The sequence below is a fragment of the Flagellimonas halotolerans genome (genome assembly GCF_035818535.1).
In the GTDB taxonomy this organism is placed as follows: domain Bacteria; phylum Bacteroidota; class Bacteroidia; order Flavobacteriales; family Flavobacteriaceae; genus Flagellimonas; species Flagellimonas halotolerans.
The window spans coordinates 57,672-104,937 of sequence record NZ_JAYKYV010000012.1 but is presented as its reverse complement, the minus strand read 5'-3'; the positions used below and the strand labels follow the sequence as shown (position 1 = coordinate 104,937).

The 47,266-nt window shown below is 42.4% G+C and carries 41 protein-coding genes and 1 tRNA gene (1 of these 42 running past the window's edge); 8 read left to right on the top strand and 34 right to left on the bottom strand.

Features of this window, described 5'->3' with window-relative positions:
- On the top strand, positions 1 to 603 hold a 603-nt coding region (locus VM932_RS13305), incomplete at its 5' end, for a PorP/SprF family type IX secretion system membrane protein (RefSeq protein ID WP_326279246.1).
- Between the two features lie 490 nt (positions 604 to 1,093).
- Here the strand turns inward: VM932_RS13305 and VM932_RS13300 are convergent.
- The 5 genes from VM932_RS13300 to VM932_RS13280 all read right to left on the bottom strand — a co-directional run bounded on the left by VM932_RS13300 (position 1,094) and on the right by VM932_RS13280 (position 4,861).
- Positions 1,094 to 1,170: transfer RNA gene (locus VM932_RS13300), tRNA-Arg, on the bottom strand.
- A 104-nt stretch (positions 1,171 to 1,274) separates the two neighbouring features.
- Positions 1,275 to 2,141: a sugar phosphate isomerase/epimerase family protein gene (locus tag VM932_RS13295; protein WP_326279245.1), complete on the bottom strand. Its 867-nt coding sequence runs from the start codon at positions 2,139 to 2,141 to the stop codon at positions 1,275 to 1,277.
- Positions 2,142 to 2,282: 141 nt separating this feature from the next.
- Positions 2,283 to 2,837, bottom strand: a complete 555-nt coding sequence (locus tag VM932_RS13290; protein WP_326279243.1) for a YceI family protein — start codon at positions 2,835 to 2,837, stop codon at positions 2,283 to 2,285.
- 123 nt (positions 2,838 to 2,960) lie between these two features.
- Entirely contained in the window at positions 2,961 to 4,223 is a 1,263-nt protein-coding gene (locus VM932_RS13285; RefSeq protein WP_326279242.1) for a hypothetical protein, read from the bottom strand.
- Between the two features lie 35 nt (positions 4,224 to 4,258).
- Positions 4,259 to 4,861 (bottom strand): YceI family protein, encoded by a 603-nt coding sequence (locus VM932_RS13280; protein ID WP_326279241.1) that lies wholly within the window; start codon positions 4,859 to 4,861, stop codon positions 4,259 to 4,261.
- Positions 4,862 to 5,202: 341 nt separating this feature from the next.
- On the opposite strand from VM932_RS13280, the gene ppdK reads away from it, so the two are divergent.
- Together ppdK and VM932_RS13270 are read left to right on the top strand one after the other, a co-directional pair.
- On the top strand, positions 5,203 to 7,923 hold the full coding sequence (gene ppdK / locus VM932_RS13275) for a pyruvate, phosphate dikinase (RefSeq protein WP_326279240.1): 2,721 nt from the start codon (positions 5,203 to 5,205) through the stop codon (positions 7,921 to 7,923).
- Between the two features lie 132 nt (positions 7,924 to 8,055).
- A complete protein-coding gene (locus tag VM932_RS13270; protein ID WP_326279239.1) occupies positions 8,056 to 8,937 on the top strand; it encodes a cation diffusion facilitator family transporter in 882 nt (293 codons plus the stop codon).
- Between the two features lie 58 nt (positions 8,938 to 8,995).
- Here the strand turns inward: VM932_RS13270 and VM932_RS13265 are convergent, their stop codons facing one another.
- From VM932_RS13265 to VM932_RS13230, 8 genes are all read right to left on the bottom strand, one after another.
- Positions 8,996 to 10,747, bottom strand: a complete 1,752-nt coding sequence (locus VM932_RS13265) for a hypothetical protein (RefSeq protein ID WP_326279237.1) — start codon at positions 10,745 to 10,747, stop codon at positions 8,996 to 8,998.
- On the bottom strand, positions 10,740 to 12,968 hold the full coding sequence (locus tag VM932_RS13260) for a tryptophan-rich sensory protein (protein ID WP_326279236.1): 2,229 nt from the start codon (positions 12,966 to 12,968) through the stop codon (positions 10,740 to 10,742). Before VM932_RS13260 ends, VM932_RS13265 begins: the two co-directional genes overlap by 8 nt.
- Positions 12,965 to 14,236 carry a BatA domain-containing protein gene (locus VM932_RS13255; protein ID WP_326279234.1) on the bottom strand — a complete coding sequence of 424 codons (1,272 nt, stop codon included), beginning with the start codon at positions 14,234 to 14,236 and terminating at the stop codon, positions 12,965 to 12,967. Before VM932_RS13255 ends, VM932_RS13260 begins: the two co-directional genes overlap by 4 nt.
- Positions 14,237 to 15,136 (bottom strand): DUF58 domain-containing protein, encoded by a 900-nt coding sequence (locus VM932_RS13250; protein ID WP_326279233.1) that lies wholly within the window; start codon positions 15,134 to 15,136, stop codon positions 14,237 to 14,239.
- On the bottom strand, positions 15,136 to 16,140 hold the full coding sequence (locus VM932_RS13245; protein ID WP_326279232.1) for an AAA family ATPase: 1,005 nt from the start codon (positions 16,138 to 16,140) through the stop codon (positions 15,136 to 15,138). The genes VM932_RS13250 and VM932_RS13245 overlap by 1 nt, the downstream gene beginning before the upstream one ends.
- 10 nt (positions 16,141 to 16,150) lie before the next feature.
- On the bottom strand, positions 16,151 to 16,771 hold the full coding sequence (locus VM932_RS13240) for a DUF4159 domain-containing protein (protein WP_326279250.1): 621 nt from the start codon (positions 16,769 to 16,771) through the stop codon (positions 16,151 to 16,153).
- Positions 16,772 to 16,863: 92 nt separating this feature from the next.
- Positions 16,864 to 18,180: a TldD/PmbA family protein gene (locus tag VM932_RS13235; RefSeq protein WP_326279231.1), complete on the bottom strand. Its 1,317-nt coding sequence runs from the start codon at positions 18,178 to 18,180 to the stop codon at positions 16,864 to 16,866.
- A gap of 27 nt (positions 18,181 to 18,207) precedes the next feature.
- The gene (locus VM932_RS13230; protein WP_293162457.1) at positions 18,208 to 19,848 is read right to left on the bottom strand and encodes a TldD/PmbA family protein; all 1,641 of its coding nucleotides are present in this window, start codon (positions 19,846 to 19,848) and stop codon (positions 18,208 to 18,210) included.
- A 397-nt stretch (positions 19,849 to 20,245) separates the two neighbouring features.
- Here VM932_RS13230 and cls point away from each other — a divergent pair, with 397 nt between their 5' ends.
- Positions 20,246 to 21,652 (top strand): cardiolipin synthase, encoded by a 1,407-nt coding sequence (gene cls, locus VM932_RS13225; protein ID WP_326279229.1) that lies wholly within the window; start codon positions 20,246 to 20,248, stop codon positions 21,650 to 21,652.
- On the opposite strand, the gene VM932_RS13220 is transcribed toward cls, so the two are convergent.
- The 11 genes from VM932_RS13220 to VM932_RS13170 all read right to left on the bottom strand — a co-directional run bounded on the left by VM932_RS13220 (position 21,647) and on the right by VM932_RS13170 (position 30,795).
- A complete protein-coding gene (locus VM932_RS13220; protein ID WP_326279228.1) occupies positions 21,647 to 22,654 on the bottom strand; it encodes a 2-hydroxyacid dehydrogenase in 1,008 nt (335 codons plus the stop codon). The genes cls and VM932_RS13220 overlap by 6 nt on opposite strands.
- Before the next feature lie 21 nt (positions 22,655 to 22,675).
- Entirely contained in the window at positions 22,676 to 23,122 is a 447-nt protein-coding gene (locus VM932_RS13215; RefSeq protein ID WP_326279226.1) for a hypothetical protein, read from the bottom strand.
- Positions 23,123 to 23,171: 49 nt separating this feature from the next.
- Positions 23,172 to 23,612, bottom strand: coding sequence for an Hsp20/alpha crystallin family protein (locus tag VM932_RS13210; protein ID WP_326279225.1), 441 nt, complete (start codon positions 23,610 to 23,612; stop codon positions 23,172 to 23,174).
- Positions 23,613 to 23,690: 78 nt separating this feature from the next.
- Entirely contained in the window at positions 23,691 to 24,095 is a 405-nt protein-coding gene (locus tag VM932_RS13205; protein WP_326279224.1) for a hypothetical protein, read from the bottom strand.
- Between the two features lie 84 nt (positions 24,096 to 24,179).
- Positions 24,180 to 24,608, bottom strand: coding sequence for a hypothetical protein (locus tag VM932_RS13200; protein WP_326279223.1), 429 nt, complete (start codon positions 24,606 to 24,608; stop codon positions 24,180 to 24,182).
- 13 nt (positions 24,609 to 24,621) lie between these two features.
- Positions 24,622 to 25,473 (bottom strand): universal stress protein, encoded by an 852-nt coding sequence (locus VM932_RS13195; RefSeq protein WP_326279222.1) that lies wholly within the window; start codon positions 25,471 to 25,473, stop codon positions 24,622 to 24,624.
- 58 nt (positions 25,474 to 25,531) lie between these two features.
- Positions 25,532 to 26,341 carry a universal stress protein gene (locus VM932_RS13190; protein WP_326279221.1) on the bottom strand — a complete coding sequence of 270 codons (810 nt, stop codon included), beginning with the start codon at positions 26,339 to 26,341 and terminating at the stop codon, positions 25,532 to 25,534.
- A 10-nt stretch (positions 26,342 to 26,351) separates the two neighbouring features.
- Complete coding sequence (locus tag VM932_RS13185) at positions 26,352 to 27,194, bottom strand: universal stress protein (protein ID WP_326279220.1); 843 nt, start codon at positions 27,192 to 27,194, stop codon at positions 26,352 to 26,354.
- Between the two features lie 153 nt (positions 27,195 to 27,347).
- Positions 27,348 to 28,184 (bottom strand): universal stress protein, encoded by an 837-nt coding sequence (locus VM932_RS13180; RefSeq protein WP_326279219.1) that lies wholly within the window; start codon positions 28,182 to 28,184, stop codon positions 27,348 to 27,350.
- Positions 28,185 to 28,271: 87 nt separating this feature from the next.
- Complete coding sequence (locus tag VM932_RS13175) at positions 28,272 to 29,321, bottom strand: response regulator (RefSeq protein ID WP_326279218.1); 1,050 nt, start codon at positions 29,319 to 29,321, stop codon at positions 28,272 to 28,274.
- Entirely contained in the window at positions 29,299 to 30,795 is a 1,497-nt protein-coding gene (locus VM932_RS13170; RefSeq protein ID WP_326279249.1) for a sensor histidine kinase, read from the bottom strand. Before VM932_RS13170 ends, VM932_RS13175 begins: the two co-directional genes overlap by 23 nt.
- Before the next feature lie 119 nt (positions 30,796 to 30,914).
- Between VM932_RS13170 and VM932_RS13165 the strand changes: the two genes are divergently transcribed.
- Positions 30,915 to 31,322, top strand: coding sequence for a hypothetical protein (locus VM932_RS13165; protein ID WP_326279217.1), 408 nt, complete (start codon positions 30,915 to 30,917; stop codon positions 31,320 to 31,322).
- Here the strand turns inward: VM932_RS13165 and VM932_RS13160 are convergent, their stop codons facing one another.
- From VM932_RS13160 to VM932_RS13150, 3 genes are all read right to left on the bottom strand, one after another.
- Positions 31,323 to 32,144 carry a universal stress protein gene (locus VM932_RS13160; RefSeq protein WP_326279216.1) on the bottom strand — a complete coding sequence of 274 codons (822 nt, stop codon included), beginning with the start codon at positions 32,142 to 32,144 and terminating at the stop codon, positions 31,323 to 31,325. It abuts the gene before it with no gap.
- Positions 32,145 to 32,285: 141 nt separating this feature from the next.
- Positions 32,286 to 32,576 (bottom strand): chaperone modulator CbpM, encoded by a 291-nt coding sequence (locus VM932_RS13155; protein ID WP_326279215.1) that lies wholly within the window; start codon positions 32,574 to 32,576, stop codon positions 32,286 to 32,288.
- Positions 32,577 to 32,582: 6 nt separating this feature from the next.
- Positions 32,583 to 33,497, bottom strand: coding sequence for a J domain-containing protein (locus tag VM932_RS13150; RefSeq protein WP_326279214.1), 915 nt, complete (start codon positions 33,495 to 33,497; stop codon positions 32,583 to 32,585).
- Positions 33,498 to 33,674: 177 nt separating this feature from the next.
- On the opposite strand from VM932_RS13150, the gene upp reads away from it, so the two are divergent.
- Positions 33,675 to 34,328 carry a uracil phosphoribosyltransferase gene (gene upp, locus VM932_RS13145; RefSeq protein WP_326279213.1) on the top strand — a complete coding sequence of 218 codons (654 nt, stop codon included), beginning with the start codon at positions 33,675 to 33,677 and terminating at the stop codon, positions 34,326 to 34,328.
- A 4-nt stretch (positions 34,329 to 34,332) separates the two neighbouring features.
- Here the strand turns inward: upp and VM932_RS13140 are convergent, their stop codons facing one another.
- From VM932_RS13140 to VM932_RS13110, 7 genes are all read right to left on the bottom strand, one after another.
- Positions 34,333 to 35,703 (bottom strand): MBL fold metallo-hydrolase, encoded by a 1,371-nt coding sequence (locus VM932_RS13140; RefSeq protein ID WP_326279212.1) that lies wholly within the window; start codon positions 35,701 to 35,703, stop codon positions 34,333 to 34,335.
- 4 nt (positions 35,704 to 35,707) lie between these two features.
- Positions 35,708 to 36,550 carry an ATP cone domain-containing protein gene (locus VM932_RS13135; RefSeq protein ID WP_326279211.1) on the bottom strand — a complete coding sequence of 281 codons (843 nt, stop codon included), beginning with the start codon at positions 36,548 to 36,550 and terminating at the stop codon, positions 35,708 to 35,710.
- Between the two features lie 84 nt (positions 36,551 to 36,634).
- Entirely contained in the window at positions 36,635 to 39,781 is a 3,147-nt protein-coding gene (locus VM932_RS13130) for an efflux RND transporter permease subunit (protein ID WP_326279210.1), read from the bottom strand.
- A gap of 8 nt (positions 39,782 to 39,789) precedes the next feature.
- Positions 39,790 to 40,998 (bottom strand): efflux RND transporter periplasmic adaptor subunit, encoded by a 1,209-nt coding sequence (locus VM932_RS13125; RefSeq protein WP_326279209.1) that lies wholly within the window; start codon positions 40,996 to 40,998, stop codon positions 39,790 to 39,792.
- Entirely contained in the window at positions 40,988 to 42,442 is a 1,455-nt protein-coding gene (locus tag VM932_RS13120) for an efflux transporter outer membrane subunit (RefSeq protein ID WP_326279208.1), read from the bottom strand. Before VM932_RS13120 ends, VM932_RS13125 begins: the two co-directional genes overlap by 11 nt.
- A 307-nt stretch (positions 42,443 to 42,749) precedes the next feature.
- Positions 42,750 to 45,287, bottom strand: coding sequence for an ABC transporter permease (locus tag VM932_RS13115; protein ID WP_326279207.1), 2,538 nt, complete (start codon positions 45,285 to 45,287; stop codon positions 42,750 to 42,752).
- Position 45,288: 1 nt separating this feature from the next.
- A complete protein-coding gene (locus VM932_RS13110) occupies positions 45,289 to 45,966 on the bottom strand; it encodes an ABC transporter ATP-binding protein (RefSeq protein ID WP_293162391.1) in 678 nt (225 codons plus the stop codon).
- A gap of 43 nt (positions 45,967 to 46,009) precedes the next feature.
- Here VM932_RS13110 and VM932_RS13105 point away from each other — a divergent pair, with 43 nt between their 5' ends.
- The gene (locus tag VM932_RS13105; protein WP_326279206.1) at positions 46,010 to 46,711 is read left to right on the top strand and encodes an arylesterase; all 702 of its coding nucleotides are present in this window, start codon (positions 46,010 to 46,012) and stop codon (positions 46,709 to 46,711) included.
- Positions 46,712 to 46,766: 55 nt separating this feature from the next.
- Positions 46,767 to 47,266, top strand: the beginning of a protein-coding gene (locus VM932_RS13100) for a TolB family protein (protein ID WP_326279205.1). Its footprint extends 859 nt past the window's final position; 500 of the gene's 1,359 nt are visible here — the first part of the coding sequence; its start codon is at positions 46,767 to 46,769; its stop codon lies off the right edge, out of view.

Below are 47,266 nucleotides of genomic sequence, written 5' to 3'. Positions count from 1 at the left end.
CAGACATGGATGGCCATCGATGTGTCGTACAACATCCAACTGGACGCGGACCATTTGCTCTACTTCGGGATCAAGGGAAGTGCCAACTCCTATGATGCCAACACCAATGGCCTTGTCACCTATGGGGTTGGCCAGGATGGCACCCTGATGGACTACGATAGCCGTTTCAACCCCAATGTCGGGGCCGGGGTCTATTTGAAGCACGATAGGTATTTTGCATCCCTGTCCGCTCCCAAGCTGCTGACCCCGGATCGCTTGCAGGAACGCGATGGAAATGCCTATTTGGGGACCGACCGCATGCACGCCTACCTCAGCGGGGGGTATACCTTTCTCTTGGGCAAAACCTTGGACCTGAAGACCATGGGGATGTTGCGCTACGTGGATGCCTCCCCCATTTCGGTGGAACTGACCGGCATCCTGGACTTAGGGGAACGCTTTGAGTTCGGGGCCAGCTACAGGTACGATGAAAGCGTCAGCGGGCTGTTCCTCTTCAACATCAGCAACGGCTTCAATCTGGGCTATGCCTATGAGACCTCCATCCAAAACCCCATTGACGGGTTGGACAACAATACCCATGAATTGTTTATGAGATTGAGGATGTAACTGGCTTGGACGGATAACAGAAACCACCGAAAACGGCAAATGTGAACCATCCAATATTTTGTCACAGAGATTTGTACGCTAGGGCTTACCGTTGTTGTGCGGTGCCCATTTTTTCCAACGAGAGTGGTACAACATGCCCGTTTTTACAGATTGAGATAAGGCAGTTTTCATTCCCATCCCCGAATAAAACATCTCTCCATAATTTAAAAAAGAAAATCCAGAGCTAGCAAGCAGCTATTTGTAATATTCTCCTAATGATTTTAGTTTCCTTATACAGAATGTGCTATATCTAATTAAAATGTCTCAAAAAGAAGTCTGATCGTTTCTATGATAGAAGAATGGAACTAATGAATAAAACAATATAAATGGATTCAATATTTAACAAATAGATTGATATTGAGTTAAATTTTCTTAAAAAACGACGTGTTTGCAAATTGTTTGCAAAAAAATAGGCCTTGGAAAGTAAAACTTTCCAAGGCCCTTTATTTACTGGTGATCGCGGAAGGATTCGAACCTTCGACCGTCTGCTTAGAAGGCAGATGCTCTATCCAGCTGAGCTACGCGACCAAACTTTGCGGGTGCAAAGATACTAATGTAACCGATTGTAAAAAATATTTTTTTAATTTCTTATCACTTTTATGAAAAGACATTCAAAACGGTTACATTAATTTTTACTTAAAACCTATCTCTTTCAAGCCTTTATGGCTAATCTTAATGACTTCCAAAGGTTTCTTGTCCCAGGTCATATCCTGTTCAACAAAGTATTTTATCATTCCAGAAGTTCCTTTTTCTCCCAAAATTCTTTTAAAGTCAATGGTGCCCTCTCCTACGGGTGCAAATTTTCCTTCCTCGTCCATGTCCTTCACGTGCCATAACTTAAATCTTCCTGGATATTCCTCAAAGTAATCGACCGGGTCTGCTCCAGCTCTAGTAACCCAGTATAAGTCCATTTGGAAATTTACATATTTTGGATTGGTATTTTCCAGCAAATAAACTATTGGTTTTACTCCTTCTTCATTGTCCTTGAATTCAAAATCGTGATTGTGGTACAATAGTTTCAATCCAGCTGCTTCACATTTTTCTCCCAATGTTGTGAGAATATCAGCAAACTCTTTCATAGTGCCTTTCATGCCCATGGTTCTGTTCTTTGGATCAAAAGTGAACATGCCCATCGGAGGCACTGGAATCGTGAAATATTCAAATCCCGCGGCCTTGGTGTCAGCAATTTGCTGATCTGCATTATCCAAAGTTACACTACCCATGTGTGCACTTACCGGGTCCAGCCCCAAACTCTCCGCGTAGGCTTTAAATGCTTGTGGCTCCATACCATAAAATTTTCCGTCTTTGTAATCAGCCGCTTCAATATAGGCATAACCTGCATCCGCCACCTTTTGTAAAGTAGCCTTTGCATCTTCTCCCATGTTTTCACGCACGGTATATAATGCGAGTCCGCCAAAACTGTCTTGAGCATAAAATGTAATTGAAAATAGTGTAAAGGCGAGGGTAAAAATCCCTTTTAATGATAAAATTCTGTCCATTGGTATTGTTTGTAGTTAATTTCAGTTTCAAATGTGGTACACAAGATACTGATTAAAGGTTTTATGAAATGTGTCAAAAAACAAAAAATCCGTTAGATATATACATTCCAACGGATTTTTTATGCAACAAGTGATCAATAATCAAATCTCACTCAACTGCAATGTTAAATGGACTTTTATTTCATCATCAACCTTAATCATGCCAAGCATTTTCTTTGGGGGTTCCAAGTCAAAATCGCTGAGCTTGAGTTCCAACGTTCCGTTGACACATATATCCTTTGCCTGTTCACAATTAAGTAGTGTCTGGTACTTTCGGGAAACACCGGCAATCTTAATTTCGACACCAACATCCACCATACTTTGATTTGGTGATGGGGGTTCCACATAGAGAAGTTTTAGTCCCACTTGTGGGTGCCGTTCTGTTTTGAGCAATTCCTGAAAGTCTCTATTAATGGCCTTGCCCCCACAATCAAAACAATCGTTGATCAATGTAAGTTCTGCGTTTTTAAAAAGAATTTGCTCGGACTTTTCATCATAGATCAAACGAATGGGCATCTCCAACTCCTGTAAATTATACTTGCAGGTAAAATTATTAACGTTGGTGGTACCGGCAATCACAACCTCACTCTCTGGCTCTACCCTTACTTTGGTTTCCCGTTCCGGGTCGTTAAAGTTGAACCAGGATATAAAAAACAATCCTAACAACAGGGTTTTTGTGATATGTGGGATTGAGGTCAACATGAAACCTAAATATAATGATTTTAAGATGTAAGACCTAGGGCATTGCTGTCCTAGGCCTTGTTAAAGATCAATGATGGTCTAGAAACTGATTACAGCTTCCAATAAAACCCCTTTAAACTCACCATCGTGGAAGATACTTGTGGTATCGTATCCATCATATTGTTGGTTTACATACTCTATTTTGGCCAAAATGTTCTTGGTCAAGAATATACCACCTCCAAGTTGGAATCTATCTATCGTTACTTCCGATCCTGATGGGTCGTCTGAATTTACAGTATTGTATCGAGTTCCCAAGTAGAAATTTTCATTGTTGCCGAATCGGTAGATCAACTCACCTGCCAATTGCGTAGCATTTCTATCATCGGTTTCAGCATCAGTTTTTCCAGAAGCACTTTCAAAGGTTCCAAAAAACTCCAATCCTTTATATTTTACAAACGGGTTGATCATAAAGGCAGTGATTTCGTTGTTGAAACCTGGATTGTATCTGCCCGATCTAAAATTGCCCGATGTAGAAGCGTCAACATCCTCCATCACCAAATAGTATCTAGACCCTGCCCTATCGGCACTATAAAGATATGTTCTGGCGGATTTGTTTGTGCTGTACATGGAACCGGTAAACCTAAGTCTCAAATCCTCGGTCACTTGACTATCGTATCCCAATTTGGCCAATATTGAGGCTCCTGTGGTTTCTGGATTGTTCACTGCTTGGTTCAATTTACCGTTGGAAAGCCCGAACATACCTATGAATCCATTTTTTTGGAAGTAAACTTCTCCACCAACCTCTGTGGTAAACGCATCCATGATCAAGTTACCAACAAATGGGTTGTGCATGGCTTGCGAGTTGTCGGTTCTCCTAAAATGGGCATCACCATAGTTGTTTTCCATGTGTCCCACTTTTATGGTCAGGTACTTCATGGCTTCTTCCAAAAGTCCAGGGCTAATGAAATCCAAGTTGTCCACTTGGAAATACCCTCCCTTTACATAAGGTTCTGGGTGGTGACGGGATGACAAGTAAGTTCTCAAGTGCATTCTCACACCTTTGGCCAAGGCCACATCCAAATCCAAGTTTGCGGTTGCCAGGTTAAAGTTGTCCCCTATCGGGATAAGCTCTACGGCCCCCGAGTTTTCATGATCTACTGCTTGGAACTGTAAAGTAGATGATCCACCCACTCTTACTTTTACCCCATCAAAGGTACTTACAGTATCTTTTGGAGCTTCAAAAACATTTACTCCATTTTTGTCCGGCGAGCGGAAATTGTCCAGTTGACGATTTTGGGAATATCCCATAAGCCCTACAAGAAATGCAGCGCCCAATAATCCGAATTTTGTGTATTTTTTCATTACGTTAAATTTATTAGTTGAGTATTACGATTTAATTATTTCCAAACGGTGTTAAAGAGAACCTCGATCTCATCACCTGTGGTAATGGTACCCAAAAGTGCCTTGGGGGGTTCTATGTTGTAATCTGTCATTTTTAAAGGTTTCTTGCCTTCGAGCAGCACCCTATCATCCTTAATCGTTAGATTAAAGGGCAAATCAATGGTATTGGTGCTTCCCGCAATGGTAAGGTTGCCCGTGGCGACCACCTTGTATCTATCAGAGGTAGCGGTGATCGGCGAAACACTTTTCACACTTTTCAACTCAAATACAATTTGTTTGTATTTTTTGGTTTCGAGTGCTTTGTAAGTATTCTTGTCCATGGCTCCCTTTCCACTCTTTAGGCTCTCGGCTTCAACCGTAAACTTTAAAGCGTTGATTTTTGGAAGCTCTCCTGTATTGTCCAATGTAATTGAACCTGATTTTTGTTCTGCCACCTCTTCCCAATCATGAAGGGTCGAAGTTCCTGTTACCATAACTTCCCCTTCAGCATTGTTGAGCTTAAAGTTTTGTGCGGAAAGTGCAAGTGGTACAAGGGCAAATGTTATCCAAAGGATTGCTGCTTTTAAAAGCGACTGTCGGTGTGTTGTATGGTATTGCATAGTTCTTGTTTTTTGTTGGGTCAAAGATCCTTTACGGAAAATTCTTAAAAGATGATATTTGTCAGTTTTTTCCTAAACACCTGATTTTTAACATTTAACCATCAAATATTTTTTTCATACGTTGGCTTTTTCTCATGTACCAATATCATTTGTTCCAAGTTTTTTTAAAAAATCTACTTGCTATCCATCGTACTTAATCAATCACTTTTTAAAAAGACAAAATCAAGGTTTAAACAACTGTAAGGGGTAAAACCCTGATTTTTATCATGTTCTGAAGATCAAGAAGCAGCTAATTTTACATATGGATTTTAGCATTTATCAATCTCTTAATAGATAAAAAGATGGAAACACTCACAGCAAACCAACTCAGCGTATATTCCTTCGGTAACAAAAAGGCTGATGGCGGTCGCGATATGAAGGAACTGCTCGGTGGCAAAGGGGCCAACTTGGCCGAAATGAGCCGTATCGGTATTCCTGTACCTCCCGGTTTTACTATAACAACAGAAGTTTGTACGCAATACAACGAAGAGGGCAAAGACGCCGTAATAAATCGTATTGAACCCGAGGTTCGGGCTGCCATAACCCGTATTGAGGAAACCATGGGAACCATTTTTGGCGATGATGAAAACCCACTATTGATTTCAGTACGTTCCGGGGCAAGGGTCTCCATGCCCGGCATGATGGATACCGTCCTCAACCTGGGTCTGAATGATGAATCCATTAAAGGTGTCATTAAAATGACGGGCAACGAGCGATTTGCCTGGGATTCCTACCGTCGTTTCATTCAAATGTACAGTAGCGTGGTAATGGGTCTCAAACCAGAATCCAAGGACGACCTTGACCCCTTTGAAGAAATCATAGATCATTTAAAGGACAAGCGAAGAATTGAGCAGGACACCCAGTTTACCGTTCAAGACCTTCAGGATTTAGTGTATGACTTTAAGGAAATCGTAAAAAAAAGAACGGGGAAACCCTTCCCGACCAATCCATGGGACCAGCTTTGGGGTGCCATTACCGCGGTATTCGATAGCTGGAACGGCGACCGCGCCCTCTATTATCGAAAAATGCACGGTTATCCCGAAGATTGGGGCACCGCTGTAAATGTGCAGGCCATGGTCTTCGGTAACATGGGGGAGGATTCCGGAACCGGGGTTTGCTTTACCAGGGATGCCGGAACCGGTGAAAATGTGTTCAATGGGGAATACCTTATTAACGCACAAGGGGAAGATGTGGTTGCCGGAGTTCGTACCCCTCAGCAAATTACATTGTTGGGATCACAACGTTGGGCCAAACTGGCTCAAATAGATGAGGAAGAACGCAAGGAAAGCTATCCATCTTTGGAAGAGTTGATGCCCAACATTTATAAGGAACTGTTCGAATACCAGAACAAACTGGAAACGCATTACCAAGACATGCAGGACATGGAATTTACCATTCAACAGGGTAAACTCTGGATTTTGCAGACCCGTAATGGTAAGCGTACCGGTGCCGCCATGGTAAAAATCGCCATGGACTTGCTCAAAGAAGGGCTGATCGATGAAAAAAAAGCCCTATTGCGCATAGAGCCCAACAAACTAAACGAACTTTTACATCCTGTCTTTGATCCCAAAGCCTTGGAAGAAGCCGAAGTAATTGCACAAGGTTTGCCGGCATCACCGGGTGCGGCTACCGGTCAGATCGTTTTCTTTGCCGATGAGGCCGATAAGTTTAAAAACAGTATTCTAGTGCGAGTGGAAACCTCTCCAGAAGATGTAGAGGGAATGAACATTGCCAAGGCGATTGTTACTGCCCGCGGAGGAATGACATCGCATGCCGCGGTTGTGGCCAGAGGTATAGGTAAATGCTGTGTTTCCGGGGCCGGCGCTTTAAAGATCAACTACAAAACCCGAACCCTTAAAGTTAATGGCCATGAGTACCATGAAGGGGATTGGATTTCCATCAATGGCTCAACAGGTAACATTTTGGAAGGTAAGGTTGGCACCAAGGAACCGGAATTGAGTGGCGAATTTGCAGAGTTGATGGAACTATCCGATAACTACGCCACCATGGAGGTAAGAACAAATGCCGATACTCCAAAGGATGCTCTGATAGCACGTAATTTTGGGGCAAAAGGCATTGGTTTGACCCGTACCGAGCACATGTTCTTTGAGGTGGACCGCATCAAAGCTATGCGGGAAATGATTTTGGCCGATACCGTAAAAGGCCGTAAACAGGCATTAAAGGAGCTTCTTCCCATGCAGCGAAACGACTTTGAAGGAATTTTTAGGGCCATGGAAGGACTCCCTGTAACAATTAGGCTACTGGACCCACCTTTGCATGAATTCGTACCCCACCAATTGGCCACCCAAAAAGAGTTGGCCGAAGAGCTGCATATTTCTTTGGCCGCCGTAAAAAGTAAAGTGGCCGAACTGGAAGAGTTCAACCCGATGATGGGACACCGTGGATGCAGATTGGGGAACACCTATCCCGAAATCACCGAAATGCAGACACAGGCCATTTTGGAAGCTGTGCTCAGTGTAAAAAAAGATGGTATCCATGTAAAACCTGAAATAATGGTTCCATTGGTAGGAACCGTTGAAGAGTTTGTGCAACAAAAAGCAATTATTGATGCGACTGCCCAAGAGGTCTTTAAAAAACGCAAGGACACCGTGGAGTATTCCGTAGGTACCATGATGGAAATCCCAAGGGCCATATTGATAGCCGATAAAATTGCAGAAAATGCGGATTTCTTCTCTTTCGGAACCAACGACCTTACCCAAATGACCTTTGGATATTCCCGGGACGATTCAGGGAAATTCTTACCTACCTACCTTGAAAAAGGCATCTTGAAAGCGGACCCTTTTGAGGTATTGGACCAAGAAGGTGTGGGTAGATTAGTGGAATTGGGCACCAAACGAGGTCGTGAAACACAATCCAACCTTAAAGTTGGCATCTGTGGGGAACATGGAGGGGAACCAAGTTCCATAGCCTTCTTCCAAAAAGTAGGGATGAACTATGTAAGCTGTTCTCCATTTAGAGTTCCTATTGCTAGGGTGGCAGCTGCACAAGCTGCAATATCATAATTGTTAAGTACACCTGATCATTCTGTTTTATTTAGAATCCCCGACCTTAAAACTTATCAAGTGTCGGGGATTTTTTTGACCACAGCTTTAATCTGTATTCACGATCTTAGCAGCATCTGACCGAAAAATGATATGAGCAACGAAAAAACCGCCATACGAACTACTTATTTTAGTATTTTTGGTAATATAGGGTTGGCCTTGATAAAAGGTTTGGCCGGATATTTTGGGAATTCCTATGCGCTAATTGCTGACGCCATAGAATCCACCACCGATATTTTTTCGTCCTTTTTGGTTTTGCTCGGCTTCAAATATGCCGAAAAACCACCAGATGAGAACCATCCTTACGGGCATGGAAAAATAGAACCCCTGGTCACATTTATTGTTGTTGCTTTTTTGGTAACATCCGCAACAATCATTGCATACGAAAGTATCCAGCATATTCAAACCCCGCACAAAGTTCCAGAACCTTGGACGTTGATTGTTTTGGGCGGTATTATTCTTTGGAAGGAAATTTCATTTCAAGTAGTCATCAGAAAAAGTAAACAAACCCAAAGTTCCTCGTTGCGGGCAGATGCCTGGCACCATAGGAGCGATGCGATAACCTCCGTAATGGCATTTTTGGGGATTTCCATTGCGCTTCTATTTGGCGAGGGCTATGAAACAGCAGATGATTGGGCCGCCCTTCTGGCATCAGTCTTTATCCTTTACAATAGTTATTTGATATTTCGTCCCGCACTCGGTGAGATCATGGACGAGCACCAATATGATGAACTAATTTTAGAGATCCGGAAAAAATCTTCGCAAGTAGATGGAGTTTTAGGAACCGAAAAATGTTTTATCCGCAAGTCCGGGATGAGATACCATGTAGATCTTCATGCTATTGTAGATGGGAGAATTTCTGTGGAAAAAGGCCATTGGATCGCTCATAATCTAAAAGATTATTTACGAAAAGAAATTCCCAATCTAGGACATGTACTCATCCATATTGAGCCAAATGAATATACTTATAAATAGAAATTATACTAAGTACAACCTTGTTCTTGCAACCACCTTGAATGTAGCTTTAAAAACCCTAGTTAAACAGCTTAGGCTCCAACCATAACCAACCCAAACACAAAAGAAGCACACCATAAAACCATACTGATGAAATTGGTCTCAAGGCTTTTTTTGATGTTGAAACAGAAGTGCTAAAATTGTTTTGAGTGCCAAATTCGCGAAGGTTGGCTTCCAAGGTTTCTGACCTTGTAACATATCCACGTTGGTCTTCATCAAAAACGTAGTATGAATAATGAGCTATGGTATCTTTGGAAACCTCAAGTTGGTTCCATCCCCTTTTTCGCGGATATGCAATTCCGGTCCATTTATTGGACACCAAACCATCTTGAAGCAAGGGAATATATGCCCCTTCATCGGTTTTGACCTCAAAACTGTTTAACGAGGTTCGCAATTCAAACTCGAAAGGTTCGTCTAGTCTTGGGGTTTGGGTTACAGCTTTCCATTCCACTACCGTATGCTGTTCCCTTACTATTTCATCAAGAATTTGAGTCCAGATACGGGCATAAAGCTCCTCCTTTCCATCCAAAACCAACTGATAGGTGTTTTGAAGCACCGTAGTGCCCATTTTACCTTTTTCCACGGGAACAGAGGTCGCTACCGCCAAAGAGTCCACCAAAATTTCTTGTGCCGGAACATCCTGTTGAAAATTATACGGATATTTTTGAAGGGTTTGCGCTGGTTCACCCAAAGAAATCTCAGTAATAAAATCACGATTGAACCGCAATGGCAAGTGATTTACGGAAAGCCGGAACAAACTTTCACTGGGTTGGACAAAAATACCAAGTCCATTACTTTTGGCAACCTTCTCCATTGCCGCTTTTGAGGCACTTCCAAGCCCCGTGTAGGAGTCTGTATCAATGATCAAAAGGTCAAAATCTTTCAAATGCTCCTCGGTAAAACCATAAATGGGATTCGATGCCCCATTAAAATATTCAAACTTGTATTTACCTTTGGTAAGCTGTGTCCGAGCCAGCACCTCATGTCCATTCTCTGTCAAGAAATTTTTAAGGTATTTCGTCTCAAAAGTGGGAAACGTATTGACCATCAAAATCTTTAAGGGCTTCCTCTCCACTATTTGAACGGGCAGTGGCTCATCGGATAATATGCCTTTGTCATTTTTCTCCAAAAGATGGTAAACAAACTGTCCGCTTGCTTTAGGATTGGCCTTAAGTGTTACTCGCTGCCCCTTCGCTTCTCTTAAAAGCACTGAATCCAAGGGATTGCCCCCATTATCGGTCAAAATGGCCCAATGCCCCTCTTTTGGTTGGGAATATTTGGCATTAACGGATAAAACTTCGCCCAGTGGAATTTCGGTTTTATACGAAATATCCGTCCATCCTGCCACCGCTTCACCGCCCAAAAAGGCAACGTATTCATCCTTCACCTGCCAAAAATCAAAAGGTGCCAAACCATGACCAAGAACAAACAAAGAGTCCACATCTTCCACAATGGACAATGTTCTTCCTTTGGAATACGCTTCGGTTTGTATGCGTTTGTAAATTGATTTTAAACTATCCAACTGAGTAGGTCGATATCCTTCGGTCAAAACAACGCCTTTTCCGTTGGTTGATTTTTGCCAAGTACTCGGCTTCAGTACGATTATCGCCAATGAGGCAATCGCCAAAAACGCTGTAATCAATTTTACCCAAAACCTTTGCTCTTTTCGTTGCGACCATTCTTTCAAGATAAAAACCGCCCATAGTACCAGACCGATCAAAATCACGGGCCACAAAAGATTTTGGTTCATAAACATCGCCCCATCACTCATAAACTCCCAATTCCTTTAGATACAATAGATTGATTTCGTCTTGGTATTCGGCCCTTTTCATCGGATTGTCCGCTACCTCGGGAAGTACTTCCAATAGGTTTTTTTGAACCGCTTTAAAGTTTTCTTTGTTTCTATTTGCAACTTTTTCAAGATCTCGTAAACCCTGAAGTACTTTTAAATATTTGAGCGGTTCGGAAATTGCTTTTGGCGCCAGTTCATTTCCTGCGTCAATAAAAAGGGCACTATCGCGGTCATCAAACTGCTTTTCACCTAAAATCAAACGTTCCAAACGAGCAATGGTTTCCCTCGTTGAAGTAAAGGGCATTTGATATTCAAACGCTTCCTTTTTATCAAAATTGGTAATATCCCCAATATCCCCGCTCAACCTACTTTCCTCTTTAATGGGCGGTGGGTCAAAACCGATGCGATGCACATAAATTCGCACACTGTTTTTTATGTCTTGAATTATTTTAAGGGCGTCATATTGGTACGGCAATGATTTTTCAGGTTCGTAAAGTCGTAAATGGAGTTCAGCATCCCACATAATGTTCAACGCATCCCGAAGCTTTGCCTTCAATGATTTTTCGAACAGGGTCGACGCTTCCGGGTCCGAATGGTTGTGCAAATAATCGTGCAGGGGGTCTTCCTCTTCTTCCCCATTCTCGTGACCGTGTTCTTGCTCCTGGACCAAATTGTGTTCGTTATCGCTATCGTGCCTGTGACTGTATTCATCCAAAAGGTCTTCGCCTTCCTCACCCGCATGGCCATCTCCTTCTGCTTCAGTTGAAGAAACTTGCCCTGGTGCTGCTTGCATTTCGGTCTCATCTCCCATAAACTGTCCATACTTTAAACGCAATTGTTTTTGATCAAAACCTAATTCGTTGCTCCTAGACTTGAAATCTTTTTCAGAAGTATTTGGTTTGTCCGCAATGAGTTTTTCTGTATCGATGATCAATTGGCGTTGGCTCCTAAAATAGTCGGGCATTAAATCCACGCCCAAGTTCCCCTCTACCACAAAAGCATCGGATACCGTATCTCGGATTACAGCGAAATAGGTCTCGCTACGTCCAATGTTCTGTGTTGGTGTTTTTTGATCCAGCGCCTCCACATAAAAATAGAGTTCATCCCCCGGGTCCATTTTAAGGGCATCCAAATCCAAAGCTTGCTGTAATTGGGTTCGTTTATTCCCTTTGGGAATAGCCGCATCAAAACGGACGGTTTCCTCTCGAAATTTAACCGATTCACCAGAGCCTTTGCTCACTGTTGCAATAATGTAGGTATCATCAATTCCAAAATCATCAGAAATGTTGGTGTTGAGCATCAAACGTTTATCATCATCAAACTCAAAATAGGTATAGTTGTCCAAGCCTTCAATTTGAACCATTGGTGGTTCATCGGTCACCATTTCCATGGAATACAAATCGCTTACGTAGTCATTCCCACTATCATCTTTAAAAGTGAAACTGTAAAAGCCTGAAGCCTCTAGTTTTTTGGTCAATCGATATGATTCTTGTGTTTTTGTAAAACCGATGCGCTCGCCCATCAAATCCATCTCCACCTCTTGCACATCACCATCGAATTCAAGATTCCAGGTGACTCTTGAACCTTCCACAGCTTTAATGTTGGGAGCCGAAGTGTTCAACGTCCTTTTTCTTGTATATGCTGGATATGCAATCGTGATATTGGTCGCTATCAATTCTGGGATTTCAGCAGTAGTGGACAAAGTATCTTTCGGAGCAAAAGTGATTTGTTCGGTATTTGATGAATCTCCTCCCGATGGATTTCCAAACTTGGTCAGTACAAATCTGCCGGCAAGTCCCAACAGTATCAATCCAAACATCACAAGAGCCGCCTTTAATAGGTTGTGGGGCGGTCTCAATTTGGACAAAACAGGTTCCAATTGCGTGGCCACCCGATATTGCTGCAATTTGGACAGATCGGAAAGTTCATGGGTTGGTGACAATAATAGTCCACTACTAAATCCCGCTTCGGGTAAGTGCGCATCAATATAGCCTACGGCATTTTCCGAACTTATTTTCCAAGGTTTTAAAATCCAAAAGGTAATTCCCGATGCCATTAGCAAACCAAGAATTCCATAGAAAATATTATGGGTCAACAGGTACACAAAACCACCAAATCCAACAGCATAGAGCAATCCTTCCACATATTTGAATTGCTGCCATCGTTTCTGAAATTGTTCTATCGCCCCTGCTCCCATCATTGTTTTTTATAGTTTGATAGCAAACGTTCAACGATCATTAGCATAGCCAGAAAGCAGAATACCCAGAGGGAAATATCAAGTAAAGTTGCCCGTTCCCTTTTTCGTTTTGGTTCCACATAATTGGGTTTAAGTTCAGCTTCGTCCAATTGTCTTGCATCCACATTGGTTACCACAGCTTTTAAATCATTGTCCAGCCCTAAAATGGTGAGTAACTGTTCGGGCAAGTGTTGGTCGACCGTGTTTTTGGGGTTCAATCTTGATGTTAGATAAAATAAGTTTTCCAGAGGGGATAATTCAATCAATTGTTTTGCCAAAGGATTTTCTTGATACACCAACCATTTACCCTCTAAATTATACTTAGGTTCATTGCTCAACCAAATGTTCAAATTAGCTTGATCACTCGTCGGTTCATCTTCTTTGTGAACAACAATTTCACGCTTCAAAAATGCCGATAATGCCCTAAAAGACGCCTCCATATATTTTCCTTCGCGTTCAAAATCGTCCGCCACATACAAATTGATTTGAATTGTATCCAATGTATTTAAGGGAACGGTGATAGGTTCATCGGAAAGTAAACGGAGGCTATCGTTGGTGATTTCAAAGCCCTCCTCCAATGCTTCTTTATTGAATTTGGTCGCTCTACCACTGCTTGAAACGGTTATCAATTCAACTCCTGATTCACGATTAAAAGCCAATAAGGGTCTATCTTTAGCTTCTTCTGATTCCATAACCACCCAATGGATTTTCTTTTGGGTATTGGGCCGCATCGATTTGATTCCTTTGACCAGTGCTTTTGTGAAAACCACAATACTATCCGAACGCAACGAATCCATTTTTTGAACCAATTGCCAATAGTTGGGCTGTTCCTTGTCCGATTGATAATCGGCATCAACTTCCCATTCAGGAAATCCATTTTTCAAAAGAAAAACAGGGGAATCCTCTTGTAAGCTATCCAAAACAGAGCTGATGGATGCTTCATTGGCAATAGACGATTCCACCAGATAGGTTATTTGTTTTTGATTGCCTTTGGTGCGCCATTGTGGGCCTGCCATCAATAAAACAATCAAAGCAATAATCAACATTCGTAACAATAGCAACAACCATTCGTTCAATTGAATACTACTGGATTGCCGCGAATTGGATTCGTCCAACAACTGGATACTTCCAATTTTTATGGTCTTCGCCTCCTTTTTACTCCACAAATGGATAGCCAAGGGAACCAAAAGTCCCAAAAGTGCCCAGAGATATGACGGATTCGCAAAAACCATTTACACTAATCGTATTCGTTCTTTTAAAAATAATTGTAAAGCATCTCCCAAGTCATTGTCCATTCTAAACAGATGATAATATACTCCTTGGGATAGCAATTGCTCTTTGGTTTGATTTACTTTTTCGTCCAAAGCTTTTAAATAGGCTGTTTTGGCCTTGTTTACATCCACTTTGACCTTGGCTCCAGTTTCCAAATCTTCAAAAGTGACGGACTTTTTATAATCAAAATCCATTTCTTTTCCAGACATAATTTGAAGAACAACGACCTCATTTTTGGCAGTCTTCAGGCTTTTTACAAAATCGGACAGTTCGGAAACATCTTCGTACATATCCGTCAGGAAAAATACCAGCTCCTTTTCTCCCCTATTGTGGATTCTTCTCGATGCAATGGAGAGTTCGGGCCATTTCCCCTTGGTGGAAATCCTCAACAACTCCAACAGCAAACGGTTGAAATGTTTCTTATCCGCTTTGGGGTAGATACTCACAAAATCATCTTCATTGAGTGCAAAAAGCCCTACGGAATCGCCTTGTTTTTGAGCCATATGTGACAAACAAGCCACCATTATCCGAGCAAATTCCAATTTGGAAATGCCATCTTCTTTGTGATCCATGGAAGCACTTGCATCCACGATAAATTTCACGGTAACGTGACTTTCCACTTCGGATTGTTTGATGTAATAGCGACCTGAACGGGCCAACATCTTCCAATCTAGCAATCGTAGGTCGTCCCCAGGTTCATAACCACGGTATTGACTGAATTCCATTCCGGGCCCCACACTTTTGCTCCGGTTCAGACCGGAAGTGTATCCTTCCACCACAATACGCGAGATCAGGCTAAGGCCCGATACGGTATTGATGACTTCAGGTTTTAAAAGGTCGTGGTAGTCCCTTGATGCCATTATTTATCCCTTAATTGAACTGCTTTCAGTATTTCTTTTGTGACCGTATCCGAGGTGATTCCTTCGGCATCGGCCCTAAAGTTTACGAGTACCCTGTGCCGCAATACAGGTAAGACTACTTTTTGTAAATCTTCCAGCGTAACGGCCAATCTACCTTCCAAAAGTGCATTCGCCTTCGCGGTCAAAATCATTGCCTGACCTGCACGTGGGCCTGCGCCCCAATCCACCCACTGTTTCACGTAGTCCACGGAAGTCGTATCGGGTCGTGTGGCACGGATTACATCACTTACATATTGAATCAACCCATCGCTGATAGAAACTTCTCGAACCAGTTGTTGCAATCTCACGATATCGTCTCCTGACAATACCTTATTCAATTGGGCTTTTTTGGTTCCCGTAGTGGCCTTTAAAATTTGTGTTTCTTCTTCGTCCGTTGGATATCCTATTTTGATGTACAACAAGAATCTATCCTGCTGTGCTTCCGGCAACACAAAAGTTCCCGATTGTTCAATGGGGTTTTGCGTAGCCAAAATGAAAAATGGCTTGTCCAAGGAATACGTTTTGTCCCCATAAGTCACCTCGAACTCCTGCATGGCCTCCAAAAGTGCCGCCTGCGTTTTTGGTGGTGTTCGGTTGATCTCATCCGCCAAAATGATGTTAGAGAAGATAGGCCCTTTGTTAAATTTGAAGAACTTTTTGCCCGTGCTATGGTCCTCTTCCAAAATTTCTGTTCCGATAATATCCGATGGCATTAAATCGGGGGTAAACTGTATCCGTTTAAACTTTAAGTCGATGGCGTTGGAGAGCGTTCGGATCATCAATGTTTTAGCAAGTCCTGGCACACCTTCGAGCAAGGCGTGGCCGCCTGCAAGAAATGTGATGAGCAATTGGGAAACGGTCTCTTCTTGACCAATAATTACTTTGCCGATTTCTTTTTTAAGGGCGGTCAGCTTTTCCGAAAGCCCTTCTACTTCACTTGCAATCTGTTGTAGTTCTTTATCCAAATTAGTATCGTTAAGAGGTTAAAGCATATAGTACAATATTCACCCCAAATCGGGTATTGTCTATTTTGTACCAGCGTTTGTTTCTAAAATCGTAATCCCATTCGCAGCCATAGTCCTTGTTGCTGTATAGCACACCGATCCTTCCATTTATTATGATGGCCTTAAGGTAATCGTGCACTAGGTCATCTCCCCAACCATTAAGTTCTTGGGATGTGGTGGGAGGGCCATCATCAAACTCAAAGAAAATGGTATAGATTTCGTGGTCATTGGGAATTTTTCGAAGTTCACCCGGACCGAATATTTCTTCCATTTGGAGTTCGAACGATTTGGCAAAAAGACCATCAATATCGTGGTTACAGTCATCAGCAAAAACAAAACCACCGTTGCGCACGTATTTTTCAAAATTTTCGCGTTCCTTTTTGGTAAACTGGACCAATTTATGGCCCGAGATATAACAGAATGGGCTTTTAAAAATATCGTCGCTGGCAAGGGTGATAATCTTCTCCTGAGTATCCACCTTTAAGGTGGTGTACTCGACCAGGGAATTCAGTAAATTGGAGGGCATACGCTGATCCACATCCCAATCCCCTGACTCATACTGCAATCGTGTAAAAAAGAATTCGTTGTCCAATGCCATTTAGGTGGTAGGCTAAAATCGTTGCCAAAATAAAAAACTGGCGGTCAAGGATAACCTGACCACCAGTTTGTTTTAATTCTTAGTAATTATACCGCATCCGAAAGACTGGTGAACGTAAAGTCACGAATCTTCATATAAGGTATTAAGTTTCCATCGACACGTACTTGTTGTCCAAGGGATTCCAAATTATTCAACATAATAATCGGGCTCTCGTTGAACCTAAAATTTTTGACAGGAAACTTGATTTCCCCGTTTTCAATATAAAAAGTACCGTCCCTGGTCAAACCAGTGTACAATAAGGTCTGTGGGTCCACACTTCTAATGTACCAAAAACGAGTCACCAAAATACCCTTTTTGGTGCCCTTGATCATATCCTCAAGGCTTTCGTCCCCACCTTCCATTATTCCATTACTTGGGAATGGCACGGGGTCTACGCCTTGCTTTTCTGCCCAGTAACGGCTGTAGGCCAGGTTCTTCACCACACCATTTTCTATCCAACTGGTTTTCTTTAAAGGTTGCCCTGCTCCGTTCCAAGTGGAGGTCGGTACATCGGGATGTAAGGGATCTGACCAAATATTAACACGTTCGTCCACTATTTTTTGCCCAATTTTATTACCCCCTTCTTTTGCGGACATAAAACTTCTACCCTCATCGGCAGATCGTGCATCAAAAGATCGGAACATATTTTCCAATAGGCCAATCGATGCTGCCGGTTCCAAAATTACCGTGTACTTTCCAGGTTCTATGGCTTGGGCTTCTCTGGACATTACTGCTTTGTCTATCGCCGTTTTTGATGCTTCGTCCGCATCAAACTTGGAGATGTCGTTGTAATCCCTGGTCACCCAGCCTGATCCTGTACCGTCGTTGGTACGCATGGTTACTGTAAAGTCCACATCGGTAGATTGATTGTAAGCAAACAGTCCGTTGGAATTGATCATGGCCGAAAACTGGGCAGAATCGTCCAAGAAACCTGCTGCGGTCACATCTTTGGCCGCTGCGGGAACAATGCTTTTATTGGCGACCTCTGCCCTGTACTCTGGTGTTACATTGGCGGTAGCTTCCTTATATGTAATCGCTTCATCATATTCCTGTGGTCCCAAAGGAGACATAAACTCAGGGTTTTCCGGTGACAATCGGGCCAATTCTTCAGCCCTTCTCACCACTTTTTCCAACGATGCATCATCAAACTCATCGATGGTGGCTGTACCTACTTTTTTACCAAAACTTGATTGTACCGCCAAACTTTGTGTTGATCTATATCCGGCAGTGGATACGGTATTTCTTGCATATCGGATATTACCGCTGTTACTTCCACTTAGGTTTATTTCGCAGGCATCGGCCTTGGAAAAACTCAACGCCTTTTCCAAAATCTTTTTTGCTTCTTCTTTTGTATATATAGCCATTGTCTTATTATTTAATTTGAATAAACCTTAAATGGTCCTACCTGTGTTAATTACATTGACTCCGTTGAATCTTGACGTGGAGCTACCGTGTGAAACGGCACTTACCTGTGAAGGCTGCCCTTTTCCATCGAAGAAGGAACCAAACAATCTGTAATCGTCCTTATCACAAATTTTGACGCAAGAATTCCAGAATTCCTGGGTATTGGATTGATAAGCTACATCATCGAGCATACCTACAATCTCACCGTCCTTGATTTCGTAGAACAAGGTTCCTCCAAACTGGAAGTTGTAACGTTGTTGGTCGATGGAGTACGAACCACGGCCCAAAATGTAGATGCCTTTGTCCACATCCTTAATCATATCCTGCAAGGAATATTTTTCGGTACCCGGTTCCAAGGAAACATTGGGCATACGTTGGAACTGCACATCTTCCCAACTTTGGGCGTAGCAGCATCCGTGCGATTCGTTTTGATCGATCATATGCACCTGGTCGCGAATGGCCTGATAGTTCACCAAGGTTCCGTTTCTGACCAAATCCCATTTTTTGGTTTTTACGCCCTCATCATCATAACCTACGGCGCCTAAAGATCCTACTTGGGTCTTGTCCGCAACCAAGTTTACGATGTTGCTTCCGTAATTAAAGTCTTTTGATTTCCATTTGTCCAATGTAGCAAAACTGGTACCTGCGTAGTTGGCCTCGTAACCCAGTACACGATCCAATTCCAACGGGTGGCCTACAGATTCGTGAATGGTCAATCCAAGGTGGTTTGGTTCCAAAACCAAATCGTACTTACCGGCTTCAACCGATTTTGCCGTTAATTTTTGTTTGGCCTGCTTGGCCGCCATAGTGGCGTCCTCTATAATATCGTAGCTTCTGTTGTATAAGGTGATGCCTTCTGGTCCGGAGAGTTTTTCCGATTCCAGGCCGTCCATGTACTCGTAGCCCATACCCATTGGTGCGCTCAATGCCTGACGGCTCTTGAATTTACCTGCTGCACGGTCAATGGCCGTAACATTAAAGGTTGGCCAAATACGATGTACGTCTTGATCAATGTATGATCCATCGGTAGAGGCAAAATACTTTTGCTCGTTCACCATAAAAAGGGCGGAATTTACAAAGTTGGCGCCATTTTCCATGGCAGCCGCATTTGCATTCAAAAGCAAATCAACTTTTTCGGAGATGGGTACTTCTTTAAAGTCCTTTTTTATGGGAGTTTTCCAAGAAACTTCGCCATGCGACTCAACTGGAGCCAATACTACGGGTTCCTTTTGAATCTTGGAATTGGCCTTGGCAATGGAAACAGCATGTTGGGTAGCCTTTTTTATACCGTCCTCGGTTACATCATTGGTCGAGGAAAAGCCCCAAGTTCCGTTGGCTATAACCCTAATCCCAATTCCGAACGATTCTGTATTCACCACGTTCTGAACTTTATCTTCCCTAGTAAAAACATATTGGTTCAAATATCTCCCTATTCTGGCATCTGCATAGGTGGCCCCCATGGACTTTGCCGTATTTAGGGCAACATCTGCCATTTTCTTTTTAAGTACGGTATCCATACCTGGTTCGAGTAGCGCTTCTGCAGGAATATCGTTCCCCAAAAGAAGCGAGGGCATCATCATTGCTCCTGCACCCATACCAGCGTACTGTACAAAATCTCTTCTTTTCATAAGTTAGTTGTTTGATTTACTTTTAATTAAAATAGGTGGGTATATGTTAAAATTGGTCTGTACGAACCCATAGGTTTTAAAATTAAGTAGTGTTCCTCTAGTTTTATGTTAATTTTAACCTAAAATACAAGAGGTGAAACCTTAATTTTCCAATACTTATCTAAGCACTGTCATTTTTTATTTATATCACAGTTGACCATTATTCTTTAATAAAATGCAACCTTCACCCCTTTTTGGTATCCTTTTCCTCTTATTTGTTACAGTTTTATTGATTTTTATTTAACAGTCAATCCTTCAAACGTTTCAAAATATTGAAACCATTAGTTAAAAAGAAGCGTTCAATCGCCCAAATAGTTTGATTAACTTGTCAATGAATTTTAATGAATCAATACAATTAATGCTCATACCCATTCTCATAGGACTTTATATTATAATTGCCCTTTTGATGGTTGTTAGCCTGCTTTTGAACGGGGTTAGGCCCAGCAAGACCTTGGCCTGGTTGTTGGCCATTTTTACCATTCCCGTGGCCGGCGCTCTCCTCTATATTTTGTTCGGCAGAAACAGAAGGAAAATTAAAATGTTTTCTTTAAAAAATCAGTTTAATCCTTTGGATGAATTGGAAAATGCCCAATGCCATTCAGAATTATCCGCCAACAAACAAAAAATAACCTCCTTGATCAACAATACTTCAAAATGCCCGGTTACGTGCCTTAACGAACTTGAATTGCTAAAAGATGGGAAGAATACCTTTGAAAGTATATTTGAGGCGCTGGAAGAAGCCAAAGAACACATTCACCTACAATATTACATTTTTGAAGACGGGATTTTGGCCGATAAGCTATTGGAGGTCTTTGAAAGAAAAGTAGCTGAAAATGTTACTGTGCGATTGTTGTATGATGGGATTGGCAGTTACTCCTTGAGTAAAAAATACCTTAAAAGGTTAAAGCAAATCGGGGTGGAAACCGCCCAATTTCTTCCTTTTAAATTTGGTAGGTTCCTTAGCGCGTTGAATTACCGAAACCACAGAAAAATTATTGTAATCGACAATAAGGTCGGTTTTACAGGCGGTATCAATATTTCGGATAAGTACCTGAAAGGGGATCCTGCATTGGGCAAATGGCACGACACCCATTTGAGGATTGAAGGTGAGGCTGTTGATTATTTGAACAGAGTTTTTGTAGGCGATTGGTATCTTGCTAGTGAAAATAAAGTGGATATAGCTGCATTCAAGGTGCACAAGGCTCCCCAGAAAGGTACTTCGCTACAAATAGTTCCCAGTGGCCCTGATGATGATTTTGATGTAATGGAGCAGGCCTTTTTTTCCATCATCAATAGTGCCGAGAAATACCTTTACATCGTTAATCCGTACATCATTCCAAACCATGCCATTTTACAAGCTCTTATTACCGCAGCATTAAGCGGGGTCGATGTGAGAATTTTAATGTCGTCCAGTACGGATATTAAACTTGTGGACTGGTGCGTTAGGGCCTATTACGAGTCGTACCTTAAGGCCGGAATCAAGATATATTTGTACGATGATGGTTTTTTGCACAGTAAAGTTATGCTGTGCGATGATGAGATTGCCAGTATTGGTACGGCAAATCTCGATAACAGGAGCCTACAGCAAAATTATGAGGCACAAGTCTTTGTTTATGACCCCGCCCTGTGCAAACGCATGAAATCTGATTTTTTAAAGGATTGCGAAAAATCCACTGTCCTAACAGATTATGAAAAATACAAAAAGAGACCTTGGATTAAAAAATTGGCACAAGGCTTTGCCAAATTGTTGAGCCCTCTGTTATAACGAGATGGTTTCGTAACCCAATTCGTTTTTACAGATTTTCCCTTCTTCCCAGCAATCGAGGTTATAAATGGTGGTCTCCGCAATTCTTTCAAGGGCTTCTTTGGTTGCGAAGGCTTGGTGGGGCGTTAAAAGTACATTGGGCAATGCGATCAATTCTTGTAAAAGCGCATCGTTTAATCCTGTTTTACTGTTATCCCTAAAGAACACACCTCTTTCATGTTCATAAACATCGGTTGCATAACCTCCAAGATGGCCATCTTTTAATGCGCTTATAACATCTTCCGTTTTTACGATACCTCCCCTTGCCGTATTGATCAATAAAGCTCCCGGCTTCATTGCCAAGAACAATGGTTCGTAAAAAATGTGGTGTGTTTCATAATTTAGGGGCACATTTATACTGATTACATCCGATCTTCTGCATAGTTCTTCCAAAGGAAGGTACTCAAGATCATAATGATTTTCCAGATATTGGTTCCGCTTCACATCGTTGGCTACCACCTTGCATCCGAAAGCATGGAATATTTTTACCAAAATGGAACCGATTCTACCCGTTCCCACAATGCCAACCGTTTTTCCGTTCAAATCAAACCCAACCAAATCATCCAATAAAAAATTGTGTTGTTTCACTTGGGCATTGGCCTGGATCAACTTACGGTTTAGTGCCAACAATAGACCTACCGCATGCTCTGCTATGGAATGGGGAGAATACTCTGGAGCATAGGCCACTTTAAGCCCTATTCGTTTGGCGGACTTAACACTGACATTGTTATAGCCCGTTGATCTTAGGGTAATGTATTTTACCCCCAGCTCCTTTAAAATCTCCAGAACCACCAAAGACGCTTCGTCGTTTGAAAAAATTGAAATGGCATCGTACCCGGCTGCCATTACTGCCGTTGTGGAGTTCAGGGTATCGGGTACGAACTTGATATTATGCTTGTTACCATTGGATTTTTTCAGTTCTTTTATCTCAAAATCCTTGGCGCTATACACCAGTACTTTCATATGCTTTGTTTCTAAATAAACTTAGTTCAACAATCTTTTTTGCTTTTTGCGCTTGATTACGTTGGATACGATATTGAATATTTTGGTTTTGGAGTCTCTATATTTTACAAAGTAATCTTCTATCTCCTTGCCCAGATCATTATGCGTGTCCAAGTAGGCCTCCTCCATTTTTTCTTGGTTTACCTCATCTACCATAATCTGAAGTTGATTCTCGTGCAATTGCACTTTTTTGAAGAGATCCACCAAGTCTTTCTCCAATTTGTCCAAGGATTCAACTACAGGTTGTACGCTTTTGAACATATCGGAATCTATAATGTCCAATGTATAGTCCTTCACCATTTGATTCAGAAATTTTTGTTCATCACGGGCAAATTTTAATTCAGAGGACCACCTTTTTGATTCTTCGTGCAGCTCGTCCGCACTAAACCATTCCCTAAATTTTCTTTTGTTTAATTTTGTTTCCATCATTTTAATGCTTTTGGGCGGCAGATGAAAGTTCATCTACCGCGAACTCAGGTTATACTACCTCTATTATTTTTTTCTGTTCTTTCTTGGCTTCTTCCATTTTAAGGACTTTAAGCCCAAGAATACCATTTTTGTAAACTGCCTTTACTTCTTTTGATCGATCAACCGAAGCGGGCAATTGCAAGGTCCTCGTAAATGCATTGTAGTTGAATTCCCTTCGGGTGAAGTTTTCTTCCTCCTCGGTCTCTTCCTTTTCTTTTTGTGCAGAAACTTCCAATACATCATCTTTTATAGTGATCTTGAAATCTTTTTTTTCAAATCCAGGTGCGGCAAATTCAATTTCAAAACCATCTTTGTGTTCCTTAACATTCATTGATGGATGGGTTTTTTCCAAATTGAAAAAATCATCATCCACAAATGCATCTCGATTGAAGAAATCAATCAATCTTTCGTTCCATGGAAATCGCTTTCCGTTCAATTTTACAAGTGACATAACTATTTAATTTACTGATTAATGAATATTTGACAATCCGACAAGCACTGTATTTTACGCTACAAAAACATGGTCAAGTCAGTATGATGGTTTCTTTTTTTTGAGCACAGACCCTGCATAATCATAAACCTCCTTTTTAAGATTGATGTAGGCTTTGATGTAATCCGTTATTTTCTTATTGAGTTCCTGGTGCTTTTGGTAGTAGTGGTCATCACATTCATCGTCTACACATTCAAAAATGCCACCAAGTCCATTTTCATGTTTCTTAATGGTTTCGGACAGTGATCTTCTTTTCCTCTTGGAAATCTTGAAATGTTCTCTGAATGTTTCCAGACGCTCGAAGAGTTTGGGAGTACATGGCTCAAATACATAGGAGTCCAACAGCCCTTGGATAAAGACCATTTCACCTTCGATAAACTGCAAATAGGATTTCCAATTTTGCAATTCTCCGTGCATCAGCTCTATTTGTCTCTCCCTTAACATTATTATGGCCCTTTATTAAATTGCTATTGAATGTAAGGTTTGGTCGGTTATTGTGAAATGATCTAAATCATATTGATGATCTAGTTAAGTGCCATCCGGATACCGGTCATCCATTCCAAAAGATTGTTTTACCAATGCTTTGAACTGGTTCTTGGTCATGCTATCCACCGTTTTGGTGGTCTTTATCTTCGAGGCCAATTTTGGATGGTTGTCTTTTAGGGACTCTACAAATTTTTCCGGGGCTTCGGCCGGTCCAAAAATGGCTATTTGGTCCGCATCGGAAATCTGCTCGGCTATCTCTTCAAAATAATTTTTTAACTGATGTTTTTCCCTCTCAAGATATTTGCTATCCTGGATAACATCTTGCGGACCCCATCTGGTTTTGGACCGTGATCCTCCCTTGGGGTTAAAAAATTCCAGCTCCGAAGGAATGTTAAAAAGACTTTCCTTTCCATTGTCCAATATTACTCCGTTGGCTTCTAGTTTGTCCAACCATATTCCTATTTGTTTCACAATCTCAACTTTTTTAGTTATCGTTCAGTTCCAAAATGGGCACTTGGGGATCAAACCCTATCTTTTTTACCAGGGGATTTGAAAGGATACTCCCGAAGAACAAATGTTTTTTGTTCAAAAAGGCCACCATGTCGCAATTATTCTCCTCTATAAACTTGTTGATGCCATCACTGATCTTATCTGCGGGCAAAAAATGCATTTCATAATCTGTACCCTGTAAAATTTCTTGCAGCAGTTCCTTGTTCATCTCTTCTTTTCGGCTGAGTTTTCCATCCTTGTCCTTATCTATGTGCACCACGTTAATCTTCGCATCGTGCAATTTGGCTAGCTCTGTTAAATCCCCTATTTCCTTTCTCTTAAAAGGGGTTTTATAATCCGTGGGAAAAACAATCTCCCTTGGTATTTGAAACATATAATCGTTGGGTACTGCAATAACGGGGCATTCCCGTACCTGCTCCATCACATTTACGGTATTGGTACCAAATATGCGGGCTTTGGATTCGGTAATCCCTTTGGTGCCCATTACAATAATGTCGATGTCCTTTTTGTCGATTACAATTTTAATGGCCTCGCTTAAGCTGTTGAAGGTTGTAATGGTATGGAATTGGTGCTTATTATTTTGAGAATGGAGCTTTATGATTTGCATCAATCGTTCCATGCCTTCTTCGGACTCTTTTTTTGCCGCTTCATAATAAGGTTCCCCTATTTCGGGAACCCTCATACTGTCCAAAGTATATCCTGAAATATGAAAGGCATTGAGTATATAAAAATCGCATCGCACATTACTGTATAGTTCCAATGCGTACCTAATGGCATTCAATGCATTTTTGGAATAGTCCGTAGGCAACAAAATTCTCTTGTTCATGGTGGTTTTTGTTTTAGCGAAAATTACAGTACTTCAAAATGTTGTACCATGATTTTGGTCAACTGTTCGGCAGAATCAAAAAGGGTACCTTCAATTTTGTATTGAGCTCTTTTATAATGCCCTTTCCAATAAACTCCAAGAAAAAATGATGCGGATAATACACCATGCAGAGCATATCTATACTCCAGAGATCCACAAATTCCAAAATGGTGTTCACCTTGCCATCAAATACTGGTAAAGCAACCTCTTTTGAACTGTTCTCGGAAATGGCCCTGAGAAAATCGACCTTATTTTTCCTGGCCGTGCGATCATCTTTATTTTCCTCAATCACCATAGGGACAATTGCACTATTTGTTAAACCACTAAAAAATTGGAGAGTTTTAATGTTCTTTTCCGCAATTGGTCTCGCGTAATTGGATGTAAATGCGATTTTATCGACATTTTTAAAATCAATCTCCAAGGGAACAATCAACACGGGACAACCGGTTATTTCCCTTACCAGTTGCATGGCATTGTTCCCGAACAATATATGTTTTATCTCTTCTTGTTCCTTATTTCCGATAACGGTAAGGTCCACCTTGTTCGATTTGGCATATTCAGCAACTCCCTTGGTCATATCGGAGCAAAGGGAAACTTTTTTAAAGCTGTGTTCTTTGTTCTCTCCAACATCTCGGACCAAACGGTGTACCAAAGCGTCCAACCCTTGGCTTGAATCCAGTTTCGCTTTTTCCATATCCGGATCATTCTCGCTACTGCACACATTTACAATATGAAATATGCATTCCTTGCCCTTGAACAACTGTGCTGCATAATACAATGCATTATAGGAGTTGTTGGAAAAATCTGTGGACACTAAAATCTGTAACATGGCTTTTTGTTTATGGGGTGATGGGAAGTACTAAAAAAGGAACCTTGCTGTGGAAACCTATATTTTTGATTATCGGTTCTACAAACAGGCGTTCCAAGAACGTATGTTTGTTTTTTACCATAGCGAGCATTTCCACCGGGGTTTCTTGTTGAAACCCATTAATGGCCTCTATCAATTCTTGGTCCGGTAAATCGTAAAACTTATGGTTATGTTCCAGTAACTTACCTTGCAGATAGGTTTTGTGGTCTGTCTGATCAATACTAAGACCTTCTGGAGCGGTTACGTGCATTATGTGCAGTTTGGAGTGCCATAGTCTTGAAAATTTGAGCAGGAAATCCAGATTGACTTTTTTATAATCCACTTCATAGTCGGTGGGGAACAAAATATTCCTTGGGGGCTCATATTCAAAACCAGAAGGAACGGCCAAAATTGGAATGTCCGATTTTTGAATCACATGTACCGTGTTCGATCCAAAAAGAATCTCCTTGGCACCGGTTGCTCCTTGTGTTCCCATTACAATAAAATCTATCTTTTCTTTTTGGGAAATTGATGCAATCTCGTCTGTCAACGAATTAAAGGCCGCATGGGCAACAAAGGTGTGTTTTGATACATTGAACTGGGCCTGGATTTTCTTTTTGGTGTTTTCCAAGGCTTCCTCAGCCCGATATCTTTCATCATCAGGCAAACCCAATCGTCCAGGACTTCCCAGTGTATAATCGACCCTGTAAATGGCCGGGGTATATGCATGTACCAAATAAAATATACAGGTGGAATTCTCCAACAATTTCACCGCGTGGGAAATGGCATGGAATGCGTTTTCGGAGAAATCGGTGGGCAATACTACTTTGATCATAATTCCATTATTTAAATAACTTTCTGCTGTTAACAAAGCTAATTATGGTGTTGATCAAATACTATGATCTACATCACATACCCAAACTATTATAAAGCCATAAAAATAGGTTCTTAACTTCCCAAGGAATTCATGAACAGTTAAAAACAGTGTTTATTCGTGAATCACAAAGAATGGAACTTTTGTATGGAAACTTATTTGTTCCACAATGGAATCAAAGAGGATTTGTTGGATAAAGTTTAGGTTTTTGGCCACCATCACGATCATGTCGATCTCGCGGCTCTCCATAAAACATTGTATGGCGGGTTTAACCTTTTGGTTTGTAATGGTATGCATACTGTAGGCTCCAGGCAATGTATCCTCCATAAAATCCAAAAGGTGCTCTTTGTTCTTCTCTTGCTCTTTGTTTAGACTGTCCCCTTCCTTTAACGCATTCATGACCCGAAGCTTGGATTTTCCCAATTCCACCATTTCTTCCATTGGGTGTAAAATACGTAGGGAATAAAAAATATTGAAATCTGTGGGAAAAGCTATTTCCCTGGGTTTGGACAGTTTAACTTGGGCAGGAACAACAAGGGTGTTGCATTGTACTTTGGTAATAACATCACCAGCATTGCTTCCCAGTATTTTCTCTTTAATTCCCGAAGCTCCCCTGGTTCCCATTACAATCAGGTCAATGTTCTGTTCCGCTATATATTTTTTTATGGTAGAAGTAAAAAAACCGTACTCATGCAATGCAAAAAAAAAGTGGTTTGCCTCAGTGCTATGCTTTCTACATTCCTTAACCAGGTCCAATAATTTTTTCTTTGTGTTTTCTGTGGGTGCCCCACCTGATTCTTGAAAGGACTCTGCATCTATTTTTGTATCCAACAGCGTACCGACATAAAGCAAATAAAAATTGCACTCCATGGAACTGAACAGTACTTGGGCATACTTTAATGCCTGAATGGAGTTCTCGGAAAAATCTGTCGGAACAAGAACATTTTTCATGTGTCATAAATTATGGGCACAAGTTTATCATTCGTAGAAAAAAAAGGAATGATAAATATCACTTAAGCCATTTATGACGCATATTTTTTAATTCACGTTCTGCAATGCTTCTTTATCCAACACCATAATATTTCTGTTTTCTATGGTGATAAGGCCTTCGTGTTTAAAATCCGATAAAGTTCTGATGAGACTTTCCGTTGCAATACCCGCAACTCCGGCCAAGTCGCTTCGGGATATTTTTAAAGGTTCCTGTTTGTCCTTGTTAATGGCCCTGCTAAACATTAAAAGTGTTTGGGCCGTTTTTTTTCTTACGGAACTATAGGCCATTTGCAACAACTGGTTTTTAATGTTTGCCAAGTCACCTGTTATAACATCCATAAGCTCTAGGGAAACACTTTTGTTGTCTTCCAAAATGCCCTTCACTTTTTCTTTGGATATTCCGGCCAATTCCACTTCTTCCATTGCCAATGCGTATTCCTGATATGGCAAGTGGTCCGTTAAAGAGGTGAATCCCAAAAAATCGTCTTCGGAGTACACCGATGTAATCAGTTCTTTTCCTTCTTCGTCCAATCCACAACTTTTTACGACCCCTTTTAAGATCAGGTACACCATGTTGGAGTGATCCCCTTTCGCATAAATGGTTTCATCTTTTTTAAAGGAAAAAATTTGACCATGGTCATCAAAAAAGTTCTTCAGTTCGTTCAATGATCTAATTTCCTGTTCTTGTGATGTTGTTTTGGGGTATTCCGCCAGGGCGGCCCCCATTTCTTTGGCCTTTTCCAACCGGCATTGAATGGCCGACAAAAGTTCCTCCTCTTCAAAAGGTTTGGTCAAGTAATCATCAGCGCCAAGGTTCATGCCCCTTCTAACATCCTGCTTCTCGGTTTTAGCGGAAACAAAGATGAAGGGAATGTAACGGGTGGTCTCAATTGATGAAAGTTGCTCCAAAACTTCATAACCGTCCATCTCTGGCATCATAATATCACATAAGACCAGATCCGGCTGTTCTTTAACAGCCTTGTCCACTGCTATTTTTCCATTTGATGCCGAACACACATTAAAACCGGACAATTCCAACAGTTCAGCTACATTTTCCCGTAGCGAGGTGTCATCCTCAACCAGTAATATTTTTTTCATTTTCCTTGTTATTTATGGGTATGTACAGTGTAAACGTTGAACCTTTGCCCAATTCGCTTTTAAAAGTCACATTGGCGTTAAGGTTATGCAGGTGCTGCCTTACTATATTGAGGCCAATGCCGGTCCCTTGTACGGTGAGCACATTGCTGGCCCTATAGTATCTATCAAAGATAAAGGGTTGGTCCTCCAAAGGTATTCCCAAACCTTGATCAATAATATCAATGTAAAGGTGTCCATTTTCTTTGGTTACCACAAGCTCAATGGTCGAATCTTCCGGTGAATATTTTATGGCATTGTGCACAAGGTTGGAAAGGGCCAATCCCAAGATTTTTTCGTCAAATTCCACTTCAATCCCATCAATGTTCTCGGGATATTGAATTCGCTGCCCTTCCTTTAGGAGCATATTGGAATCGTAGACCACTTCATTGATCAATTTACTCAAAGGGAAAGGGGACATGGAATAGTTGACCTTTCCAAGGTCCAAACGTTCTATGGACAAAAAGTCCGTAAGGATATTGTCCAAATACTTTACCTTGGATTTGATGGTACCGATGTGCTTGTCCCTTTTGTCCTGCTGTTCGGATTCAATATATTTGGACAAGAGCGAGGTAGAAGTAAGAATACTGCTGAGCGGAGTTTTAAACTCATGCGAGACCAAGGAAAGAAACTTCGTTTTCAGCTCATTCAGTTTTTTCTCTGCTTGGAGTGCCTGTTTTAACTGTTGTGTTCGCTCTTCTACCTTGTTTTCCAGTTGTTGGGTATAGTTTTTTCTTTCCGTAATGTCAAGCACAATGGCCACGCATACCTCTTGCTTGCCCAACAATGATAATTGCAGGTGCACCTCTACCGGATACGTGGAGCCGTCCTTTCGTTTATGGATCGTTTCAAAAATTACTTTTTCTTTTCTTTTTAATAGCAAGGGGGACACCAGCCTACGAAATACATCTTTTGTAAGTGCTGGTTTAATGTCCATTACCGACATTTGGCCCAGCTCTTCCATACTATACCCCAAATTGTGTTGAGCGCCCCGGTTTACGTTTATAAAAACAAACGATTCAGCATCAAAAACATAAATTTCGTTAAGGGATTCATCAAAAATTCGGAACCAGTGGTCCATTGCCTCTTTGGCCTTCTTTTGCTCGGTAATATCCATAATCAGGGCCAACACATATTTGCGTTGGCGCAATTGGAACGGGTTTAGGCTTATCTCCAAAGGAAATTCACTGCCATCCTTGCGCTTGCCCACCAAATCCTTGCCCTTTCCCATCTGCCTGGCCTTGCCCTCACTCATAAAGTTATTGGCCAATCCCGTATGGTGATTCCTTACTTTATCGGGAAGCAATAATTGCATTGGTTTACCGACAAGTTCACCCTCGGGATAACCGAACATTTTATCGGTGGTAGTGTTGCTGGCAGTAATCATTTGTTGTTCATCAACAACAAGGATGCCTTCCGAGATTACCTCCGATAACATCCTTAGCACGTTACTTTTTTCAAATACTTCCAAAACGAAAAATGAATTTACTGATTTTGGTCATGGGGGGAAAGCTTTTACATGACTATATTTAAACTTTTACAACTAAATTTAAGAAAATGTTGGAATCTAAGAAAAAGCTCGGAAACGAACTTTATCAAAGTTTGGGAAAATTGTTCTATGCCATGGCCATGGCAGATCACAGCATTCATGTACAGGAAATGAAAAAGCTCAACGAAGTGGTTCGGGATTATTGGCTAGAGGTCGATGATATTGAAGATGAATATGGTTCGGATGCCGCTTTTCAAATTGTATCCGTTTTTGATTGGCTATTGGAATATGAAAAGGACGGCGAAGAAATTTATGAGGAATTCGAAGCTTTCTATACCGACAATAAGGTGCTGTTTACCCCCCAGATCAAAAATCTGGCCATGTCCACATCAAGGGCCATTATCGCTTCTTTTTCGGGCAGCAATAAGTCGGAGCTCATTGTATTGGGGCGTTTGCAATTGCTTTTCAACAATTGATCATAGTTTAATGGTCATTACCGGTAGTTCTGCGTGGTTGGATACATTTTCTGCCAAACTTCCAACTACAAAATGGGACAGCCCTTTGCGGCCATGTGTTGGAATCACCAATAAGTCAGCACCTTTCTTAAAACAATAATCAAGAATTCCGCGCTCCACACTATAATGGTCATAAAGGTTTACGTTAATTTCCTTGTTCAATTCTTTTTTAAATAGCTCAATTCTCTTCTCCACATTATCACGGCCCATAAAATTTCCGCCTGAGGCGTTCACATAAACAATTTCCAATGAAGCGGAGAACAATGCTGCAAAAGTTTCCGCCTTTTTATAAATCGGTATGTTTTCTTTCTTAAGGTCACAGGCCAACACCATTTTGTTGATGGTGAAATCCCTTTGTTGTTTTTTGATCACTAAAACGGGCAATTCCGAAGAGCGCACCACCTTTTCGGTATTGGAGCCAACGAACAGATCACTAAAACCACTTGTTCCGTGTGAGCCCATCACCACTAGGTCACAATGTTGTTCTTGGGCCACTGTGTTTACTTCCTTAAAATCTTTATAATTTTGTATAATTGCTTCTAAAGGAATCTCTTTCATATACTCTTTTTCCGTATACTGTTTGATTTTTTCTTTGGCCTGATTTAGATAATATTTGGCCTCGGCTTCCTCTGCGATTTCCGAATTGGCCAAAACAGAATCTGACACACCGATCATATGGAGCAACACAATGCCAGCTCCATGCTGTTTTGCAATTTTTGAGGCAACTTCGAGGGCGTATTCCGAATATTTCGAAAAATCGACAGGTACCAATATTTTTTTCATGACTTTGATTGTTAAGACAAAATGGTTCTCTTTTTTAAAAAAGGGCATGAACCATCTCCATTTGTTGCATTTTCCTTTAAAGGTAAGGTGGGGAGGCAACAGCTCCTATGATCTTGGTCATATCTAAAATTGATGGGATGTTTACTTGAATGTGTCCAGCTTCTTTTTAAGCGAGGCCACTTCTTCCTGTAAACTTTCCACTTGCCCTAAAAGATGATGGATAGCCTGGATTCCTTCGGGATTTATATCCAACTCTTTGTGCAGGCGCACCATTTTTTCCAGGAGCGGTAAATCCTCAACATGAAGCTTTCCCTCATCTTCTTCGTATGCTAGTTGTAAAATCTCATACTCGTACATGGAGTAAACAAAAGATTCCCCAACCCCATGGCATTCGCAAAAAGTTTTAATGGATATGTAATTCTCTTGTTTCATGTCTTTTTATTCTAGGTTGGTTTTCTCCAAAGATTCAAAAAGCGATTGCTGTTCTTGTGTCAAGTTCTTGGGTATTTTTACCGCATAGGTGAGGTACAAATCCCCAAATTGGCCTTCCTTCTTGTATTTTGGAAAGCCTTTCCCTTTAAGTTTCACTTTGGTGCCGTTATCCGTGCCAGAGGCCACTTTTAACTTTACTTTCCCGGTCAGGGTCTCCACCTGTATTTCTCCCCCAAGCACAGCTTTTACCAAAGGTATCTGTACTGTTTTGTACAAATTTGCCCCATCGCGTTTAAACGTAGTATTGTTTGTAATGGAAAACGTAATGTACAGATCACCAGCTGGGCCGCCTTCAATTCCCGGTCCACCGTATCCTTTAATTTTGATGGTCTGTCCATCTTCAATACCAGCGGGAATGGTCAAGCGGATATTTTTCCCATTTACGGTGATTGTCTGTTTTTGGGTAGTGTACACATCCATCAAGGACAATTGGAGCTGGGCATTGTAATCCTGCCCCCTAAAACGAACCCTTTGCCTTCCTGAGCCAAATCCAGATGCTCCCCCACCGAACATCGATTCAAAAAAGTCTGAAAAATCTTGAGCAGACCCTCCAGAGCGGCTGTAGGTATAGCCTGAATAATCCCCACCTCGACTTTGTTGAGCTCTTGACCGTTTCGCTTTCTCAAACTCCTCTGCATGCTGCCAATCTTTTCCGTACTCGTCGTATTTTTTCCTTTTCTCGGGATCCGAAAGTACTTCGTTGGCCTCATTAACGCGCTTAAAGTTTTTCTCCGCCTCCTCGTCGTTGGGATTTAGATCGGGATGGTATTTTCTTGCGAGCTTACGGTATGCTTTTTTAATTTCGTCGGTAGGTGCTTTTTTATCTACCCCCAATACTTTGTAATAATCAATAAAATCCATAGGCGATACAGAAATCTGAATTCGTAATACCTCACATCACTCTTTCAAATTTCGCTAAAAATCTTCTTTTTTTACAATGACCTTTATCAGTATCCAAACTGACACTTTTAGCCAACGTTTTTCATTTTTATATCTTCCCAACAACATTTACCTTTAAGAAGACGCAATTTCCAAATAATGATCATCCATCAGTTTGACCAGACCAATTCCATCCTGAATACTTTTATTTCAGAAATCAGGGATGTAAAAATCCAGAAAGATGCCATGCGTTTTCGACGCAATATTGAACGTATCGGTGAGATTCTAGCCTATGAACTCAGCAAAACCCTGGATTATGGAGAAAACGAAGTGAAAACCCCGTTGGGCATTAAAAATTCGTTTTTATGTTCGGACAACTTAGTGCTCTGTTCGGTACTGCGGGCCGGCCTCCCATTGCACCAAGGGATTTTAAGCTATTTTGATGGCGCTGAAAATGCCTTTATTTCGGCATATCGCCATCATCCAAACAACGATGATGATTTTGAAGTAATCGTGAAATATTTGGCCGCGCCATCATTGGATGGTAAAATTTTGGTGTTGACCGACCCCATGCTGGCCACAGGAAAGACTTTGGAAAATGTGCTCGATGCCCTTAAAAGCCATGGAACCCCCAAGCAAATTCACATTATATCGGTAATCGGTTCCAAATCTGGTGTGGCAAAGGTTGAAAAGGTTTTTCCGAAAGACACACAACTTTGGATCGCTGCCGTTGATGAAGGCCTTACCAGCAAAGGTTATATCCTGCCCGGACTTGGCGATGCAGGTGATTTAAGTTACGGAGTGAAATTATGATGCATCACAAGATTACCTCAACCACCTCGTGCATTTTGGGAATATGACAATGCCACCCTAATTTTTGTTGTATTTTTTCCTTGTATGCCTCCATGGCGGATTTTTCCCCATGTACCAAAAACACTTTTTCAGGAACATTTTTTATAGATCCCATCCATCTCAACAGTTCCGATTGGTCCGCATGAGCAGATAAACTTTCCAAATGATGGACTTTGGCTTTAATGGGGACATATTTTCCGTAAATTTTAAGCTCCGTTGCTCCTTCGAGCAACTTTCTTCCCCTTGTTTCCTCAGCTTGAAACCCAACAAGTAAAATGGAAGTGGAATCCAAGTCCGCCAATTGCTTTATGTACGTGAGAACCCGACCTCCCGTAACCATTCCGCTACCTGCAATCACAATTTTTGATCTGGGGTCATCAATAGTCTCCCAAGTTTCGGCGTAGGAGCTTACTATATTTATATGGTTGTACATATTTCTGTATTCCTCCGGTGTCAGTTTATGCCAGCTGGGAAAAGCTTTGAATACTTCCAATACATTGTTTCCCATGGGGCTATCCACAAAAATGGGAATATTGGGTATCTTGTTCTTCTTGTAAAGCTTCCACAATTGGTACATTAGGGATTGTAAACGTTCCACCGCAAAGGAAGGAATGATCAAGATACCCTTCTTATGTAAAGTCTCTTTTACGAGTTCCATTAAGATCTGCCCTACATTTTCTTCAGGATGATCCCGATCTCCATAGGTGCTTTCCACAAACAAATAGTCGGCCCACTCCGGTTGTTTTGGCGGGTTGAGCAATTCATCGTTTTGCCGGCCGACATCACCTGAAAATACAAATCGTTTACCATAGAGATCCATATCTAAATAGGTAGAACCAATAATGTGCCCATTGTACAAGAATGTCACCGAACAATGGTCCGAAAGGGAAATCTCTTCTCCCTCCTCGACTTGTTCAAAAAACTTCAAGGTAAAAGCAACATCCTGTTTTGTGTACAATGGCAGGGCAGGATCATGCTTACTGTATTTTTCTTTATTGGCCCTCTCCGCTTCTTCTTCCTGTATTTTGGCACTGTCCTCCAATATGATGCGGGCAATTTCCAAGGTGGGGGCAGTTCCCAAGATCTTTCCCCTGAATCCTTGTCGGACCAAAAGGGGCAAATATCCGCAATGGTCCAAATGTCCATGGGTAAGCAGCACATAATCCATTTGCGAAGCATCCACAGGCAGCGACTCCCAATTTTGTTTTCGCAATTCTTTTACACCTTGGAACAGACCACAGTCCACCAAAATTTTGATTTCTTCGGAGTGCAGGTAAAATTTTGAACCTGTCACCGTTTCCGAAGCACCTAAAAAATAAATTAGAAGTTTTTTCATCCGTTTACGAATTACAAAGTGATTTCATTTCTTTCAGGATCCGTTGTTTTCTGCCATTGGAAACCCCCAAATGGTCGAGCAAAAAGCTGTTCTTTATCAATTGCCTGCACAGTACCATATCGCGTTGCAACAAAAATTGCTTTTCCCTATTGGACAACAATGTTGAAACCGTGATGGGGTATAATCGCAATCTGTCTATTCTCTCCTTTAGGCCGTTTCCATGCGGATAATCCCAGCTTAAAAGATAGAGCCCGACACATTTCCCATATTCGAGGGCATCTTGCGTAAAACGGGTGTTGGTGGCCAACCAACCTTTGGTTTCCTTAAAGTCCTTGTTGTTTTGGGACTCCAAAGGCAACTTGACATCTTGGTACCTGGAATGGATATACAAGGGAATCTTTACATTGCATTTCAGTCCATCCTCACTGTGAAACTTGCACTCGATAATGTTCAAGGTTTCGTTTTTTAGGGCCAAAACATCAATTTCATGGGACACACAACTGCCTTGCAACACTTCTCCTACTTTGGTTTGATAACCGGAGTAATGCAAAATACCGCTGATAAATTTCTCAAAAGGGAAGCCAGTTGGGCCGAGTTCGTAAATGGCTTTTTTCAGTTTGTACTTTGATGCGTAGACCGACTCCTTTTTCTTTAAAAGAGCAAAGGCCCGGTTATAAATTTCGCGGGTGCTGATACCTTGGTAAAGTTCATCTTGCACACGCTGTACAATGTCCTCTACCAATGCTTCCGAAGCTCCACTGAATTGAAGGGAATTCTTGAGCTTTTCCATGGAAAAATCCACTTTTTCCCCTGTGGACTTTGTAATGTGAAACTGCTTTGTTGCCATACCCCTAAAATACGTAACCTTTTAGTCACCGTCCTCAAATTTGATCAAAATCGGATGTGAAGGGAATACGGCCCGAAACCGGTATTAGGAAACGGTGCCTTCAGAAACATCCACCTCCTTGACGGTCCTTCCTTTTTGAATGGACAGCCTTATATCTTCCAAAACCAAATATAGACAGGGTACGATCACCAAGATGATCGCCGTGGCGAACACAATACCAAATCCCAAGGAAATGGCCATCGGAATCAAATAAAAGGCTTGACTGGATGTTTCCAAAATAATGGGGGCCAGCCCACCAAAGGTAGTCATGGTCGTTAAAATAATGGGACGGAATCTTCGTAACCCTGCTTCGTGAATGGATTTGTAGATAGGGTGTCCTTCTTTTCGGCGTTTGTTGGCATAGTCAATCATGATTAAAGAATCATTGACCACCACGCCGGACAATGCTATAACTCCCATAAGACTCACCAAGGAAAGATCGTAGCCCAACAAAATATGGCCGATAACGGCTCCAACAATTCCAAAGGGAATGGCCGTCATCACGATCAAGGGTTGCACATAGCTGCCAAAGGCAATGGCCAATAGGGCATAGATCAGCAACATGGCAATGGCAAAACCGGAACGCAGCGTACTTGTGCTTTCCCGCATATCAGCCTGACTTCCTTCGAAGGTCCATGTTATTCCGGGAAAATCCGCCCTAAGCTGGGGCAAGGTCTCTTCCTGTACTTTGGCGATGACCCTATTTACGGTATTTGCGGGTTCCACGTCCATTCCGACGTTGACCACTCTACGGCCGTCCCTTCGGTTTATACTGGTAAACGCTTCGCGCTGTTTCACCTCAACAACATCCATCAAGGGTACTTCTACCCCATCCTGCGTTCTAATGAGAAAGTTTTCCAGGTTTCTGATATCCTTTCGTTCCTCCATGGGCAGTTTTACCCGTACTTCCACCTCATCCATACCTCTGAGCTGGCGCATCGCCAGGGCTCCAAAGAAGCCATTTCTTACCTGTCTCCCTACATCATTGGAGGTTAACCCAAGGGTTCTGCCCTGTGGCAACAGATTGAAATCATATTGCATCTTCCCATTGTTGTAGTTGTCAGTAACATCGCGGGTATTGGAAAAAGCTTCCATACGCTCCACAAATGCCTCACTGGCTTTTTCCAGCACCTCAATATCGGGATGGCTCAAATCAATGCTTATGGCCTGTCGTGCCCCTCCAGGTCCACGCTCTGCCTCAAAAGTAATTTGATCAACGCCCTCAATATCCCCAATATTATCACGCCAGAGTTCAATGACTTCCCCTGCAGTAATATCCCTTTGATCGGGTGGCAACATCACGATTTCCACATCGATAAAGTTCTGTCCCCTTACATTGGTCTTGATGCCTTCGGCAACTTCATATAGGTTATGTTCTTCAAACATTCTTTGGGTTGCATCGGAAATATCGTGTGCGACCTTTGCCGCTTGGTCCGGTGTGGTACCTACGGGCAAACGCACCCCCGCCTCAATTTCATCCGCTGCTACCTCGGGCATCATGATCATGCCCATATGGCCACTATACCCGTACCCGCCCACGATCAACAAAAGGGCCAAGGCACTGCACAATGTAATGTAGCGGTGTTTCAGGCACTTATCCAGCAATGGACGGTAGCGCCTGTCCACAAATTCATTGAATGTATTGGCGAAAGAACTTTGCCACCCCTCCAATTTATGCACCCATTTGTTCTTACTTGGATCTTTCTTCAAATGAGCCAAGTGTGATGGCAGGATGAACAATGCTTCCAACAAGGATACGGCCAATATCACGATGACGACCGCAGGCAATGGTTGCCAGAATTTACCTGTTTCGCCCGGCATAAACAGTAAGGGTACAAAGGCAATAATGGTGGTGGTAATACTGAAAATAACAGGTTTGGATACATCTTTGGTCCCTGCAATTGCCGCTTTTAAGGGGCTCAATCCCTTTTTACGGTATTCGTAGACATTTTCCCCTACCACAATGGCATCGTCCACCACGATGCCCAGTACGACCAAGAACCCGAACATGGAAATCATATTGACGCTTATTCCGATCAGGGGCAGGAAAATAATCCCTCCGATAAAGGATACGGTCATGCCCATCATCACCCAGAAGGCCAGTCGGTATTCCAAGAACAAGGTAAGGATCAACAATACGATAATAATGGCCAATATACCGTTCTCGGTCAATAGGGACAATCGCTCTCTATAATCGGATGCCCTATTGCTATCAACACGGTGATTAACTCCTGGAGGCAACTTAAAGTCCTCCAAGATACTGAGTACGGCATCCTCAATTTCCAAAGGGGATTGGTCACCGGCCCTAAAAATCTGAAGTCCCACATAATTTTGTTGATTGAATTGGCCGTGAAACCCGGTTTCTTCAAAACCATCGGTAATGGTAGCAATGTCGCTGAGACTTACCTTGGCTCCGGAGGGTGCCGTTACAACGGTGATGTTTCCATATTCCTCGGCCCATTGTTTACGCTCTTTCATCCGCAACAAAATTTCCCCGCTCTGGGTCTGCACCGCACCTGCGGGCACATCGTTACTACTTTGCTGGATAATGTCGGCTACCTGCCCGAGGGTAAGGTTGTATTTTTGAAGGTTGTTCCTTGTAATTTCGATCCGGGTCTCGTAATCGGGGACATTGTTGAGTTCTACCTGCGTAATTTCGGGATCGCTCAACAAAATGGTCCGTAATCGCTCCGCGAGTATCCGCAGGGTCCAAATGTCGGTCTCCCCGTATAGACCGATTTGCAACACATCCCGCTGTCGTGACCTTAAACTTACTTCGGGGCGTTCGATATCGGCGGGAAATGTTCGGATACGGTTGATGGCCTGATCAATATCCTGAAAGGCTTTCATACGCTCAAAACCGGCAACCAGTTCAATGCTGATTTCCCCAGAACCCTCATTGGCCTGGGAAACGATTTCCTTGATGCCCTGGACACCGCGCACGGCTTCCTCAACAGGCTGCAGCACGCCTTGTTCCACTTCGGCAGGGGAGGCTCCCGGGTAGGCTACCGATACATCCACAAAGTCGAGCTGGAATTCGGGAAAAACTTCCTTTTGGATGGTATACATGGTAAATATCCCCCCGCCCAACAATATCAGCATCAATAAATTGGCGGCAATGGAATTTCTTGCCATAAAGCCTATGGCCCCTTCTTTTCTCACTTTTCTGTCCGGATCTTTTTCTTCCATCATAGCAACTTTTAGTCGTTTTCCCCTTGCGAAGTCTCCTTGCCTCCTGTACGTAATTCTATCCCGTTGGTGACCGTGCTCAAGTTTGTGACCACCACTTTTTCTCCCTGTTCCAGGCCTGACCTTATATAAGCGTGTTCATTATCGGTAAGGATGATGTCCAATTCCCGTATTTCCAAAAGCCCATCTTTCATTACCCATGCGGTTTGATCGCTTCTGATCAGATCCCTATCGATGCGCACGACATCGGGAATGGGTTCCGCCTCGATGTTCACTTCCACAAAAGCCCCGATCATCAACTTGGGGGCGCCTTTCAATTCTTTTGATGTTGCCAAAGGGTCTTCTACCCGAACCAAAACCCTGGCCAGTCGGGTCTGGGCGTCCAAAGCACCGATCTGTCCGTTCAAATACCCTTCACGGTGGGCGCCTTTTGTCCATGCCGATGGGTTTTCAATATGGACCAAAGACCCTCTTTCAGAGTCCGATTCGGGAAACTTTAACCATTGCAGTCGGGAAATTGGAACAGTTGCCGTTACCCAATAACTATCGGTCCCAACGATCCTACCCAGATTATCCCCTTGCGCCACTTGGCTCCCCACAGTGACATTCTGGCTCAAAATATGGGCATCGAAAGGTGCACGGATGGTGGTTCGCTCCAAATTCAATTGTGCTTGGTTCAAGGAGGCTCGTGCAGCTTCAATGGTGGCCTTGACCGCATTTAATTGTGGCTTACGCAGAACCAACTGTGTTTCGTTATCGGAAAGTGGGTTGTCCCCGAAAAGGGAATCGTTGTTTATAAGTTGAAGGTCTTGTTCGGCTATCTGCTGACGTCCCATTTCGGTGGCCAAGGTAGTTTCGGATTGCAAAAGTTCGCTTTTTCGGAGCTCCAATGTGTTTTGATAGTCCGAAGGGTCTATCTGCAGCAGTACTTCTCCCTTTTTTACAAAACCACCGGGAGTGAATGCTGGATCCCGACGAATGATCTGCCCCGAAACCAAAGGACTTAAAATTACATCCTCCACGGGTTGCACAATACCTGTTGCCACAATGGTCGGGGCAAAAGTACCTTTCTCCACCGAGACTACATCCACCAAAATAGCGGTCTCGATGGTGGCCCCTTCCTGTTGTGCTTCAGGTTCGGTGGAAAATATGAGTGTTGTTACCAATATTCCCCCCAAGAGAATGGCCAAACAAATCAACATTAATTTTTTATTGCTCATAGAATTCGTCCCTTTTATTTTTTTGATCAACCAAATTTCTTCCCGTATCAAATCCTCCTGCCAATGCCCGGTACAAGGCTATCCTTATTTGCACGTGCTGCAATTGGGCAGCAACATAATCTCTTCGCAATTGTTGTTCTTGGTCCAGGCCCAAAAGCACATCGAGGTATGGACTGAAGCCATTTAAAAACTCGACCCGTAATTGCTTGTTGCTTTTTTCGGCCAATTCCAGTTGTCTGGCAATATTGTCCAATCGTTCTGCTTGCTTCATATCTTGGGTCAAGGCATCTTCAACTTCTCTAAAAGCAACCAAAGTAGCCTGCCCATACTCGTATAATCGTTGCTTTTTGATTGCTGTGGCCCTATCAACCTCGGCCTTTAATTGTCCTCCATAAAATAGTGGTGCCAAAATATTACCTGCCAACGAATACGCCCAATTATCAAAAAGGTTATCAAAATTATTGGAACGAAGCTGTCCGCGACCGCTCAAAGTAATTCGTGGATATTTACTTTGGACCGCTGAGGCCATATCCCTGTCCGCGGCCAACAAGGTTGCAAAGGATTGTTTTAAATCAGGTCTTCTGCGAACCAATTCCAAGGGCAGGCCCGTTTTTGGCAATTCGGGGACAGTGGGCATTGTAGCCCCATCCAAGACAATTCCTTCTTGAGGTTGTTTACCCAAAAGTACGGCCAATTGGTTTTTTAAAAGTTGAATATTGGTTTCAAAAATTATCTTCTGTTCCTTGGTGCTTTCCAGTAACTGGGCTTGCCGTAAAATATCTACCGCCCGTAGTTGACCACCCACAAAACGAGAACGTATCAGTTTAATGATGGCTTCGTTGGTTTTGATCTGGTCTTCGGTTATCTGCAATTGTCTTTTAGCGGCCTGCAATTGATACCAAGTAGTGGCAATTTCGGCAGAGAGTGACAAGGAAAGGGTCTGGTAGTCGAAATAGCTGGCTTCTGACCTAAATTTTTCTGCGTTTACGGCAGTACCGATACGACCCCATAAATCGAGTTCGTAACTGGACAAAAATCCCAACTGTGTATTCTCACCACCAACGAAATCCGGTTCTGGAAGGGTTCTTGCCGTCTGTGCCGACGCTTCAATGGCTGGCCATTTATTGGAGGCTTGGGACCTGACCGTGGCCCTGGTCGACAAAAATTGTTGCCAAGTGGCAGCCAAGTTTAAATTGGACTGCATTGCGCTATCTATCAGTATGTTTAATTTATCGTCATTAAAAACTTCCCACCACTTATCAGTGACCAAGGAATCCCCACTTGCTGTAAACTCTTGAAAATCATCAATTGGAGGTGATAGGTCTGCATATTTGGGAGAGCAATTGAAATAGAGCAATCCAAAAAAAGAAAAAAGGAACAAAACTGTGAAGCTCTGTCTGTTTTTGATGTATAAATAATACCCCTCTGTTTTGTTTTTTCCCATTGTCTTGATTTGATAAACTAAGTTTAACAAAAAACACCACCACTTTAATTAAGTGAATTTCAAGATGGTTTGAAAAAAAAAACATTCAAACAACCGTACAGACCCCGTCAACAACAAAAATTGCCCCAAAAAGCAGGTTTTGAACGGATTTAAGGGTTCCGCCCATAGGAAAAATTCCCCAATTTGTTTAAGGTTGGGATTTTTAGCAGCTTTCTTTTCAACTCCAACTCTCTCAATGGTTGTTGCTGTAATCATTATCCCACAAGGTTGGTATATGGATAATGGTTAAGATAACCATATGGGTTCACTACTCCTTTTCCTTCTTTAAAACGGAAAGCGGAGAGTTCCTTACAATACTTATACTATTTCCCACACCCAAGGCAAAAACCAATAGGGTAATGGCGGGAAGTATCACAAAGAACGGCACCCATGAAAGAGTAAAAGTGGTTTCAAACAACATATAGGCCAACAAGGTACTTCCTAAAACAGCGAGCAACACCCCCATAAAAGCCCCCAAAAACCCGAGGACGGCGTACTCAATGGCGATCATTTTTAAAATTTGGGAGCTTTGGGCCCCCAAGGTCCGGAGCAAGGCCCCTTGTTTTACACGTTGGTGCTTGCTGCTGTAAATGGCTCCCATAAGCACTGCAACCCCGACAAATATGCTAAAGAAGGCCATAAAGTTGATGACCCATCCGATTTTCCCCAAAATATCTTCCAACAGACTTAGGATTCGTTTTAAATCCAAAATGGAAACATTGGGGAAATCGCGTACCAATTGTTGCTGGAGTTGGGCAGAGCCTTTATCATCGGCGGTCCTGGTGGTCATTACTCCAAACTGTGGGGCATTTTCGAGTACTCCCGATGGAAAAACTATGGAGAAATTAGGTTGTAACCTGCTCCAATCTACTTCCCTTATGCTCTGTACCACCGTGTTCATAATCCTGCCCTGTACATTAAATGTAACGGCATCCCCAATAGTTACTTTAGCCCTATCAGCAAAATCACTGCTCACAGAGATGGGAACATCGGAATCGGCATCTACGCTGCTTACCCAGCCCCCTTCCAAAATACGTTCGGAATCGATTAAGCTGTCCCGATAGGTCACCCTAAACTCATGGTTCAAAATCCATCTGCTCACTTGCGATGTGGTATCTTTCCTGATAGCTTCCACATGTCTTCCATTAAGGGTTTCCACCCGCATGGTCACAATCGGAATTTTATCAATCACAGGATAACCTGAAGCCTTGATCGTATTGGAAACCCCGTCTACTTGTTGGTTCTGAATGTCCATCAAAATCATGTTGGCACTGTTGGCACTATCCTCAATGGCTGCTTTCTCCAACAGCATATCCTTTGTAAAGTACAGGGTGCTTATCAAAAAAGTTCCGATGCCAATGGCCAATACCAATACCAAGGTTTGGTTTTGGGGCCTGAATAAATTCTTCAAACTCTGGCGGGCAATAAAACTCCACGAATACGGGAAAAACTTTTTCAACATGGCCATAAAGAATCGGGCTACTGCCGTCAAAATCAAAAAGACGACCAAAAGCCCTCCAACAAAAAACAAGGAGCGCATGAAGTCGCCGAGCAACCAAAACGAAAAACTGAATACAAACAACACAATGCCCAAACCAACTGCCGTGGTGGCCCGCTTTGATCGGGATTTCGTTTCCTGGACCACACGCAAGGCCTGCAAAGGCGAAACATACAAAGTTTTCATTAAAGGATAAAGGGCAAAGAGCACGGACATCGCCAATCCCAAGGAAAGTCCCAGCAATACACTTTGAAGCGATAGGACAATATCAACATCCACGGGCAATAAATCGCCCAATAAGATGGGAAACAATTGTTGGAGCGAATAACCAATGGCTGTTCCCAGCAATCCGCCCAAGATTCCCATACAGGCTATTTGAACAAAGAAGATAAGGTAACTCTGCCGTTTTGAAGCCCCCAAACATTTGAGCACGGCAATGGATTTTATCTTCATTTGGACATAAATCCCCATGCCACTGGCAATACCTACGCACCCCAAAAGCAATGCAATAAAACCGACCAGATTGAGGAATTTTCCAAAATTTTCGTAACGGCGTCCCAAGCGTCGAGCTTCGGATAGGTGGGTGTCCAAATCGGCTTCTTCGGCATCCAGTATGGGTTCCACTTTTTCGCCCAAGACGGCCATATCTTGGCCTTCATCGGCCGTGAAATAATATTTGTACTCAACCCGACTACCTGTTTGTACCAGCTCTGTTGATTCAATAAATTGAAAAGGAATCAAAACAGGTGGTGCAATCGCCCCAAAAACCGAGGTACTGCCGGGAACTGTTTCCAATTCCCCTGCTATGGGAAGGGTAACTGCCCCCAACTTTATACTGTCGCCAACCTTTAGGTTGAGCTGAAGCATGGTAGTGGCATCCACCAATGCCCCACGGTTTCTAAAATCGTTTACCGCTGAAACGGGCGTGGTTTCCAATTCTCCATAAAATGGAAAACCGCCTTCCACTCCCCTAACCTCCATGAGCTTGGTACCATTATTTCCCGGAAAGGCTGCCATGGAAAGAAAATTGATCTCGCGCGCATCCGCTCCACCCAAAGAATCCATAATGCCCATTACTTTATCGTTGACGGGCTTATCACTTTCTATAAGGTAATCCGCACCCAAAAGTGCTTTGGACTGTTTAGCAATGTTCTCTTTTAACAATCCACTAAATGACTGGACACTGACCACAGCGGCCACGCCCAAGGTTATAGAGAATACAAACAATAATAGTTTACCATAACTTGCCTTGCCATCGCGCCATGCCATTTTTAGCAACCAAGAAAATCCAGTGTTGTGCTTCCCCATATTAACCAACGGTTTCCTCGATTTTACCCGATCTTAGGCGAATACTTTTATCTGTTTTTTTGGCCAGCTCCAGATCATGGGTCACGATTACAAGTGCGGTGCCCTGCTCTTTGTTGAGTTCAAAAAGCAAATCTTCTATTTTGGTACCTGTTTCATCGTCTAGGTTTCCTGTGGGCTCATCGGCAAAAAGTATGGCAGGTTTGTTGGCAAAGGCACGCGCCAATGCAACACGCTGTTGCTCCCCGCCCGATAATTGGGACGGATAATGGCCTTCCCTATCCTGCAATCCAACCTTGGTCAAAAGTTCCTTCCCCAGATCCGCGGCTTTTTTAACACCTCGAAGTTCCAAGGGAACAATCACATTTTCCAAAGCGGTCAATGTAGGGAGCAATTGAAAGTCCTGAAAAACAAAACCTACATTTTGATTTCGTAATCGTGCCCTTCCGTCTTCATCAAGTTCAAACAAATTTTGGCCGCAAAGCCAAATCTCGCCTTCATCCGTGGTATCCAATCCCGCACAGAGTCCCAACAAGGTGGTTTTTCCACTGCCCGATGGGCCGACAATCGCAAAACTTTCTCCACTTCCCACTTCAAATGAAACATTGTTGAGTACATTGAGGTCGTGTTCCCCACTTCGATAGGTTTTAGAGAGGTGTTGAACTTTTAATATCTTTGACATACCACATTTTAGGTTAAAAATTCTCAAAATACTAAAATAGATCATGACCAAGAAAACCCCGAGCTTCCCATTACCGTTAATGTTTTGTTATTTTTTATCGCTACTACTCCTTGGTTGTGGGGAAAAGAACGCTAAAAGGGATGCCGAGAAGACCTCTCCACCCCAAGAAACAACCGTAACCGAGACCCCCGATTCCAATAAAAAAATCTTGTTTTTTGGTGATAGTCTAACCGCCGGCTATGGGTTGGAGGTCAGTCAGGCCTTTCCCGCGCTTATCCAACAAAAAATAGACTCTTTGGGGTTGGACTATACCGTAATCAATGCCGGGCTCAGTGGAGAAACCACGGCAAGCGGAAAAAATAGGTTGGAATGGGTTTTGCAAGACGATATCGACATCATTATCATAGAATTGGGTGCCAATGATGGGCTGCGGGGTGTCCCGCTTAGGGAAACGGAATCGAATCTTCAAAGCATGGTGGACACCGTCCAAAGCAAATTACCCAATGCCAAGATCATTCTTGCGGGAATGAAGATTCCACCGAACATGGGCCCCGATTACACTTCAAAATTTGAGAGCCTTTTTCCAGAGTTGGCATCTTCGGAAAACATAACATTGATTCCTTTTTTATTGGAAAACGTAGCTGGAATTCCCGAGCTCAATCAGGGGGATGGCATCCATCCCACCGTTGAGGGACAAAAATTAGTGGCTGAAAATGTTTGGGAGGTTTTAGGGCCAATGCTCTAAATTTTTTGTGCGCAAAGTGTATATTTATCGAGCACACAAAACTAAACTAAACATCATGAAGTCATTTTATGTACTTCAGGAGTATACTTTTGGCAGCACACAAGGGTTGTTTCAAAAATATTTCCTGTTCTTTCTGGGGGCACTATGCAGTTTCTCCCTGTATTCCCAGCAGCAAGATTCACTTGCTATCATCAAACTTTTGGAAAATGAAGGGCTTACTTGGCGAATGGGCGACAAAGAAGCTCATGCGAAATACTGGGAAAAACGGCCTTACAGTCGCTTTATGGTATCTACCGCGGATGGGCGCACCATTGATATTCCAATAGAGTCCATCATAGATCCTCCATCCGATATGATCGGGAATGGTGGTTTTGCTTTTCATAGCAACCATAAAATGAAAATTGGTGGCAATACAGCTTGGGTAACGCATGATGAGGTTTCCGTGGATACTTATGGCAAAGAAAGCCTATCCACTGAATTTCGTTTTTTGGAAAAGTTTGATGCCCATTGGAAACTGGTGGCACAATCCATCCATTTTTACGATCATCCACCAGA

What these genes read in the sequence shown, in the direction of transcription:
- VM932_RS13155 (WP_326279215.1), bottom strand. Translation starts at nt 32,576, where the DNA reads ATGAAACAAGAGAATTACATATCCATTAAAACTTTTTGCGAATGCCAT.
- VM932_RS13180 (WP_326279219.1), bottom strand. Translation starts at nt 28,184, where the DNA reads ATGAAAAATGTTCTTGTTCCGACAGATTTTTCCGAGAACTCCATTCAG.
- VM932_RS13115 (WP_326279207.1), bottom strand. Translation starts at nt 45,287, where the DNA reads ATGGGGAAGCACAACACTGGATTTTCTTGGTTGCTAAAAATGGCATGG.
- VM932_RS13255 (WP_326279234.1), bottom strand. Translation starts at nt 14,236, where the DNA reads ATGGTTTTTGCGAATCCGTCATATCTCTGGGCACTTTTGGGACTTTTG.
- VM932_RS13195 (WP_326279222.1), bottom strand. Translation starts at nt 25,473, where the DNA reads ATGAACAAGAGAATTTTGTTGCCTACGGACTATTCCAAAAATGCATTG.
- VM932_RS13175 (WP_326279218.1), bottom strand. Translation starts at nt 29,321, where the DNA reads ATGAAAAAAATATTACTGGTTGAGGATGACACCTCGCTACGGGAAAAT.
- VM932_RS13230 (WP_293162457.1), bottom strand. Translation starts at nt 19,848, where the DNA reads ATGAAAAGAAGAGATTTTGTACAGTACGCTGGTATGGGTGCAGGAGCA.
- VM932_RS13165 (WP_326279217.1), top strand. Translation starts at nt 30,915, where the DNA reads ATGTTGGAATCTAAGAAAAAGCTCGGAAACGAACTTTATCAAAGTTTG.
- VM932_RS13110 (WP_293162391.1), bottom strand. Translation starts at nt 45,966, where the DNA reads ATGTCAAAGATATTAAAAGTTCAACACCTCTCTAAAACCTATCGAAGT.
- VM932_RS13210 (WP_326279225.1), bottom strand. Translation starts at nt 23,612, where the DNA reads ATGTCACTTGTAAAATTGAACGGAAAGCGATTTCCATGGAACGAAAGA.
- VM932_RS13150 (WP_326279214.1), bottom strand. Translation starts at nt 33,497, where the DNA reads ATGGATTTTATTGATTATTACAAAGTATTGGGGGTAGATAAAAAAGCA.
- VM932_RS13250 (WP_326279233.1), bottom strand. Translation starts at nt 15,136, where the DNA reads ATGGCATCAAGGGACTACCACGACCTTTTAAAACCTGAAGTCATCAAT.
- VM932_RS13160 (WP_326279216.1), bottom strand. Translation starts at nt 32,144, where the DNA reads ATGAAAAAAATATTGGTACCTGTCGATTTTTCGAAATATTCGGAATAC.
- VM932_RS13220 (WP_326279228.1), bottom strand. Translation starts at nt 22,654, where the DNA reads ATGAAAGTACTGGTGTATAGCGCCAAGGATTTTGAGATAAAAGAACTG.
- VM932_RS13185 (WP_326279220.1), bottom strand. Translation starts at nt 27,194, where the DNA reads ATGATCAAAGTAGTATTGCCCACCGATTTCTCCGAAAACGCATTCCAT.
- VM932_RS13280 (WP_326279241.1), bottom strand. Translation starts at nt 4,861, where the DNA reads ATGCAATACCATACAACACACCGACAGTCGCTTTTAAAAGCAGCAATC.
- VM932_RS13260 (WP_326279236.1), bottom strand. Translation starts at nt 12,968, where the DNA reads ATGATGGGAGCAGGGGCGATAGAACAATTTCAGAAACGATGGCAGCAA.
- VM932_RS13215 (WP_326279226.1), bottom strand. Translation starts at nt 23,122, where the DNA reads ATGATGGAAACAAAATTAAACAAAAGAAAATTTAGGGAATGGTTTAGT.
- VM932_RS13120 (WP_326279208.1), bottom strand. Translation starts at nt 42,442, where the DNA reads ATGGGAAAAAACAAAACAGAGGGGTATTATTTATACATCAAAAACAGA.
- VM932_RS13235 (WP_326279231.1), bottom strand. Translation starts at nt 18,180, where the DNA reads ATGGCTATATATACAAAAGAAGAAGCAAAAAAGATTTTGGAAAAGGCG.
- VM932_RS13190 (WP_326279221.1), bottom strand. Translation starts at nt 26,341, where the DNA reads ATGTTACAGATTTTAGTGTCCACAGATTTTTCCAACAACTCCTATAAT.
- VM932_RS13105 (WP_326279206.1), top strand. Translation starts at nt 46,010, where the DNA reads ATGACCAAGAAAACCCCGAGCTTCCCATTACCGTTAATGTTTTGTTAT.
- cls (WP_326279229.1), top strand. Translation starts at nt 20,246, where the DNA reads ATGCTCATACCCATTCTCATAGGACTTTATATTATAATTGCCCTTTTG.
- ppdK (WP_326279240.1), top strand. Translation starts at nt 5,203, where the DNA reads ATGGAAACACTCACAGCAAACCAACTCAGCGTATATTCCTTCGGTAAC.
- upp (WP_326279213.1), top strand. Translation starts at nt 33,675, where the DNA reads ATGATCATCCATCAGTTTGACCAGACCAATTCCATCCTGAATACTTTT.
- VM932_RS13265 (WP_326279237.1), bottom strand. Translation starts at nt 10,747, where the DNA reads ATGAGTGATGGGGCGATGTTTATGAACCAAAATCTTTTGTGGCCCGTG.
- VM932_RS13125 (WP_326279209.1), bottom strand. Translation starts at nt 40,998, where the DNA reads ATGAGCAATAAAAAATTAATGTTGATTTGTTTGGCCATTCTCTTGGGG.
- VM932_RS13285 (WP_326279242.1), bottom strand. Translation starts at nt 4,223, where the DNA reads ATGAAAAAATACACAAAATTCGGATTATTGGGCGCTGCATTTCTTGTA.
- VM932_RS13295 (WP_326279245.1), bottom strand. Translation starts at nt 2,141, where the DNA reads ATGGACAGAATTTTATCATTAAAAGGGATTTTTACCCTCGCCTTTACA.
- VM932_RS13170 (WP_326279249.1), bottom strand. Translation starts at nt 30,795, where the DNA reads ATGTTATCGGAGGTAATCTCGGAAGGCATCCTTGTTGTTGATGAACAA.
- VM932_RS13270 (WP_326279239.1), top strand. Translation starts at nt 8,056, where the DNA reads ATGAGCAACGAAAAAACCGCCATACGAACTACTTATTTTAGTATTTTT.
- VM932_RS13135 (WP_326279211.1), bottom strand. Translation starts at nt 36,550, where the DNA reads ATGGCAACAAAGCAGTTTCACATTACAAAGTCCACAGGGGAAAAAGTG.
- VM932_RS13140 (WP_326279212.1), bottom strand. Translation starts at nt 35,703, where the DNA reads ATGAAAAAACTTCTAATTTATTTTTTAGGTGCTTCGGAAACGGTGACA.
- VM932_RS13205 (WP_326279224.1), bottom strand. Translation starts at nt 24,095, where the DNA reads ATGTTAAGGGAGAGACAAATAGAGCTGATGCACGGAGAATTGCAAAAT.
- VM932_RS13130 (WP_326279210.1), bottom strand. Translation starts at nt 39,781, where the DNA reads ATGATGGAAGAAAAAGATCCGGACAGAAAAGTGAGAAAAGAAGGGGCC.